Source organism: Nocardioides sp. ChNu-99 (genome assembly GCF_029493445.1).
In the GTDB taxonomy this organism is placed as follows: Bacteria; Actinomycetota; Actinomycetes; order Propionibacteriales; family Nocardioidaceae; genus Nocardioides.
In genome coordinates this window covers 1-52,556 of the sequence record NZ_JAHWBL010000025.1, presented here as the reverse complement: position 1 = coordinate 52,556, position 52,556 = coordinate 1, and the positions used below count along the sequence as shown (strand labels likewise).

Genomic DNA, 52,556 nt, shown 5'->3' with positions numbered 1-52,556 from the left:
CTCGCCGCCGCCCGGCGGCTCGAGGAGCAGCAGGCGCGGGAGGCAGCGGCCGCCCGCACGCCCGCCCACACGCCCACCACGACGCCCACCGCGACGCCCACCAGCGAGCCCGCCGCCGACGCGGCCGCCGCGCCTGCCGCCGTACCCGACCCCGCCCCTAGCACCCCGATCGGCGCGCGCAGCCGGGCCGCCGGTACGCCGGAGGCGCTGCCGCCCGCGCGGGTCGAGTTCACGTCGTCGCGCACGGGGCAGCTGACGGCCTCGCTGCTCATCCTCGCCGGGCTGCTGGTGACGGCCGGGCTCGGCTGGGTCGCCTACGACACCCGGGCCACCCCCGACATCGCGCTCGCGGGTGTCGCGGCCGCCCTCACCCTCGTGGTGTGGGGCGTGCGGGCGGGCTCCGCCCCGTCGCGCGTCGCCATCGACCGCGGCGTGCTGGAGATCCACCGCGGCGCCCAGCGCTCGACCTTCGACCTGACCAACCTGCAGCTCGACGTCGAGGAGCAGGGGCACCCGCGGGACCGCACCTGGCAGTTCGTGGTCCACCGGCGCAGCCTCGGGCCGGTCGCGGTCGACCGCCGCATGGTCGACCCGACGGCGTTCATGGCCGCCGTGCGCCGCTACCGCCGCGACGTCTGACGACGCGTCGCTGCCGCGGGCCGCTCAGGCCCGTGCGTCCTCGTGCTCCGGTACGGCGGAGCGCGCCCGGGCCCCGCTCACCGTCAGCGCCGCCACCGCCGTGGTGATGGGGACGCTGGCGACGAGCCCGATGGCGGAGGCCAGGGTGCGCACGACCTCCTCGCTCAGCATGTCGTCGGAGAGCACGTGCGAGGCCTGGCGGTCGTAGAGCGACAGCAGGAGCAGCACGCCGAGGGCGGTGCCGGCGTACGCGAAGACGATGGTGTAGATCGTCGAGGCGATGTGGTCGCGGCCGATCCGCATGCCGCGGCTGAACAGCTCGCGCCGGGTGAGGTCGGGGGCCGCGGCCCGCAGCTCCCACACCGCCGAGGACTGGGTGATGGTGACGTCGTTGAGCACGCCCAGGCCGGCGATGACGATGCCCGCCGACAGCAGGGCCTTGTAGTCGAGGCCGTCGGCGTAGAGCTGCAGCATCTCGCTGCCCTCCCCGCTCATCCCGGAGAGCCGGGCGGCGTCGACGGCCCACATGCCGAGCAGGGCCGTGACCGCGATGCCGAGGAAGGTGCCGGCCAGCGCCGTGGAGGTGCGGATCGACGGGCCGTGGGCGAGGTAGAGCACCACGAACATGATGACGGTCGACCCGACGACGGCGACCGCCACGCCCGACTCCCCCGCCAGCAGGCCGGGGATGACGAACCACCACATGACGGCCGCGGCGAAGACCAGCCCGAGCAGCGCCAGCAGACCGCGCAGGCGCGCCACGACCGCGACGACGACCACGAACAGCACCGTCATGCCGAGCAGGGGCGCCTCGCGGTGGGTGTGGGAGAAGCCGTAGACGACCGGAGCCGCCTCGTCGGCCGGCGGGATGCGCAGGAGCACGACGTCGTCGCCCGCGCGGAGCCCGGAGCGCACGACGGACGGCTCGGTCTGCACCGTGGCCTCGTCCCCCTCCTCGGGGCCCGAGGTCAGGCGGACGTCGATCTCGTTGCAGCCCTCGGGGAACTCCTCGGCGCCCTCCGGCGTCTCCAGGCCCGGACCGACGGCGATGACCGGGCACGCCTCGCGGACGGCCAGCACCTCGGCGTCGGGGAACGTCACGCCCTCCGCGGCGTACTGCACGTCCTCGACGGCGCTGTCACCGGAGGGCCACAGCGCGACGAGACCGGCCACCGACCCCAGCGCCACGACGGCGAGGAAGCCGAGCAGCACGACGCGCGCGATCCGGCTGGTGGGCGCGTCGACGTGACCGTGACCGTGCCCGTGCGGGACCTCGCGGACACGGACGCGGTCACCGCCCCGGCGTCGGCTCACCCGCCGACGCGCACGCCGCGCTCACCGGCGTCGGTGAGCCTGCTCTCCTCCGCCGCCTGGTCCTCGAGCTCCATGCGGCGGGCCTCGAGCTCCGCCTCGTACTCACCGGGGCGCGACACGAGGTCCTTCACCCCGCCCTCGAGCCGGGCGAGCGCCGTACGGGCGAAGATCTGCTGCTCGGTCACGGTGCGCTCGGAACGGTCGCGGCCCAGGAACGAGATGGCCCAGTGCATGAGCGCGCTGACCCGGTTCTTGAAGCCCGTGATGTAGACGAGGTGCACGGCGAGCCAGGAGAGCCACGCGAGGATGCCGGTGAACCGGAACTTGCCCACCATCGCCACGGCCCGGAAGCGGCTGATGATCGCCATCGAGCCCTTGTCGAAGTACTTGAACGGCTTCTGGGGCTCCTTGCCCTTCAGCCGGCCCTCGATCTCGCGGGCGGCGTAGCGCGCGCCCTGGATCGCGACCTGGGCGACGCCCGGGAGGTTGTTGAGGCTGATCATGTCGCCGACCACGAAGACCTCGGGGTAGCCCGGGAGCGTCAGGTCGGGGTTGACGCCGATGCGGCCGGCGCGGTCGAGCGGGGCGCCGCTCTGCTCGGCCAGCTGCTTGCCGATGGGGTTCGCCTGCACGCCGGCGGCCCAGATCTTCGCCATCGACTCGATGCGCTGGGTGCTGCCGTCCTTGAACTTGACCTCGAGGCCGCGCTCGTCGACGACGGTGACCATCGCGCCGAGCATGACCTCGACGCCCAGCTTCTCCAGGCCCTCCTTGGCCTTCTGGCCCAGCCGGGCACCGAAGGGCGGCAGCACCTGCGGCGCCGCGTCGACGAGCAGGACGCGGGCGCGCTCGGTGTTGATGTGGCGGAAGTCGCGGCGCAGCGTGCGGTGGGCCAGCTCGGCGATCTGACCGGCCATCTCCACGCCGGTCGGGCCGGCACCGACGACCACGAAGGTCAGCAGGTGCTCCACGGGCTCACCACGGCCGGCGGCGAGCTCGGCCATCTCGAAGGCGCCGAAGATGCGGCCTCGCAGCTCGAGGGCGTCGTCGATGCTCTTCATGCCCGGGGCGAACTCGGCGAAGTGGTCGTTGCCGAAGTAGCTCTGGCTCGCGCCGGCGGCCACGATGAGGGAGTCGTACGGCGTCACGGTCTCGCGGCCCAGCACGTGGGAGGTCACGGTGCGCGCCTCGAGGTCGACCGAGGAGACCTCGCCCAGCAGGACCGTCGCGTTGTGCTGCTTCGCGAGGATCTCGCGGGTCGGCGGGGCGATCTCGCCCTGGGAGAGGATGCCGGTCGCCACCTGGTAGAGCAGCGGCTGGAAGAGGTGGTGCGTCGTCTTCGCGACCATCGTCACGTCGACGTCGGTCTTCCGCAGGGCCTTGGTGCCGAACAGACCCCCGAAGCCGGAGCCGATGACGACCACCTCGTGACGGTTCCCGCTGGTCCGTGCTGCGCTCATCGGCCTCGCCCTTCTCGTCGACTTCACCCTCGTGGTATCCCGTACGACGCCGGTTACCCCAGATCCCGGCGCGCATCCCCCATTCTTGTCCGGCCGGCGTCCGGAAGCACATCACCAGAGGTGGTTTCAGACACAACCACCCGGGGAAACAGGCGCCAGATGTCCCCGTACCCCGCGTCGGTCTCGGTCTGACGCGACCCGCACTCGAGGTTGCCCGTCATGCCCCAGAGCCGCGACGCCGTCCGTCTCGACCCCGGACCGTCCAGCGTCCAGCACGCCCGACGGTGGGTCGCTGCCGCCTGCCGTGAGATGGGTCGCGACGACCTCGTCGAGCCGGCCGAGCTGTGCGTCTCCGAGCTGGTGACCAACGCGGTGCTCCACGCCGAGCCCCCGATCTCGCTGCGGGTGCGCGGCACCCGCGAGCACCCGCGCTTCGAGGTGTTCGACGGCTCCCACCGGCCGCCCGTGTTCACCCCGATGGCGGAGGCGGACGTCGAGGACGAGCTGGACCTCCTCCTCACCGTCGGCCGCGGCCTCGGCATGGTCGCGATGAACTCGGCCGCCTGGGGCGCCGACATCACGCCCGAGGGCAAGGTCGTCTGGTTCGAGCCCGTCGCCGAGCCGCGCCTCGACGGGGACCTGTCCGGCGAGGTGTACGACGTGACCGCGGCGCCGTCGGCCCCCGACGCCACCGACCAGTACGTCGTGCACCTCCGCGGGCTGCCCGCGTCGGCGTACCGCGACTTCCGCCGCCACTACAGCGACCTGCGCCGCGAGGTGCGGCTGCTCGCGCTGGCCCACGAGGACGCCTACCCCCTGGCCCGGGACCTCTCGCGCCTGTTCGACACCTTCGAGCGCCAGATCGACCACGGCCCGGCGGTCGCCGACGTCGAGGCGAGCCTGGCCGCCGGGCGCGACCGGGCCGACGTCGACCTCACGGTTGGGCAACCCGCGAGCGGGCTCGCGGAGCAGATGCTCGAGCTGCTGGACCTCGCGGACGCCTTCTGCCGGGCGCAGCGCCTGCTGTCGCTCGAGCGGAGCGCGGCGCAGCGGACCTTCCAGCAGTGGCTGTTGCGGGAGGTGGCGCGCCAGGGCCGGGGCGAGGAGCCCCGGTCGTGGACGGCCTCGGCGGCCGACCGGGTGGGCGACGCGCACGCCTCCTGAGGAGCGCGCGGCTCAGCCGTAGCCGAGGGCGTGCAGGGCGGCGTCGTCGATGCCGAAGTGGTGGGCGATCTCGTGCACGACGGTCATGTGCACCTCGTCCTCGAGCTCCTCCAGCGAGTCGCACATCTCCTGGAGCGGGCGGCGGAACACGAAGATGCGGTCGGGCAGCACGCCGCCGTAGTCGAACCCGCGCTCGGTGAGGGCGACCCCGTCGTACAGGCCCAGCAGGTCGGGCTCGTCCTCGGGCGGCTCGTCCTCGACGAGCACCACCACGTTGTGCACCAGGCGGGCCAGCTCGTCGGGCACGGAGTCGAGCGCGGCGTCGACGATGCGCTCGAACGCCTCACGGTCCAGGTCGACGGGCACCGCACCATCATCACCGGTGGGCGGAAATGGCGATCGCCCCGGATCCGCTCGGGGATCCGGGGCGATCATCTGCGACCCCGACGGGACTCGAACCCGCGGCCTCCGCCGTGACAGGGCGGCGCGCTAACCAACTGCGCTACGGGGCCAGGTGTGGCGGCTCCTGCGTCAGGAGCCGGTGAACCATAACTCATCTGCTCGACCGATTCCCAATCGAGGTCCGGCCCGCACCCCCAACCGGATTCGAACCGGCGCTACCGCCGTGAAAGGGCGGGGTCCTGGGCCGCTAGACGATGGGGGCCAGCCGCGCGGCGCACCGGGCGAGCCGGGTGCCGACGACCGGGCAAGCATAGGACACCGGCCCCGGGCCGGGCCGCTGACCGGTTTCGTGCGCCCCCGCGGGCTGCGGTATGCTTCTGGCCGCTCGGGCAGGTAGCTCAGTTGGTACGAGCGATCGCCTGAAAAGTGATAGGTCGGCGGTTCGACCCCGCCCCTGCCCACGAGCACGAGAGCCCCGCCGGTCCGCCGGCGGGGCTCTCGCCCTTCCCGGACCCGTCCGCGACGTCGTGGCGCTAGCGTGGGCCGCTCGGGCGACGGACAGGAGGGAGTGGTCGATGCTGGTCTCGGAGCGGCGCGACCTGCTGCTCGCCCGCCTGCGGCGAGACGGCCGCATCATCGCGAAGGACGTCGCCGCCGAGCTGGGCGTCGGGGAGGACTCGGTCCGCCGCGACCTCCGCGAGCTCGCCGCCGCCGGCCTGTGCCAACGGGTGTACGGCGGCGCCCTGCCGGTCTCGCCGGCCGTCGGCGACCACGCCGCCCGCACCCAGGTGGCGTCCGACAGCAAGCGCCGCGTGGCCGCGGCTGCCGTCGGGCTCGTCCGCCCGGGCTGCACCCTCCTGCTCGACGGGGGTACGACGGCCCTCGAGGTCGCGCGCGCCCTGCCGGCCGACCTGCGGGCCACCGTCGTCACCCACAGCGTCACCGTGGCCGCCGCGCTGGTCGAGCACCCGTCCGTCGACGTCGTCGTGCTCGGCGGCCGACTCTTCAAGCACTCGGCCGTCACCAGCGGCGCCGCCGCCGCCGAGGCGGCCGCCACCGTCGCGGCCGACCTCTTCCTCCTCGGCGTCACCGGCGTGCACGCCCGGGCCGGCCTCACCACCGGGGACCCCGACGAGGCGGCGATGAAGCGCCTCCTGGCGGAGCGCGCAGCCGAGACCTGGGTGCTGGCCAGCGTCGAGAAGGTGGGCGCGGCGTCGCCGTACACGGTGCTGCCGCTGGACCGTGTCGCGGGCATCGTCATCGACGCACCCCCTGGCGCCGCCGCCGTGGCCGACCTGACCGCGCTCGGTGTGCCCCTGCTCGACGCGGCCGACCCCACCGCCTGACGCCCCGGACCCGACCCCGGCCCGCCCCCGGGTCCACGTCCGGTCCTCGTCCGACCTCAGGCGCGGGGGTCCGTGCGGAACGGACCCGACAGCGCGGCCCACTGCAGCAGCACCACCGTCTTGGCGTCGCTGATCCGACCGTCGGCCACCCGACGCAGCGCGTCGTCGACGTCGAGCTCCAGCACCTCGATGTCCTCGCCCTCCTCCGCCAGCCCCCCGCCCGCGCCGGTGCGGTCCTGCGGGCCGTACGGGGCCGCGTAGAAGTGCACGCGCTCCGTGACCGAGCCGGGACTCATCCAGAGGTCCATGACGTGCTCCACCTCGCCGACGACGACGCCCAGCTCCTCGGCCACCTCGCGCCGGACGGCGGTGACCGGGTCGTCCTCGTCGAGGAGACCCGCCGCGGTCTCGACGAGCCGCCCGTCGGGGTGGCCGTTGACGTAGACCGGGAACCGGAACCGGCGCGTCAGCAGCACGGTGCGCCGTACCCGGTCGTGGAGCAGGATCGTCGCGCCGTTGCCGCGGTCGTAGGTCTCGCGCTGCTGCACGCTCCACCGCCCGCGGGAGTCGCGGTAGTCGAACGTCGTGCGGCGCAGCACGTGCCAGCCCGCGGCGAGCAGCTCGACGTCGCGCACCACGACGTCGTCGTTGCCCCGCAGGTCCCGGCCCACCCGGTCGAGGCCCGTGCGCCCCCGCGCGTCCGGTACGTCGAGTCCCGGCGTGCCGCGGCCCGCGGCGGTGCCGCCGGAGGGGGAGGTGAGGTGTGCGTCGGTCGTGGTCGTCTCCATGACGCGCACCCTACGACCGAAACATGCAGGAGTCGCGATAATTCGGACACAACGGGCAGAAGCCCGCCGCGCGACGACGGTTCCCCGAGCGGCGAGGACGCAGCGCGCGCACCCCTTGCCGAACCGGCGAACTAGTTGCACCATGAGTGCAGGAACACGGGCACCACCTCGCCACGCGCCACTCGGGTGCCGCCGCGACGCCCCTCCACCTCGGGAGCACCACCCATGTCACAGCACCCCCTCCTGCGTCGTCTCGCCGCGCCTGCGCTCGTCGCCGGCCTCGCCCTCGGCACCGCCACCACCGGCCCCGCGACCGCCGCACCGGCCGGCACGCCCGTCACCGCCGCGACCGCCGCGGCGGCGGCCAGCCCCTACCAGCACGGCCCGGACCCGACGCTGGCCGCGCTGCGCGCCACCCGCGGGCCCTACGCCACGTCGTCGTACTCGGTCTCGGACCTGGCGAGCCGCGGCTTCGGCTCCGGCACGGTCACCTACCCGACCACCACGAGCGAGGGACGCTTCGGCGTCGTGGCCATCTCGCCCGGCTACACCGCGTCGGAGTCGACCATCGCCTGGCTCGGCCCGCGCCTCGCGTCGTTCGGGTTCGTCGTCGTCACCTTCAACACGAACTCCCGCTACGACCAGCCGGACGCCCGCGGCGACCAGCTGCTGGCCGCGCTCGACCACGTCATCGCCGACTCGCGCACGGCGTCGCGCGTCGACGCGACCCGCCAGGCGGTGGTGGGCCACTCCATGGGCGGCGGCGGCACGCTCGAGGCGGCCGTGACCCGGCCCTCCCTCGAGGCCGCCGTGGGCCTCACCCCCTGGAACACCGACAAGACGTGGTCCGAGGTCGACGCGGCGTCGCTCATGATCGGCGCCGAGGACGACACGGTCGCCCCGGTCTCCAGCCACGCCATCCCGTTCTACGGCTCGCTGACGGGCGCGGAGCGGCGCGGCTACCTCGAGCTCGCCGGTGCCAGCCACTTCGCGCCGAACACGGCGAACACCACGATCGCGACCTACACGATCGCGTGGCTGAAGCGGTACGTCGACGACGACACCCGCTACGAGCAGTTCCTGACCCCGGGCCCGAGCGTCTCGCCGTTCGGCGACGTCTCGGACTACCGGATCAGCTGAGCCCACCCGGCTGCGTCGGTCCCGGCACCGCGGGACGGGCCGGGACCGACGCGACCGAGGGGGAGCACGTGGAGCACGACGACCGCGGGACGGACGGGCGCGTCGCGCGCGGGCAGCGCAACCGCGCGGCGCTCGTCGCCGCCTTCCTCGACCTCGTGGCCGCCGGCCGGCAACGCGTCACCGGCCAACAGGTCGCCGAGGCCGCCGGCGTCTCGGTGCGCACCGTGTGGACGCACTTCGCGGACCTCGAGGCGCTGTACGACGCGGCGAGCCGCGAGCTGTGGCGCCGCTACGTCGACGAACGGGTCCTGGTGCCGGGCGATGCAGACCTCGCGACGCGGGTCGATCGCTTCGCCGCCCAGCGCGCCGCCGAGAACGAGGCCATCGCGCCCTTCGCCCGCACGGCCGCGCTCGCCGAGCCCTTCAGCCCGGCGCTGCAGGCCTCGCGGGCCCGGTTCGTGGGTGCGGTGCGCGACGACGTGCTGCGCCTCTTCCCGACCGAGCTCGCCGGGGCGCCCGAGCGCACCTCCGCGGTGCTGGCCGCTGCGACGTACCCCGCGTGGTCGACCCTGCGCGACGACCTCGGGCTCGACGTCGACGGCGCGGCGGCGGCGTCGACCCTCGCCCTGCGGGCGCTGCTCGCCCCCGGGACGCGCCGCTCCTGAGGCCCCGCACCCCGCGGGCGCGGGGACGCGCCTCAGACGTGCCCGGCGAGCTGCCCCATCCGCGCCTCGAGGGCGGCCAGGTAGGCATCGCGCTGCCGCGGCTCCAGCGGGCTGTCCGGCTCGAGCCGGCTGCACGCGGGCAGCACGTCCACCGACAGCTTGGCCGCGCCGGCCAGCGCGCGCAGCTCGTCGAGACGGTCGCCGAAGGGCGTGCCGCTGCCGGGCGAGTAGGAGCGCACGACCTCGTCGACGTCGTCGAGGAACAGGTCGACCTTCGTCACCACGACGACGAGCCAGGTCGGCCGCGGCCGGCGCACGGCCATCGACGCGATGCGGTGGGCGGTGACGGTCCAGTCCTCGAGCTCGCGGGCGAGCTGCTCCTCGCGGTCGACGTGCACCGCGCCGGTCGTGCCCGCGGGGCGACGACGACCCGTGGCGTGGCCGTTCGCGACGACGTGGAGCACGCCGTCGACCGGGTCGTCGTGGAAGACCTCGTCGAGCGCACCCAGGCGCGTCGCGGCGTTCTCGCCCGGCACGACGCGGAACCGGAAGCCGCGCAGGCGGCGGTCGCGGCGCACCCGGCGCTCCATGACCGCCGAGCCCGCCTCCGGCGGCTCGTCGCTGCGGGGCCGGCCGGCCAGGTGGTCGACCAGCTCGCTCTTGCCCACCCCCGTCATGCCGGTGACGGCCACGATCGGGTAGCGGTGCTGGAAGGCGCCGGTGAGCCGCTCGCGGCCCCGGACGAGGGTGGCGGGGACGGCGCGGAGACCGCGCGGACCGCGGGGGTGCTCGCTCATCGCGTCGACGGTACCCGAGCCCGGAGCACCGGCGGCCTAGTCGCCGCGCCGCTCCGGCGTACCCGGGGCGACCAGCTCGCGCAGCGCCCGCTCGAGGCCACCCATCCCGACCCGCAGCGCGGCGACCTCCTCGTCGGTGAGCCGCTGCAGCAGCTCGCGGCGGTGGGCCACGCCCGTGCTCGCCACCTGCTCGAGGGCGGCGTGGCCCGCCTCGGTGGCGACGAGGTGGCGGGCGCGGCGGTCGTGCGGCGCCCGCTCCTGCAGCAGCAGGCCGCGGTCGACGAGGCGGCCGACGAGTCCGGAGACGGTCGCCGCACTCACGCCCAGCGCCGCAGCCACGTCGTGGGCCGTCACGGGGCTGCGGTGCACGGCGAGCATCAGCACCTTGAGCTGCTGGATCGACAGCTCGGTCGCGACGACCGCGTCGACCTGGACGTCCGTCAGGAGGTCCTCGAGGCGCAGCGCGATGCCCTCGACCGCATCGATGTCCACCTGACGGTCACTCACCCGTCCGAGGATACGGTTAGCCTGACGCTAACCGTTCCTCCCGGCCCCCTCGCGGGGTCCCGCACCACCGCCACCACCGACACAGGAGCTGACCTCCGTGGGCCGTCTCGCGTCCTTCTCCCTGCGCAACCGCGCGCTCGTCGCGCTCGCCACCGTGATGGTGGCCTTCTTCGGCGTCGTCTCCGCCGGCTCGCTCAAGCAGGAGCTGATCCCGAACCTGCAGTTCCCGGCCGTCGGGGTCGTGCTGCCGTACGCCGGGGCGTCGCCCGAGGCGGTCGAGCAGGAGGCGACGATCCCCGTCGAGGAGGCCCTCACAGGGGTCGACGGGCTCGACGAGCTCGACTCCACGTCGTCCAGCGGCTCCTCGCTGGTGCTGGTGGTCCTCGAGTACGGCACCGACCTCGACCGGGCGCAGCAGCAGGTCGAGAGCGCGGTCACCGGGCTGGAGACGCTGCCCGAGGAGGTCGAGCCCGTCGTCTTCGCCGGCGACTTCGACCAGTTCCCGGTGGTGCAGCTCGCGGTGACCTCCGACGCCGAGCCCGCCGCGCTCGCGGAGCGCCTCGAGCGGCTCGCGCTGCCCGAGCTGGAGGACGTGGAGGGCGTGCGCCAGGTGCAGCTCACCGGCGCCCCGACCGACCGGGTCGAGGTCGCGATCGCCCCCGAGGGCCTCGCCCGGGGCGTGACCGGCGCGTCGGTGGCCGAGGCGCTCGGCACCAACGCCTCGCTCGTGCCCGCGGGCAACCTCGAGGCAGGCGACCAGGCCCTGTCCGTCCAGGTCGGCACCACCCCGGCGACCCTCGAGGAGCTGCAGGCCGTGCCCGTCCCGCTGCCCGCGGGCGGCACCGCGCCGCTCGGCAGCGTCGCCCAGGTGCAGGTCACCGAGGCGGCTGCGACGTCGTACTCGCGCACCGACGGCGAGCCCAGCCTCGCGGTCGCGATCACCAAGACCCCCGACGGCAACACCGTGGACATCTCGCACGCCGTGGCCGACCTGATCCCGGAGCTGGAGGAGGACCTCGGCGACGGCACGGAGTTCACCGTCGCGTTCGACCAGGCGCCCTTCATCGAGAAGTCGGTGGAGGACCTGACCACCGAGGGCGGGCTCGGCCTGTTCTTCGCCGTGCTCGTGATCCTCGTGTTCCTCTTCTCGGTGCGCTCGACGCTCGTCACCGCGATCTCGATCCCGCTGTCGCTGCTGGTGACGCTCATCGGGCTGCGCCTGGGCGACTACACGCTCAACATCCTGACGCTGGGCGCCCTCACGGTCGCCATCGGTCGCGTCGTCGACGACTCGATCGTCGTGATCGAGAACATCAAGCGGCACCTGTCGTACGGCGAGCCCAAGGTCACCGCGATCACCACGGCGGTGCGCGAGGTCGGCGGGGCCATCACGTCCTCGACGCTGGCCACCGCGGCCGTCTTCCTGCCCATCGGCGTCGTCGGCGGCCAGGTGGGCGAGCTGTTCCGGCCCTTCGCGGTGACGGTGGCGCTGGCGCTGGCGGCCTCGCTGCTCGTCGCGCTCACGATCATCCCGGTGCTGGCCTACTGGTTCCTCGAGGCCCCCACGAGCCCGGTCGACGTGGCCGCGGTGCAGGCCGAGGCGGAGGCGCGGGAGCAGCGCACCTGGCTGCGCCGCGCCTACGACCCGGCCGTGCGCTGGGTCGTGCGCCGGCCGTGGACGACCGTCGGCGCCGCCGTCGTCGTGCTGGTCGCCACGCTCGGCCTCACCCCGTTCATCGCCACGAGCTTCCTCGGCAGCAGCGGGCAGAACACCCTCACCGTCACCCAGGACCTCGAGCCCGGGGCCAGCCTTGCCCGGCGCGACGAGGCGGCGCGCACGGTCGAGGAGGTGCTCGTCGGCGCCGACGACGTCGAGAGCGTGCAGACCGCCGTCGGGTCCGCCGACCCCGCCGCGGCCGCCTTCGGGGCGGGGGGTTCGGCGTCGTTCGCGATCACCCTCGACGAGGAGGGCGACTCCGAGGCGGTGGCGGACCGCCTGACCGACGAGCTGGCCGACGCGGAGGGCGACATCACCGTCACCGCCGGCGACGCCGGGTTCGCCTCCGCGCTCGAGGTGGTCGTGACGGCGACCGACCGGTCGCGGCTGGTGGAGGCCGCCGAGGTCGTCACCGCCGAGCTCGAGGGCGTCGACGGCATCGGCCAGGTCACCTCCGACGCCGCCCCGGCCCAGCCCGTGCTGTCGGTGCAGGCGCGCCCCGAGGCGGAGGCCGCGGGTCTGACCTCGGCGGTCCTCGGCCAGGTGCTCGCGGCGGCCCTGGCGCAGCCCCCCGTCGGCCAGGTCTCCGTCGACGGCCAGCAGCTGCCCGTCGTCATCGCCCATGGCGAGGCGCCCACGTCGGTCGAGGCGCTGGAGCAGCTCCCCGTCGGCGAGGGCACCACGCTCGGCCAGGTCGCCGAGCTCCGCGAGGAGCAGGTCGCCACGGCCATCACCCGCGCCGACGGCGAGCGTACCGTGACCATCACCGCCGAGCCGGCGGCGGACGACCTGGGCTCGGTCACCGCCGACGTGCAGGCCGTCCTCGACGACGTCGACCTGCCGGAGGGCACCGAGGTCTCCCTCGGCGGCGTCTCGGAGGACCAGGCGGAGGCGTTCGCCCAGCTGGGCCTCGCCCTGCTCATCGCCATCGCCATCGTGTACGTCGTCATGGTCGGCACGTTCCGCTCGCTCGTGCAGCCGCTCATCCTGCTCGTCTCGGTGCCCTTCGCCGCGACCGGCGCGATGCTGCTGCTCGCCGTCACGGGCATCCCGCTCGGCGTGCCCTCGCTCATCGGCGCGCTCATGCTCATCGGCATCGTGGTGACGAACGCGATCGTGCTCATCGACCTCGTGAACCAGCGCCGCGAGGCGGGGGCCGGCATCGTCGAGGCCGTGCGCGAGGGCGGCGGCACGCGTGTGCGCCCCATCGTGATGACGGCGCTGGCGACCGTGCTGGCCCTGACGCCGATGGCGTTCGGCGTCACGGGCGGCAGCGCGTTCATCTCGCAGCCGTTGGCGATCGTCGTCATCGGCGGCCTGCTCTCCTCGACGCTGCTCACGCTCCTGCTCGTGCCGGCGCTCTACCTGCTGGTCGAGCGCCGCAAGGAGCGCGGGGCCGAGCGGCGCCGGCTGCGGCGCGAGCGCCGGCACGGCCGGCACGAGGACGCCGCCACCGCCTGAGGCGGACCCCGGCCTCCTCGCCCCCGGCCCCTTGCCCCCCGCGCCACGATGGCGTGGTGGCCCCGAGAGCCGGGGCGGGAGCGAGGAGGCCGAGGGTGCGAGCAGCGGTGTACGACGAGTTCGGCGACGCGGGCGTCATCAGCGTGCGGGAGGTCGACGACCCGCCGGTGGGGCCGGACGTCGTGCTGGTGCGGGCGCACGCGACGAGCGTCAACCCGGTCGACTGGAAGGTGCGCGAGGGCTACCTGCGGGGCGCCTTCCCGCACCACCTCCCCATCATCCCGGGCTGGGACGTCGCCGGCGTGGTCGAGGCGGTGGGGCCCGCGGTGGGCACCGGGCTCCGGCCGGGTGACGAGGTGTGGGGCTACGTACGCCGCGACGACGTCGCCCAGGGCACCGCCGCGCAGCTCGTCGCCGCGCCGCAGCGGACCGTGGCGCTCAAGCCCGGCGGGCTCTCGTTCACCGAGGCCGCCGCGGTCCCCCTCGCGGGCCTGACGGCCTGGCAGACGGTGGTCGAGGCGCTCGACGTGCAGCCCGGCGAGCGTCTGCTGGTGCACGCGGCGGCCGGCGGCGTCGGCCAGTTCGCCGTGCAGATCGCGCTGGCCCGGGGCGCCGAGGTCGTCGGCACGGCCCGGCCGGACAACCACGACCTCCTGCGCGACCTCGGTGTCAGCGAGGTGGTCGATCACTCGGCCGGCCCCGTCAGCGCGCAGCTGTCGGCCCCCGTCGACGCGGTGCTCGACCTCGTGGGCGGCGAGGCGCTGGAGGACGCTCCCCGACAGGTGCGCGACCCCTCCCGCGTCGCCTCGGTGGTCGACGACGAGGCCGTGGCGCGGCTCGGCGGCCACTACGTCTTCGTGCGCCCCGAGCGCGCCCACCTCGACGAGCTGCGGGCCCTCGTGGACGCCGGCCGGCTCCGCGTGGACCTCGCCGCGACGTACCCGCTCGAGGAGATCGCCGACGCGCACCGCGCCTCCGAGCAGGGCCGCACCCGCGGCAAGATCGCCGTCACGATCCCCCAGGAGGGCTGAGATGACCCCCGCCGACCTGCTGCTCGACGCCTACGGGCGCGTGCTCGAGAACGCCACGGCCGCCGTCGAGGGCCTCGACGACGACCAGCTCGCGGCTCGCCCCGCGGCGGGCGCCAACTCGATCGCCTGGCTCGTGTGGCACCTGACCCGCGTGCAGGACGACCACGTCGCCGAGGTCGCCGGCGCCCCGCAGGTGTGGACCGAGCAGGGGTACGCCGCCCGCTTCGCCCTGCCGCTCGACGACGCCGACACGGGCTACGGCCACAGCACCGAGCAGGTCGGGCTGGTGCGGGCGAGCGCGGCCGACCTCACGGCGTACCTGCGGGCCACCCACGAGGCGAGCGCCGACTTCCTGCGCTCGGTCACGCCCGACGCCCTGGACCGCGTGGTCGACGAGCGCTGGGACCCGCCGGTCACCCTCGGCGTGCGGCTCGTCAGCGTCGTCGACGACGGCGCGCAGCACGCGGGGCAGGCGGCGTACGTCCGCGGGCTGCTGGGGCTCTGAGTGCCGGAGCTGCCCGAGGTCGAGTCGGCCCGCGCGGTCGTCGAGCGCGGCGCCCTGGGCCGGCGGATCGTCGACGTCGACGACACCGACACGTGGGAGTGCCGGCCGCACGCCCCCGGCGAGATCCGCGAGGCCCTGCTCGGCCGCACGCTCGTGGCCGCGCACCGGCGCGGGAAGTCGATGTGGTGCACGACGTCGGCCCGTGAGGGCGACGGCGACCCGGCGGCCGAGGGGCCCGTGCTCGGGCTGCACCTCGGCATGAGCGGGCGGATCCTCGTGCGCGACCGCCCCGAGGCCGGCGGCGGGGAGGAGCAGGAGGGCGGCGACTACGCGGGCCGCACCGGCGACCGGCGCAAGGAGGAGTGGCACCGCTTCACCCTCCGCTTCGCCGACGGCGGCAGCCTGCGCCTGCTCGACCCCCGCCGCCTCGGCCGGGTGCGCCTCGACCCCGACCTGACCGGGCTGGGCCCGGACGCCGCCGAGGTCGGGCGGGAGGCGTTCCGCGCCCGGGTCGGGCGCGGCACGCTGCCGCTCAAGGCGCGGCTGCTCGACCAGGCGACGGTCGCGGGCATCGGCAACCTGCTCGCCGACGAGACCCTGTGGCAGGCCCACCTCAGTCCGCTGCGCCCCGCGGGCGAGCTCGACGACGACCAGCTCGACCACCTGCGCCGGGTGCTGCGCCGCTGCACCCGCGCCGCCATCGAGCGCGGGGGCGTCCACACGGGCGAGGTGATCGGCCACCGGCGGGCGGGCGCGCACTGCCCGCGCTGCCGCGCGGCGATGACCCGGGCGACGGTCGGCGGGCGCACCACCTGGTGGTGCCCGCAGGAGCAGGTCTGAGCGGCGTGACCGGGCCGGCCGGGTCGGCCGGGCGCTAGCCCCGGTCGGGTACGCCGCGCACCCGCGCCGCGTGCCACCCCGCCGTCGCCACGCCCAGGGCGACCACGAGCGCCACGCACCCGGTCACCACCCCGTCGAAGGCCACCGCGTGCAGGCCCTCGGGCACCCGTCGTACGGCGGTGCCCACCGCCACCAGGGTGGCTGCGGCCACCGCGACCTCGAGCAGCGGCAGCCGGGTCGCCCGGGACGGGACGTCGGGGCGCGCCGGCCGCCGGGCGAGCCACAGCACCGCCGCCACCGCGACGACGAGCATGCCGCCCACGCCCGAGCCGTACTGCAGCCACTTCCCGCCCGGCAGCGGGCCGTGCTGCTCGGCGAGCCAGGCGACGTTCTCCCACCCCCACCGGCCCGGGTGGGTGAACGAGTCCCACGCCACGTGGCTCAGCGCGCCGACGACCCCACCGAGCGGCACCCAGGCCCAGCCGCGTGGCCCGAGGCGCACGTGCAGGTCGAGGCGGGCCCGCACAGCGACGGGCGCCAGGCCCACCAGGGCGTCGCGCACGACCCCGAACCACAGGGCGACCACCACGACGGTGACCACCGGGGCCCACGTCACCAGCCCGAGCGGCGAGTGCGCGAACGCGTAGACCTCGCGGGCCCCGACGTACAGCCCCAGGTCGGGGATCGTCGCGCCCACCACGAGCGGCGTCAGTGGCAGGCCGAGGGCCCGCAGCGGCAGCACGACGGCCGGGTGGGCGACGGTGATGGGCACGGGGCCGAGGGTAGGTGGCTTGAGAGCCCGCACCCGCCCGCTGGCTAGGATCGGCCGGTGCCGTCGCCCACGGCGACCGTCGTCGCGCTCCACCTCGCCCCCGCCCACCGCACCCCGATGCGGGCGGTGGACGCGCTCGAGCTGGTCGGTGGGCGGGGCATCGTGGGCGACCGCTTCTTCGGCGCCCGCTCGCGCCACGTCACGGTGCAGACCGCCGAGGACCTGGCGGTGGCCACGGGACGACTGGGGCGCCCGGTCACCCCCGACCGCACGCGCCGCAACATCACCCTCGACCGCGGTCCGCTGCCGACCACCCCCGGCGCGCGCCTGCGGCTGGCGGGGCTGGACCTCGAGGTGCTCCGCGTCGCCGCGCCCTGCCGGATCATGGAGGACGAGCTCGGCCCCGGCGGCGCCGTGGCCCTGCGTCGCCGCGGCGGCGTGGTCTGCCGGCTGCTGGACTCCGGCACGGTGCGCATCGGCGACGTCTGCGACCTCGACCCGCCGCGCGACGACCAGCTGTTCTGACCCCGCCCCCGCGGCGAGCCCGCCCGTCGCACGGTTCAGGTGAACGCAACATGGACGCAACGTGAACGTGGCATGGTCGTGGGGTGCCCCTGCTCCCCCTCACCGCCTGGCGGCTCACCGTCGCGGGCTCCGCGCTCACCGGCGTGCTGCTCGCCGCGCTGCAGCACGACGTGTGGTGGACGGCGCTGAGCCAGCTCGTCAGCCTGGCCGTCGGCGCGACGTACCTCGCCCTCGCCGCCCTCCCCCACGTCACCGGCCGCGCCGAGCCCCGCAGCGGCTGGCTCCGCGGCGCCCTCACCACCGCCGTGCTGCTCGTCGCCCTCGCCTACCTGCCGATGCAGAACGACAACCTCACCGACCCGTACTCGCTCTTCGAGCACGTGCTCACCCCCGCGCTCGTGACGCTCGACCACCTGCTGGTGGCGCGTTCGCCGGCCCCCCGCCGCTGGCACGCCCCGTCGTGGCTGCTGCCGCCGGCGGCCTACCTGACCTGGTACGTCGCGGGCGACCTGGCCGTGTACGACGCGCTCGACCCCCGGCGTACCACCGCGTTCGTCGGCAGCGTCACCCTGCTGGCGGTGCTGACCCTGGCGGTGGCGCTCGCCGTGGCAGCCATCGTGGGGCGCGCTCAGCCCCCGAGCCCGAGCGCGCCCACCATGAGCGGCAGCACGAGGACGATGAGCACGGCGCCGAGCACGTCGAAGGAGATCCCCGTGCGGATCATCCGCGTGATCGGCACGGTCCCCGAGCCGTAGACCACCGCGTTCTGCGGCGTCGAGACCGGCAGCATGAAGCCGAACGAGGCCGCGAACGTCGCGGCCAGCGCGGGCACGAACGGGTTGATCCCGGCCGCCACCGCGATGGGGATGACGATCGGCACGACCACCGCGGCCGACGCCGTGTTGCTCGTCGTCTCCGAGACGACGATGGCGAGCACCACCGCGAACGCCGTGATCCAGAACGTGCTGGCCAGGCCGAGGCGGTCCGACGCCCCGTTGCCGAGCGTCTCGGCGAGGCCGGAGGACTCGAGCAGGCTGCCGAAGATGATGCCGGTGCCGAAGAGCACGACCGTGCCCCAGTCGATCCTCGCGGCGTCGCTCCAGCGCAGCGTGAACTCGCGGTCCGCCCACCGGGTGGGCAGCAGGAAGAGCAGCGAGGCCCCGAGGATGGCCACGACGCCCTCGTCGAGCCGGCCGCTGACGCTCGTGTAGGCGCTGGAGTCGGTTCCCGCGACCAGCGCCACGATGCCCGGCGTGATCCAGAGCGTGACCGTCACCGCGAACGCGACGAGGGTGTTGCGCTCCGCGACCGAGAAGCGGCCCAGCTGCGCGCGCTCGGCCGCGACGTACTCCTCGACGCCCTCGAGGCGGCGGGTCTCGGGCCGGTTGAGCAGCAGCACGACGACGGCGAGGGCGAGGAACATGAGGCCGCAGATCGGCGCGGCCATGATCATCCAGTCGAGGAACGAGATGCGCTCCCCCGTCGCCTCCTCGATGAGGCCACGGCCGATGAGGTTCGGCGGGGAGCCGACCGGGGTGAGCAGGCCGCCGACGCTCGCGCCGTACGCCAGCATCAGCATCAGCGCCGCCCCCACCCGCAGGCGCAGGGGGTCGAAGTCGGCCGCGACCTCGCCGCGGTCCTGCATCAGCTTCGCGATGACGGTGAGGATGCCGATCGCGGTCGGCAGCAGCATCGCGACAGTCGCGGTGTTGGAGACGAAGGCCGAGAGCAGCGCCGTGATGGCGCCGAAGGCGATGACGACGCGGAAGGTCGAGCGCCCGACGCCGGGCAGGCTGAGCACGAAGATCGCGAAGCGCCGCGCCACCCCGTGCTTGAGCATCGCCTGGGCCAGGATGAACGCGCCGATGAAGGTGAAGACCGTCGACGACCCGAACGGGGCGAGTGCCTCCTCCGCCGGCGCCACGCCCAGCACGACGATGGCGGCGATCCCGAGGAAACCGCCGATGGGGATCGGGACCGGCTCGGTCACCCACAGCACGATGACGCCGAGAAGGATCGCCGCGAGCAGGTGCTGGTCGCCGTCGAGCCCCGTCGGGAGCAGCCAGAAGACGACGCCGAGCAGCGGCGCCAGCACGAGGCCGACCGTGCGCCGGCCCTTCTCGAAACGCTCCTCGCGCGGCGAGAGGTGCTGCTCGCCGAGGCTGCGGTAGGTCGCGGTGTCGAGGAAGGCCTTGTCGACGTCGGTGCGCCGGCCGGGATGGCCGTCCTGGGTGGCCGTCATGCGAGCTCCCGTCGGTGGCGTGTGCTGCGCGTCACACTAGCCCGTCGCACCGACAGCCCCCGGTACGCCGCTCAGCCCGCCCGGAACGGGTCGGCCGGGTAGACGCCCAGCACCTTCACGTCGGTCGTGAAGAACGACAGCTCCTCGAGCGCCCGGGCCAGGCCGGGCTCCGCCGGGTGGCCGTCGACCTCGGCGAGGAACTGGGTCGCGGTGAACTCCCCGCCGACCATGTAGGACTCGAGCTTCGTCATGTTGACGCCGTTCGTGGCGAACCCGCCGAGGGCCTTGTAGAGCGCGGCCGGGAGGTTGCGCACGTTGAACACGAAGGTGGTCACGACCGGCCCGCCGTCCGCGGGCGCCTCGTCGTACGACGGGGAGAGCACCACGAAGCGGGTCGTGTTGTGGTCCTCGTCCTCGACGTCGGTGGCGAGCACCTCGAGGCCGTAGATGTCGGCGGCCAGCGGCGGCGCGAGCGCGGCCTGCGTGGGGTCGCCCGACTCCGCGACCTCGCGCGCGGCGCCCGCGGTGTCGCCGGAGATGATCTTGGTCCACCCGTGCTCCGCGATGATGCGGCGGCACTGCCCCAGCGCGTGCACGTGGCTGTGGACGGTGCGGATCGTGCCCACCGTCGCCCCCGGCACCGCCATCAGGTGGAACTGGATGCGCAGGAAGTGCTCGGCGACGATGTGCAGGCTCGTCGTCGGCAGGAAGTGGTGGATGTCGGCGACGCGCCCCGCGAGCGTGTTGTCGATGGGGATGAGCGCCAGGTCGGCGTCCCCGCGCTCGACGACCGCGAAGACCTCCTCGAACGAGGCGCAGGGCACCGACTCCAGGTCGGGGTAGTGCCGCTGGCACACGATGTGGGAGTTGGCGCCGGGCTCACCCTGGTACGCGATCCGTCGGACAGTCACGGTCGGTCATCCTCGCACCGGCACGCGGGCGCCGGCGACGCCGTGTCAGCGGCGGACGGTCCAGCGGCCCAGCAGCGTGCTGTCCGCCTCCAGGAGCAGCTGCAGGTCGAGCGCCGCGTCGACCGGGGGGCCGGCCGTGATGCGGGGACGCTCGCCGGCGACGATCCGCGGCACGAACGTGGCGCACAGCTCGTCGGCGACCCGGCTCGCGAGCAGGTCGCGCAGCAGGTGCGGACCGCCCTCGGCGAGCAGGTGCACGAAGCCCTGCTCGACGAGCTGCTCCCGCAGCGCGACGAGGTCGACGCTGTGCGAGCCCAGCACGAGCACGTTGTCCTCGCCCAGCGCTTCCCGCGCCTCGGCCAGGCCGTCGGCCGCCGCGCAGGTCGCGAGGATGACCCGGCCGGGCTCGGCCCCGCGCAGGCCCGCGGGCACCTGGCCGCGGCGGCTCACGAGCACGATCGGCCGCTCGGCGGGCGAGTAGCCCTCGGCCTCCGCCGTGCCCGCGCCGACCACGATGACGTCGGCCAGCTCCCGCAGCACCCGGAACACGCGCTGGTCGGCGGCGTCGTGGATGGAGTCGGATCGCTCGGAGTCGCCCGTCGCGGCCCCGTCGAGCGTGCTCACCATGTTGACGCGCAGCCACGGACCTCCCGCCGGTACGCCGTACAGCGCGGGCAGCTGGTCGTCACCCAGGTCGTCCGTGCCGGCGGCGGAGGGGTTGCGGCGGTCGAGGAGTACACGCACGCGGGCCACCCTAGGCGACCGCCCGATGCAGGTGCGCGTACTCAGACGCACCTGAGTCCCGGCGGCCTGCCGCGCGCGGAGCCCGGCTGGCTGGATGGTGACCATGCGCTTCGCCGACCCCACCCGTTGCCCCGACTGCCGTGCGCCGTACGTCGCGGGGAGCCCCGGCTGCTCCCGCTGCGGCCTCCCGCTGCGCGGCGACCTGGCCCGCCAGCTGTTCAGCACGCTGCGCGAGGCCGACGACCTGCTCGGGCGGCTCCGCGCCAGCGTCGCCCCACCCGCACCCGCACCCGCCCCGGTGCCGGTGCCGGTGCCGGTGCGGGTGGCGCCGCCCGTGCCGCCCACCACGGGCATCCTGGAGAGCGGCGTGCCCGGCCTGCTGCTCGGGCTCGGCGCAGCCTGCCTGCTCGTCGGCGCGCTGGTCTTCCTGGCGATCGCCTGGGCCCTGCTCGGCGTCGGGGGCCGGACCGCGCTGGTGGGGATGATGACCGTCGGCGCGGCGGCCGGCACCGTCGCGCTGGCCCGTCGCGGGCTGCGGGCCGGCGCCGAGTCCTTCACCTGCGTGACGCTCGGCCTCGTGCTGCTGGTCGTCGGCGGCGCCGACGCCGCCGGCTGGTGGGGCGACCTCGGCGACAGCGCCCTCCTGCTGCTCATGGGCGGCGCGGTGGTGGCCGCCGGGCTCGGCCTCACCGAGGCGAGGCGCGGCGCCCCGGGCCTCCTGACCGCGGCCCAGCTCGGCACCGTCCTCGGCGGGTGCCTGGCGACGCTCGGCGCCGCGTCCACGCTGCCTCTCGAGACCGGCCTGGCCTGCGGCACGGCGGGCTTCCTCGTCCTCGCGGCGTACGGCGCGGTCCGCCCCGCGCGGCTCCTGTGCGTCCTCGCCGCCGGGGCCGGCGCCGCCACGTGGGCGCTGCTGGCCGTCATCGGTACGGCGCGGGCGGTCCTGCACCTCGACACGCTGTGGTCGGAGGGCGACGTCGTGCCCCTCCTCGTCGCCACCGCGCTGGCCGCCGCCCCCGCCGTCCTGCCGCCCACCCTGCTCGCGCTGCCCCACCTCGCCCGCGCGGTGTGCGCGGGCGCCGCGGGGGCCACGCTCACGGTCGCGGTCGTCGTCGGCCTGCACGCGGTCGGGCCCGATGCGGCCCTCGTGGGGTGGAGCCTCGCACTGCTCGTCGCGGCCGCCGCGGCGGCGGTCGTCCCGCCCGCGTGGCGGGTCGCCCTCCTCGGCCCCGGCGCGGTCAGCGCGCTCGTCCCCCTGGTGGTGCTGACGGACGTCGCCGGCCGGGCCGCCGGGGCGGTGCTCACCGTGCCGCGCCCGAGCGCGGCCCTCGCGCGCCTCGACCCGGTCGCGGGCCTGCTGGACCGGCCGTGGGTCGTGGCCGTCGCCGCCCTCGCCCTCGCCGCGGCGCTCGTCGCGGTCCTCGGACGGCACGTCCCCGCGGCACGTGGGGACCGCGGGGACGTGCCCCTCACCCCGCCCCTCGGCCTGCCCGGCGTGGTGTCCGGCGTGGTGCCCGGCATCGTCCTGGGCGCGACGCTGCTCGCCGCGGTGGTCGTCGCGTCGTACCCCGTCCCGCTCCTCGCCGTGGTCCTCGTGCTGCTCGTGCCCGGCGCCGCGGCGCTCGCCCGGGCGGCGTTCGGCGCAGGCCGGTCCACCCCGTGGTGGGCGCTCGCCGCTGCCCTGACCAGCCTGGCGGCGATCGCCGCGACCCCCGCGCCGTCGCTGCTGCTGGCGACGCTCGTCCTGGCCGTCGTCGCCTGCGTCGCCGCGCTGCTGCTGCCGACGGCGGAGGCCGTGGCCGCGGCTGCGGGCCTCGCCCTCGCGCCCGCCGTCGCCGGCACCGTGCTCGTGCTCGGCGACCTGCGGGGGGCCGACCCGCAGCCCGGGGTCGCGGTGGCGACCCTGCTCCTCGCCCTGCTGCTCGCGCTCGTCGGTCGGGTGGCCGTCGAAGTCGGCGCCGCCACGACCGCGGTGGTGCTCGCCGGCGCCGCGGCGACCCTGCCCGCGGCGGGCACGTGGCTGGCCGTCGACCTCACCGTGCTGGGGGTCGGCGCCGGCCTGGCCGCGCTGCTGCGCGCCGACCGACGTCCGCTCGCCTGGGTCGGGGGCGGTCTGCTCGTGCTCGCCTCCTGGGTGCGCCTGGCCGACACGGGGGTCACCACCCCCGAGGCCTACACGCTCCCCGCCGCCCTCGTGCTCCTCGCCGTCGGCGTCCTCGCCCTGCTGCGCGAGCCGCGCCTCCGCACGACGCCCACCCTCCTCGGCGGCCTGCTGCTCGCCCTGACGCCCAGCCTGCTCGCCGCGCTCGCCGAGCCCGCGTCCCTGCGCGGCCTGCTGCTCGCCGTCGCCTGCCTCGGACTCGTGCTCGGCGGGGCCGGGCTGCGCTGGAGCGCCCCGCTCCTCGCCGGCGCCGTGACCGGGAGCCTGCTGCTCCTGCGCGCGCTCGCACCGTACGCCGCGCTGGTGCCGCCGTACCTCGTCATGCTCCTCGCGGGCGCCGCGCTCGTCACGGTGGGCGTGACCTGGGAGAGCCGGCTGCGGTCGCTGCGCCGCGGTCACCAGTACGTCGCGCGCCTGCGCTGAGCGTGACCCCGGCCACCTCCTGACGCCGGGCCGCCCCGGTCCTAGGGTGGTGGGCGTCGCCCGCGCCACCCCTGCGGGCGCGCCCACCGCGCCGCCCACCCCCGCGGCGCCCGAGCACAGGAGAGCCATGACCAGCCCCGCCACTCCCCCCGACGCCGTCGGGTCCGACCTCTTCGAGCTGGCCGCCGGCCACGAGCAGGTCGTCGTCGCCAACGACCCGGCCTCCGGCCTGCGCGCGATCATCGCGATCCACTCCACCGCGCTCGGCCCGGGTCTCGGCGGCACGCGCTTCCACCCCTACGCCTCGACCGGCGCCGCGCTGCGCGACGTGCTCGACCTGTCGCGGGGGATGTCGTACAAGGCCGCGCTGGCCGGGCTCGACCTCGGCGGCGGCAAGGCCGTCATCATCGGCGACCCGCGGCGGGACAAGTCCGAGGCGCTGCTGCGCGCCTACGGCCGGTTCGTGCAGTCGCTCAGCGGTCGCTACCTGACCGCGTGCGACGTCGGCACCTACTCGGCCGACATGGACCTCGTCGCGCGCGAGTGCCGCTACGTCACCGGCCGCACGGTCGCGAACGGCGGCGCCGGCGACAGCTCCGTGCTGACGGCGTACGGCGTGTTCCAGGGCATGCGCGCCGCGGCCGAGCGACTGTGGGGCGAGGCGACGCTCGCCGGACGCACCGTCGGCATCGCCGGCGTCGGCAAGGTCGGGCGGCACCTGACGGGCCTGCTGGCCGAGGACGGCGCCCAGGTCGTCGTCACCGACGTGCACGGACCCGCGGTCGAGGGCGTGCTCGCGGCGTACCCCGGTGTGCGGGCGGTCGCGACGACCGCGGACCTCGTGCGGGAGGACCTCGACGTCTACGCGCCGTGCGCGCTCGGCGGCGCCCTCGACGACGAGACGATCGGCGTGCTGAAGGCCCGCATCGTGTGCGGTGCGGCGAACAACCAGCTGCCGCACGCGGGCTCGGCGGAGCGGGTCGCGGACGCCGGCATCCTCTACGCGCCCGACTACTGCGTGAACGCGGGCGGCCTCATCCAGGTCGCGGACGAGCTCGACGGGTTCGTCTTCGGGCGCGCGCAGCAGCGCGCGGCGGGGATCTTCGACACGACCCGGGCGGTGCTGGAGCTCGCCGACCGGGACGGCGTCACGCCCGCGACCGCCGCCGACCGGCTGGCCGAGAAGCGGATGCAGGACGTGGGTCGACTGCGAGGGGTCTGGCTGGGCAGCTGAGCGGAGGGCCGAGAGGCCCCTTCGCACCGGCACCCCCGAGGCTCTCGCCTTCGGGGGTGCCGATCCGCTCAGCGGAGGTCAGTCACGCTGGGGGCCGGGGTAGTCGGCCCACTTGTCGTACTCATCGAACGACTCCGTGGAGTCGTCATCGCCGCTGTCGCCATGCAGCTCCCGCGCCAGAGCACCGAGATCGGTGTCGTGCGTGCGGTACTTCAGGTCGCGTGCGACCTTCGCCTGCTTGGCCTTTGCTCGGCCGCGCCCCATAGGGTCGACCCCCTCGCGCTTGGCCGGGGCTCTGGGGCACCCGGACTGACTGTCTGTGTCGTGGGCGCAACGCTACCTGTTCGCTGGTCGTTCCCGCACTTCCCGACGCAGATTCGCCGTACGCCCACCGCGAAATCGGGCCCCGGCCACGACGCCGCGACACGCCCGGGCGTGGGGTCACGCCAGCTGGCGGCGCACCTCGGCGGCGACGGCCCCGCCGTCCGCACGGTCCTTGACCTGCGGCTGGACGACGCCCATCACCTTGCCCATGGCCTTCATGCCCTCGCCGGCGACCCCGAGCTGCTCGACGGCGGCGCGGACGATCTCCGTGATCTGCGCCTCATCGAGCTGGGCCGGGAGGTAGTCGGCGATGACGGCCGCCTCGGCCTGCTCCTTCTCCGCGCTCTCGGCGCGACCGCCCTCGGCGAAGGCCGTCGCGGCCTCCCGGCGCTTCTTGGCCTCCTTGCCGAGCACGGCGAGCACCTCGGCGTCGCTCAGCTCGCGGGCCTCCTTGCCCGAGACCTCGGCGGTGGTGACCGCGGCCAGCACCATGCGCAGGGTCGAGGAGCGCAGGGCGTCCCGCTCCTTCATGGCGGTCGTCAGGTCGGCGCGGAGACGGTCCTTCAGGGCACTCATGGGGCCATTGTGGCAGCCTGTCGGGGTGCCGCCCACCGACTTCCTGCGCCCCTCCGCCCCCCACCTCGGCGGTGGGCGACGGCTCGGCGGGGTCGTGGCGCGCACCGCGCTGGCGGGGGCGGCCGCGGGCGCCGCGGCCACGTCGTACGCCGCGTGGGAGGCCCGCCGGTACACGCTGCGCGAGGTGGAGGTGCCGATCCTGCCGCCCGGCGCGCGGCCCCTGCGGGTGCTGCACCTCTCCGACATCCACCTCGTGCCCACGCAGCGACGCAAGATCGCGTGGCTGCGGGGCCTGGGCGAGCTGCGCCCCGACCTGGTGATCGACACCGGGGACAACCTGGCGCACCCCGACGCCGTCCCGGTGCTGCTCGACGCGCTCGGTCCGCTGCTCGACGTGCCGGGTGCCCACGTGCTCGGCTCCAACGACTACTACGCCCCGTCGCTGCGCAACCCGCTGCGCTACCTGCTGCCCGACGACGGCCGGCGCAACACCCGGACCCCCGAGCTGCCGTGGCGCGAGCTCGTCGCCACGTTCTCCGCCGCCGGCTGGCGCGACCTGACGAACCGCCGCACCACCATCGACGTCGGCGGCCTGCGGCTCGTGCTCGCCGGCGTCGACGACCCCCACCTCGAGCACGACGACCTCGACGCCGTCGCGGGCGACGCGCGGGCCGGCCTCGGGGCCGACGCGGACCTGGCCCTGGGGGTGGCGCACGCGCCGTACCTGCGGGTGCTCGACCAGTTCGCCCGCGACGGGTACGACGCCGTGCTCGCCGGCCACACCCACGGCGGCCAGGTGTGCCTGCCGGGGATCGGCGCGCTGACCACCAACTGCGACCTGGAGCCGGCGCGGGCCAAGGGGCTGCACCGCCACCCCGCCGACTCCGCGCCGGGCGACCCGGGGTCGACGTGGATGCACGTCTCCGCCGGGCTGGGCACGGCGCCCTCGATGCGGATCCGCACGTTCTGCCGCCCGGAGGCGACGCTGCTGACCCTGGTCCCGCGGCCCGGGGGACCGGCTGCGGACTGACGCGAGGCCGATTGGAGCGCCGGTCACCGGCTCGTATATGCTCCTGACGCTCGTGTGCCGAGAGGCCACGATCGTCGGGCTGTGGCGCAGCTTGGTAGCGCGCCTCGTTCGGGACGAGGAGGCCGCAGGTTCAAATCCTGTCAGCCCGACCACCGGGACGGCCGGACCCCCAGGGGTCCGGCCGTCACCTGTTTCCAGGCCGTCCGTTCCCCTGCTGCGGCGCGGCTCGCGCGTGGCACACTCGCCCCCATGGTCGAGAAGGACGAGGGCGACGGGCCGGCGCGCGACGTCGAGAAGGACCTCGAGCTCTCCCTCCAGCTGCCCTCCTTCGGTCGTCGTCGGAGGAAGAGGAGCGAGCCCGCCGAGGCCGCCGCCCCGGTCGTCGAGGCCCCTGCTGACACCGCACCGCCAGCCGAGCCGGCGGCCGTCGAGCCGGTCGAGCCGGCTGCGCCGCAGCCGCCGCCCGAGCCGGAGCCCCTTCCCGAGCCGGAGCCCGTCACCCGGGCACTCCCCGCCGTGGAGCCCGCCGTGGAGCCCGCCGAGCCCGCGGCGGCCGCGGAGCCGGAGGCCGAGCCGACGCCGGTCGCGACCCCGCCGGCCGCCCCGCCCGTCGTCCGGCGGTCGCGACCCCTGTCGTCGTCCCGCGGTCGCGTCGGAGGCACCCTGACGGAGCGGCTCGCCGCCCGCCGGCGCCAGCAGGAGGTCGCCTCCACCGCCGCACCCGTCGAGGCCGCACCCGAGCCGGTGGTCACTCCTGCCGAGGAGCCGGCCGCCACCGTCGAGCCGACGGTCGTGCCCGCCCCGCCGGCCGAGCCCGTCCCCGCCGCGGAGACGGAGCCCGGGCCGGCGCCTGCGTCGCCGCTGCGCGCCGCCGTCGAGGCCGCCACCCGCGAGGTCGCGCCCGTGCCCGCGGCAGCCGAGCCCACCCCGCCCGCGCTCGTCGACCGCCCCGTCGAGGAGCCGGCCACGGAGCCCGTCGCCGGGACCGCGCCCGTGCCTGCGGAGATCCTCTACCCGGACGAGACCGACCAGCAGCCCGGTGAGGCGGCGGCGCCCGCCGACGGCGCGGGGGCGGACGGGGGTGAGCAGCGTCGTACCGGGTCGGCGCTGCTCACCCGGCTGCGCACCTTCGAGCTGCCGCCCCTGCCCGAGACGGCGGCGGTCGCGGCCACCGGACTGGTGACGGGGCTGCTGGTCGCGGTGCTGGCCACCGGCTCGCTCCGGCTGTGCTCGGTGGTGCAGGGCACCGGGTCGTGCGGCAGCCCGGTGCTGCTCCTGCTCGTCGCCGTGCTGGTGATCGCCGTCGTGCTCGGCGCCCGGCTGCTCAGCGCGTGGAAGGTGTCCGAGCCGGGGAGCACGAGCTTCCTCGCGCTCGGCCTGGTCGCGTTCGTCGTGCTGGTCTTCCTGCTCGACGTGCTGTTCTCATGGGTCGCGCTGCTGGTCGTGCCCGTCGTCGCGGTGGCCATGTTCCTGCTGGCGCACCTGCTCACCGACAAGCTCGCCGAGGGCGTCCCCGACGCCGAGCCACCGGGTCGCTGACCCGGCACCGGTACGACGGACGGGGCGGCCCCACCCGCAGGTGGGACCGCCCCGTCGGTGCTGTGGGCGACGCTCAGGCGCCGAGCGTGGTGCCCGCCGAGCGGAGGGCCTGGCACGCCTCGACGACGCGCGCGGCCATGCCGGCCTCGGCGGCCTTGCCCCAGGCGCGGGGGTCGTAGGCCTTCTTGTTGCCGACCTCGCCGTCGACCTTCAGCACGCCGTCGTAGTTGGCGAGCATGTGGCCGGCGACCGGGCGGGTGAAGGCGTACTGCGTGTCGGTGTCGACGTTCATCTTGATGACGCCGTAGTCGACGGCCGCGGCGATCTCCTCGTCCGTCGAGCCCGACCCGCCGTGGAACACGAGGTCGAACGGCTTGGCGTCGGCGTCGAGCCCGAGCTGGGCCACGACGGCCTCCTGGGCGGCCTTGAGGATCTCCGGGCGCAGCTTCACGTTGCCGGGCTTGTAGACGCCGTGCACGTTGCCGAAGGTCAGCGCCGTCAGGTAGCGGCCCTTCTCGCCGGTACCGAGCGCCGCGACGGTCGCGAGCGCGTCCTCGGGGGTCGTGTAGAGGTGCTCGCCCATGCCGCCCTCGACGCCGTCCTCCTCACCGCCGACGATGCCGATCTCGACCTCGAGCACGATCCGGGCGGCCGCGGCCTGGGCCAGGAGCTCCTCGGCGATCTGGAGGTTCTCCTCCAGCGGCACGGCCGAGCCGTCCCACATGTGCGACTGGAACAGCGGCGCCTCGCCGCGGGCGACCCGCTCCTTGGAGATGTCGATGAGCGGGCGGACGAAGCCGTCCAGCTTGTCCTTCGGGCAGTGGTCGGTGTGCAGCGCGACGTTGACGGGGTAGCTCTTCGCCACCTCCGCGGCGTACGCGGCGAACGCGACCGAACCGGTCACCATGTTCTTGACGCTCGGGCCGGAGAGGTACTCCGCGCCGCCCGTCGAGATCTGGATGATGCCGTCGGACCCGGCGTCGGCGAAGCCCTTGAGGGCCGCGTTGAGGGTCTGGGAGGACGAGACGTTGATGGCCGGGTAGGCGAAGGACTTCGCCTTGGCCGCGTCGAGCATCTCGGCGTACTTCTCGGGAGTGGCGATGGGCATCGGTGGGGTCTCCTCGATGAGCGGGCGGATCGCCGTCACCCTAGCGGGGTGCCGCCGCCCCCCGGCTCAGAGCCACCCGCGGCGGCGGAACACGAGGTAGAGCACGACGCTGACCATCAGCATCATGACGACGGCCATGGGGTAGCCCCACGCCCAGTGCAGCTCGGGCATGTGGTCGAAGTTCATGCCGTAGACGGTGCCCACGAGGGTCGGCGCGAAGAGGATGGCCGCCCAGGAGGAGATGCGCTTGACCTCCTCGCTCTGGTCGATGCTGACCTCGCTCAGCGCCTTCATCTCCTCGTTCTGCTGCTGGGCGACGAGGGTGGCGTTGACGGTCAGGATGTCGCGCAGCAGCTGGCGGAACTCGTCCACCTGCTCGATGACGACGGTGAGGTGGTCGTCGACGTCGCGCAGGTAGCGCTGCAGCTCCTCGTCGGTGCCGTACTTGGCGAACCCCGCGGCGAGCCCCTTGACCACGGCGGCCAGCGGCCGGGTGGCCCGCTGGAACTCGACGACCTCGCGCGTCAGCGCGTAGATGCGCCGCGACACCCGCGGGTCGCCGCTGAAGACCTCGGTCTCGATCTCGTCGATGTCGTTCTCCAGGCCCGCCACGACCGGCGCGTAGCCGTCGACGACCCGGTCGAGGATGGCGTAGAGGATCGCCTCGGGGCCCAGCGCCAGCAGCTCCGGGTCCTCCTCGAGCCGGTGCCGCACCGCGCCGAGGTCGGGCGCCTCGCTGTGGCGCACGCTGACGACGAAGTCGGGGCCGACGAAGAGGTGCACCTCGCCGAACTCGACCTCCTCGCGGTCGTCGACGTAGCGGGCGGGACGCAGCACGACGAAGAGGGTGTCGTCGTAGCGCTCCAGCTTCGGCCGCTGGTGGGCGACGATCGCGTCCTCCACCGCGAGCTCGTGGAGGTCGAACTCGCCAGCGAGCGAGGCCAGCTCGTGGTTCTCGGGGCGGTACAGCCCGATCCAGGCGATGGCCTCGTCGTGCTCGCGCAGCACCCGGTACGTCGCGGCGAGGTCGCCCGGGGAGGCGACGCGGCGCCCGTCGACGTACAGGGCGCTGTCGATGATGCGACGACCCGTCGCCCCCGTGTCGTCGTCCCCGGTCGGCTCGTCGACGCCGGCGGCGCCCTCGACGGCGTCGACGTGGGTGGGCTCGACGCGGTGGCGCCGCAGGGGCGGCGGCAGCAGGCGGGACGGGCGGGCGCGGTCCGACATCGGTCCTCCTCACGGGGGCGGTCGACCGCGGGGGCGCGGTCGGGCGGGGGCCGCGCCGGGACGCGGACGGGCCAGCGTAGGCCCCCGCGGTGACGGCAGGTGGCCGGGAGGTGACGGCGGGGTGCGCCGTACCCCCGCTGCCCCCGGGCACGACGACGCCGGCCCCTCCACGAGGGACCGGCGTCGGCGCGGGGCTCAGGCCTCGATGGCCTCCGGCTGCGCGGCCGGGGTGGCACCGGCGACGGCGATCTTGCGCGCCTTCGCCTTCTCCGCGACGGGCACGACGAGCCGCAGCACGCCGTCGGCGTACGCCGCCTCGATGCGGTCGAGGTCGAGGTTGTCGCCGAGCACCAGCTGGCGTGTGAACGTGCCGCGCGTGCGCTCGGAGGCGAGCATCTCCCAGTCGCCGTTGCGGGCGACGCGCTCGGCCTTGACGGTCAGCACGTTGCGCTCGACGTCGAGGTCGATGCTCTCGGCGCTCACGCCGGGCAGGTCGAACTCGATGACGAAGCGCTCACCCTCGCGCCACGCGTCCATGGGCATGACGGCGGGGCGGTTGGTGGTGCCGGAGCCCACGAGCTGGGCGGCCAGGCGGTCGAGCTCGCGGAACGGGTCGGTGGTCCGGAGCAGCATCACGTCATCCTCCTCGTGTGTCCTGGTCCCGCGCCGGGACCTGATGGTTGGTGCATCAGGGAACCTGACATCTCTGTTATATATTCCAGGCCCACGGGAGAATCAAGCCCCCGAGCACCGGATCACGAGGAGGCGTCGTGGCACGACGTACGACGGGCGTGTTCGCCATCTCGGTGGCGGCCGAGATGACGTCGTTGCAGGTGCAGAACCTGCGGGTCTACGAGCGCCGCGGGCTGCTCGAGCCCGACCGCACCCCGGGGGGCACGCGGCTCTACAGCGAGGCCGACATCGACCGGCTGCACCGCATCCGCACCCTGTTGGCGGAGGGTCTCAACATCGCGGGCATCGCCCGGGTCCTCGCGCTGGAGGGCGAGGTCGACCGGCTGCGCGGCGAGGTGGCCCGGTTGCGGCGCCGCGACGGCGCTCAGCCGCGCCAGACCTGAGCGTCGCCCAGGTCGGCGTGGGTGCGCACCCACGCGTGCATCGCGATCGCCGCCGCCGAGCTGGCGTTGATGGAGCGCGTGGAGCCGAACTGCGCGATCGAGAAGGTGCCGTCGCACACCGCCCGCGCCTGCTCCGACAGGCCGGGCCCCTCCTGGCCGAGGAGGAAGCACGCGTCGTGGGGCACGGCCGTCGTCTCCAGGTGGGCCGACCCCGGGAGGTTGTCGATGCCCAGCAGGCGCACGGGACGCTCGAGCCCGTGCAGGTACGCCGCGAGGTCGGGCACCGACGGGTGGTGGCGCACGTGCTGGTAGCGGTCGGTGACCATGGCGCCGCGGCGGTTCCAGCGGCGGTTGCCGACCACGTGCACCTCCGCGGCGAGGAACGCGTTGGCGGTGCGCACGATCGTGCCGATGTTGAAGTCGTGCTGCCAGTTCTCGATCGCCACGTGGAAGCCGTGCCGGCGGGTGTCGAGGTCGGCGACGATCGCCTCGAGGCGCCAGTAGCGGTAGCGGTCCACCACGTTGCGCCGGTCACCGTCGCGCAGCAGCTCGGGGTCCCACTGCGGTCCCTCGGGCCACGGGCCCTCCCACGGGCCGACGCCCACCTCGGCGGGTCCGTGCGGCATGGGGTCGTACGGCGCGCGCCCCGGCTCGGCGGGCGTGCTCACGCCCCCTCGGGCTCGTCGTCCCAGGGGTTGCGCAGGTGGCGGGCGCGCCGGATCTGGCGCACGCGGAAGATCACGAACCACGCGACGCCGATCACGACGGCGGCGATGACGACCTTCTGCACGACGCCCATGTAGGGCTCGACGCGGTCCCACTGCGAGCCGGCGAAGTAGCCCGCCAGCACCCAGATGCTGTTCCAGATGAGGCTGCCCGCCAGGGTGAGCAGCAGGAACAGGCCGAACGACATCCGTTCGATGCCCGCCGGGACCGAGATGAGGCTGCGGAAGATCGGGATCATGCGGCCGAAGAACACCGCCTTCTTGCCGTGCCGCTCGAACCAGGCCTCGGTGCGCTCGAGGTCCTCGGTCTTCACCAGCGGCATGTGCTCCCACACCCAGTACATCCGCTGGCGGCCGAACGCCACGCCCAGCCAGTAGAGGACGGCGGCGCCGATGACGGAGCCCGCCGTCGTCCAGAACAGCGCCTCGGCGAGGGTGAAGTCGCCCTGGTGGGCGGTGAAGCCCGCGAGCGGGAGGATGACCTCGCTCGGCAGCGGCGGGAAGAGGTTCTCGGCCGCGATCGCGACGCCGGCCCCGACGGGGCCGATCTTCTCCATGAGGTCGACGGCCCAGCCGGCGAACCCGGTGAGGTCGTCGGGGTCGCTGTTCAGCAGGGTCGGGCCGGTCATCAGGCTCAGGCCAGGCAGGGCGCCGGTCGTGATCACCCGGCGAGGATAACGACGCAGGCTGAGAGCGCTTCAGATGGTGAGCTCGGCCTTGCCGACGGCGAAGCGGTAGGGCACGCCCTCGGCCTCGACGCGCTCGGCGGCGCCGGTGTCGCGGTCGACGACCACCGCGACCCCGACGACCTCGGCGCCGGCCTCGCGCAGGGCCGCGACGGCCTCGAGGACCGACCCGCCGGTGGTGGAGGTGTCGTCGACGGCCAGCACCCGCCGGCCCGCCACGGGCGGGCCCTCGATGAGCTTCTGCAGGCCGTGCACCTTCTGCGACTTCCGCACGACGAACGCGTCCAGCACCCGGCCCCCGGCGGCGGCGGTGTGGAGCATGGCGGTGGCGACGGGGTCGGCGCCGAGCGTGAGGCCGCCCACCGCGTCGTAGTCCCAGTCGGCCGTCAGGTCGAGCATGACCCGGCCGATCGCCGGGGCGGCCGCGGCGTCGAGCGTCACCCGGCGCATGTCGACGTAGTAGTCGGCGGTCGCGCCGGAGCTCAGCACGACCTCGCCGCGTACGACGGCCTTGGCGTCGACCTGGGCGATCAGCTGCTGCTTGGCCGGGGAGTCGGGGGCGCTCATGGGCCCTGAGCGTAGTGGTCGTGACGCCAGGGCCGCTCGGGGACCGCGGGTGACCTCAGCCGGCGAGCGGGGCGGTGGCGAGCACCTCGTGGCGCGGCCGGCGCCGAGGCCCCTCCCCCAGGTGCGAGGCGACGACGGCCACCTCGTCGACGGCCCACTCCGGGCCCTCGTAGGCGTCGAGCAGCCGCACCCAGTCGCTCAGCTGCCGCGGTCGCCCCGCGCGTGCGACCGTCAGGTGGGGCCGGAACCGGGTGCCGTCGACCGCGGCGCCCGCGGTGGCGACGGCCGCCCGGGCACCCCGGGCCAGGGCCTCGAGCTCGGCGCCGGCCGGCTCGTCGAGCGCCAGTCCGGCCCACAGCACCTGCGCGGCGTCGGGGTGCGGGAAGGCGCCGCCCCCGGCGACGCGGGTGGTGAACGGGGTACGGCGCGCCGCGGCCGCCGCGGTCCGCTCCAGCACCTCGTCGACCCGCCACTCCTCCACGTCGGCGGCGAAGGCGAGGGTGACGTGCAGGTTCTCCGGACGGCTCCACCGCAGGTCGGCGGCCGCACGCCGCACGTCGAGGAAGTCGTCGAGGTGCTCGAGCACGTCGGCGGGCGGGACGAGGGCGGTGAAGAGACGCATCGGGACGACGGTACGGCGGGGGGCTCCCCCGCCGCACCGCGTTTCCGGGCGGGCCGAGGCGGTCGCCAACCGTCAGGGGATGCCCCAGGCGCTGGTCACCGTGATGACGACGGGAGCCGACGCGGCGTCGTTTGTGGCCGATGCGTCCGTGCCGGTCAGGGCGAAGGCGACCTGGGCGGCATGGTCTCCGGACCCGAGGGCGAGCGCCGCCTCCTGGTCGAGCAGGGCGCCGAGGGAGACGGTCAGCGTGCTGCCCGCGGGCACGGACGGCAGCCCGATCTCGGCGCCGCCGGACGTCTCGGTGACGGTGACCTCGGGGTGGGATGCCTGCATCTGGAGCACGGGCGCGTCCGACGTCAGCGTGCCCACGGTCCCCACCGGCGAGTCGGCCGTGCCGAGGTTCGAGACCTCGAGCACCGCCGGGATGCTCGCCCACGCGGCGTCGCCACCACCCGGCACGCTCGTCCACTGGGAGCCGACGAAGGCCACGAACAGGTCGTGCTCGACGGCGACGCTCATCGCGTGAGCGGGGGCTGCCACGGCGACCGACACGATGGGTGCGCTCCACGCCGCCGCACGGGTGAAGGTGCGACGGGACAGCTCGCGGGGCGTGGCATCCGTGGGACGGTGGTGCTGCTGCGTGCTCATGCGTGCCCCGGTGCCGCGTCGACCGTCGACGAGGTCCCGGGCCTCCTGTCCAGGACCCCATCGACCACGGTCCCGGCCACCTGAGGCAACGGTCGCGTCGTCAGCTGCCCGAGCAGAGGATCAACGTGCTGCTGACCTTGCCCGTCGTCTTGGCGCCCGTCGCCTCGTAGCCGCTGGGCAGCGTCGCGACCGCGTTCAGCTGGAAGGCCACGCTGATCGAGAGCGTCGTACGGAACGCCATCGTGGCCCCGGCGGGCAGGTCGCTCGTGAGGGTGATGAGGCGCGACGTGCCGCTCAGGACGGCCACGCTCGCCATCCCTCCCGAGACCGAGAACACCCCGATGTTGGCGACACCCGAACCGGTGACGATGACCGTCGTGCCGATCGGCAGCGGGGCGTCCGGCCCCGCCTGGAGGGTGAAGCCGGGCCCGAGTAGGCCCAGGGTCCCGCAAGTCCCCCGCAGCGCGAACGCCCCGACGTCGGAGATCGACGCAGCATACGCCGGCGCCGCGGCAACGACCGCGACGGTCGGGACGGACCACGCCGCGGCGCGCGTGAACGAGCGGCGGGACACGCCGCTCCCCGACATGCTGCCGGACGTGTGGTCGAGCGTGTGGTCGGACATGGGCGGACCCTCCCCAGAGTCGGATTACATGCACTACGCACGTAATCCACCCCAGGTCCCGGTACCCGTCAAACGGGGGTCCCGGGAGGTCCGGACCACCCCCGTCCCAGGGCAAAGACACGGCAAAGAAAACCGCGAACCCCTCAGGTCAGAGACCGAGGTCCCGACCGATCAGCTCCTTCATGATCTCGTTCGAGCCGGCCCAGATCTTCGAGACGCGGGCGTCGCGCCAGGCGCGAGCGACCCGGTACTCGTTCATGAAGCCGTAGCCGCCGTGCAGCTGCACGCAGTGGTCGAGCACGTCGTTCTGGATCTCGCTGGTCCACCACTTCGCCTTGGCGGCGTCCACGGGGGTGAGCTCGCCCTTGTCGTGCGCGACGACGCACTGGTCGAGGAACGCCTGGCTGACCTCGATCTTGGTGAACAGCTCGGCCAGCAGGAACTTCGAGTGCTGGAACTGCCCGATCGACTGGCCGAACGCCTTGCGGTCCTTCGTGTACTGCAGCGTCTCGACGAGGATCTGCTGGGCGTGAGCGATGTTGGAGATGGCGCAGCCGAGGCGCTCCTGCGGCAGCTTCTGCATCATGTGGATGAAGCCGCCGTCCACCTCGCCGACCACGTGGTCGTCGCCGAGGCGCACGTTCTCGAAGAACAGCTCGGCGGTGTCGGACTCGTCCTGGCCGACCTTGTCGAGCTTGCGGCCACGGCTGAAGCCCTCGGCGGTGGCCGGGATCGCGAACAGCGTGATGCCGCGCGCCTTCTTCTCCGGGCTGGTGCGCACCGCGGTGATGACGAGGTCGGCGGAGTAGCCGTTCGTGATGAACGTCTTCGAGCCGTTGATGACCCACTCGTCCCCGTCGCGCACCGCGGTGGTCTTGAGCGCGGCGAGGTCGGAGCCGCCGGAGGGCTCCGTCATGCCGATGGCGAGCAGGATCTCGCCCGCCGCCACGCCCGGCAGCCAGCGCTGCTTCTGCTCCTCGGTGCCGAGCTGCACGAGGTACGGCGCCGTGATGTCCGCGTGGATGCCCCAGCACGAGCCGAGCGCCGCGTTGACCTTGCTGAGCTCCTCGCCCATGACGGCGTTGAAGCGGTAGTCGCCCGCGCCCGCGCCGCCGTACTCCTCGGGGATCTCGAGCCCCAGGAACCCCTGCTTGCCCGCCTCGAGCCAGAACTCGCGCGGGATGCCCTTCTTCTCGGCGTACGCCTCGACGTCGGGGATGACCGAACGCTCCAGGAACTCGCGCACCGATGCGCGGAACGCCTCGTGGTCCTCGTCGTAGATCTCTCGGTTCACGAGGCGGGACCTTACTCGCAGGTAACCGGCGGCTTCCAGCGGGTGTGACGTACGTCGGGGCTCACCCGCCGGGCGCCTCCACCGAGGGACGGTGCCCCGCGCGCCGGACGGCGTCGAGCGTGCCCGCGAGCAGGCCCCTCACCTCGTCGACCCCGAGCGCCACCCGCGTGGCCACCCTGCCGTCGACACCGATCAGCACCGCGGCCGGCGTGCCCGGCACCCCGAACGCCTCCTGCACGCCGCGGGCGCCGAGCGCGAGGTGGGGGCGCAGGTCCGGGAAGCGCCCGAGGAAGGGGCCGCGGTCCGAGGAGGTCACGACGAGCACGTGGGCGCCGCGACCGAGGTCGGCCTGCCAGGCGGGGAGCTCGTCGAGCACCTCGTGGCAGGTGGCGCAGTGCAGCGAGGCGACCACCACGAGCAGGCTGCGGTCGTGGGCGAGGTCGGCCAGGAGACGCACCTGCCCGTCGGGGAGCACCACCTCGACCACGGGGACCGGCTGCCCGGTGAGGTCCGCCGTCGCTCCCGGGTACGCCGGCAGGGACGCGCCGCGGCCGACGCCCGCCCGGCCCCGGGCGACGCCGAGGGCCGTCGTCAGCGCGAGCACCGCGCCGAGCAGCGCCGCCAGCGCGGCGGCGGCCACCACCTCGGATCCGGACGCCGACCCCAGTGCGGCGAGCAGACCCGGCGTACCCCAGCCGGTGAGCAGGGCGACGACGGCGACGACGACCAGGCCGGCCGTGCGGGCCACCGACAGCGTGGTCACGGGCTCGTCGGACCACGCGCCGAAGCAGCCGCAGCGCGCCCCCTCGCCAGGGCGGCGGGCCGCGCCGGCCAGCGCCACGGCGAAGGCGGCGAGCACCACGACGACGCCGACGAGCGCCCCCCGACCCGCCCGGCCCGGCAGGAGGAGGCCCACGGCGAGCCCGGCCTCGAGCCCCACGAGGAGGTACGGCGCGCCCCGCCACCGCGCCACCCGGGAGGGCGCGAGGGCGGCGAGACCGGACCGCGCCAGGTCGGGCCGGCGCAGCTTCGCAGAGGCAGCGACCGCCAGCACCCCGAGGAGGGTGCCGGCGATCGCGAGGTGGAGGACGCTGCTCAGGTCGCCGAGCAGAGGACGAGCGTGCTGCTGACGCTGCCGGCGTTCTTGGCGCCCGTCGCGGTGTAGCCGGACGGGAGTGCGCCGACCCCCGTCAGGGTGAAGGCCACGTTGAGCGAGAGCGCCGAGCGGAGCTCGAGCCGCGATCCGGCAGGCAGGTCGGACGCGAGGGTGGCGGTGCGGGTCGTGGGACTGGGCTCGGCGACGGCCACCGTGGCGGGCCCGCTCGGCGTGATGGCGCCGATGTTGGCGACGCCGGTGCCCGTGATGGTGATCGAGCTGCCCGCCGGGATGGGGGCGTCGACCGGTGCCGTGATGACGAACCCGGGGCCCACGGCGCCGAGCACGCCGCAGGAACCGTCGATCGTGTAGGCGCCGATGTCGGTGACGGACGCGGCGAAGGCCGGCGCGGCCGCGACGACGGCGACGGTGGGCACGGACCAGACGGCGGCCCGGGTGACCGCTCGGCGGCTGACGTGGCCCGAACGGGCCTGGATCTCGGACATGGCGATCTCCCTGACGTAGATGGCCCGGTGAACCCCTCACCGGACCGCTACGAACCCTAGGTCGATCCTGGCCGGCCGGGAACAGGTCAAGGGTAGAGAGAACATCGTTCTCTCAAGATCGGATCAAGCATCTTGAGGTCCCCGTCCGCCGCCGAGGCGCGACCCGCGGCGCCGCGCCCGAGGCGCGGGGACGCGCGGCGCACCGCCCACCCCCCTGGTTGGATCGTTCAGACGACACGACGGTGCGCAGCGAGAGGAGCAGGCATGGAGGTCTGGCCGGGTACGCCGTACCCGTTGGGGGCGACGTTCGACGGGAGCGGGACGAACTTCGCGTTGTTCAGCGAGGTCGCGGAGCGGGTGGAGCTGTGCCTGCTGGACCCCGACCCCGAGGGCGGGGAGGACACCTGGGTCGAGACCCGCGTCGAGCTCACCGAGGTCGACGCCCACGTGTGGCACGCCTACCTGCCGACGGTGCAGCCCGGGCAGCACTACGGCTACCGGGTGCACGGCCCGTGGGAGCCCGACCAGGGCCTGCGCTGCAACCCGAACAAGCTGCTGCTGGACCCCTACGCCAAGGCGACCAGCCGCGAGATCGACTGGGACCCCTCGCTCTTCGCCTACACGTTCGGCGACGAGGACTCCCGCAACGACGACGACTCCGGGCCGCACATGACCCACGGCGTCGTCATCAACCCCTTCTTCGACTGGGAGGGTGACCGGCGACCGCGCACGCCGTACGACGAGTCGATCGTCTACGAGGCGCACGTCAAGGGCCTCACCCAGCTGCACCCGGAGATCCCCGAGGAGATCCGCGGCACCTACGCCGCGCTCGCGCACCCCGCCATCACCGACCACCTCTCCAAGCTGGGCGTGACGGCCCTCGAGCTGATGCCCGTGCACCAGTTCGTGCAGGACAACACGCTGCTCGAGAAGGGCCTGCGCAACTACTGGGGCTACAACACCCTCGGCTTCTTCGCGCCGCAGGCCTCGTACGCCGCGAGCGAGCACGACGGCCAGCAGGTGCAGGAGTTCAAGTCGATGGTCAAGGCGATGCACGCCGCGGGCATCGAGGTCATCCTCGACGTGGTCTACAACCACACCGCGGAGGGCAACCACCTCGGGCCGACGCTCAGCTTCAAGGGCATCGACAACCCGGCGTACTACCGCCTCGTCGAGGACGACCAGCGGTACTACATGGACTACACCGGCACCGGCAACAGCCTCAACGTGCGCCACCCCCACTCGCTGCAGCTGATCATGGACTCGCTGCGCTACTGGGTCACCGAGATGCACGTCGACGGCTTCCGGTTCGACCTCGCCTCGACGCTGGCCCGCGAGTTCTACGACGTCGACCGCCTCGCCACCTTCTTCGAGCTCGTGCAGCAGGACCCGGTGGTCAGCCAGGTCAAGCTCATCGCCGAGCCGTGGGACGTCGGCCCCGGCGGCTACCAGGTCGGCGGCTTCCCCCCGCAGTGGACGGAGTGGAACGGCAAGTACCGCGACACGGTCCGCGACTTCTGGCGCGGCGACACCGACCTCGGCGACTTCGCGTCGCGCCTCGCCGGCTCCAGCGACCTCTACGAGCACTCGGGGCGCCGCCCGTTCGCCAGCATCAACTTCGTCACCGCACACGACGGCTTCACGCTGCGCGACCTCGTCTCCTACGACGAGAAGCACAACGACGCCAACGGCGAGGACAACAACGACGGCGAGAGCCACAACCGGTCGTGGAACCACGGCGTCGAGGGGCCCACCGACGACCCCGAGATCCTCGGCGCCCGCGCCCGCTCGCAGCGCAACTTCATCTCGACGCTGCTGCTGAGCCAGGGCGTCCCGATGCTGCTGCACGGCGACGAGCTGGGCCGCACGCAGCAGGGCAACAACAACACCTACGCGCAGGACTCCGAGCTGTCGTGGGTGCACTGGGAGGACGCGGACCGGCCGCTCGTGGAGTTCACCGCGGCGGTGGCCCGCCTGCGTCGTACCCACCCGACGTTCCGGCGCAAGCGGTTCTTCACGGGCGGCTCGGTGCGCACCCCGCTGCCCGGCGAGGACGGCGACCGGCTCAACGACATCGTGTGGCTGCACCTCGACGGTCGCCCGATGGAGGACGGCGACTGGGACGGCGGCGAGGGCCCCGGCGCGAAGGCGCTCGGGATGTACCTCAACGGCCACGGGATCGCCGGCAAGGACGCCCGCGGCCAGACGATCACCGACGACCACTTCCTGCTCTACTTCAACGGGGACGGCGACTGCGACGTCGTGCTGCCCCCCGCGGAGTACGCCGAGGCGTGGGACGTCGTGATCGACACCGCCGGCCACCTGGCCGACGACGAGGGCCACCCGGCGGGCAGCCACCTGTCGATGACCTCGCGCAGCGTGCTCGTGCTCCGCGAGCACCAGGCCCCCGTGGAGGAGCCCGACCACTCGGTGGCGGCCAGCATCGCGGCGATGACCACGGACTGACCGGCACCACCCCCGGGACACCACCCGGTACGACGAACGGCGCCGGCCGCGCGGATCGCTCCGCGGGGCCGGCGCCGTCGTGCGTCGCGCGGCGGGTCAGCCCAGCGTGCTCGGGTCGAACACCTCGTCGGCCGGGGGCTCCTCGGCGTCGACGGGCTCGTCGAAGTCGCTCAGCGTGAAGGCACCGGTCTCGCGCTCGAGCTGCACCAGGTAGTGCGGCTCCGAGGTGAGGACGGAGATGGTGGCGGTCTCGCCGTCGTCGTCGGTGAAGGTGACCTCGACGGCCTCCTCGCCGTCGACCTCGGTCACGTCGCCCTTCTCGGGGCTCTCGACGTCGCCGTCGGACTCGTAGTCGCGGAACGTCTCGATGTCGCAGACCTCGGCGAAGTCCTGCTCGGCGTCGACGACCCACTTGTCGGCGAACACGGCGGCCGCCGCGGGGTCGCCCGCGGCCGCGGTCCAGAACTCGGCGTCGCCCTTGACCCAGTAGGAGCCGTCGACCCCGACGATCTGGAGGCCGCCGACGCTGCCGAGCGTCATCTCGCCCGTGCAGTCCCCGGCCTCGTCGACCATCAGGTCGACCTCGACCGTGTCGCCGTCCTCCTCGATCTCGCCCGCCACGCGGAACGACTCGGCACCCTCGACGGCCTCCTGGGCCGCCGCGATGATGTCCTCGGCCGACGAGTCGGCGAACTCCTCGGCGCTGTCGTCGGACCCGCCCCCCGACGAGTCGTCACCGCCGGAGCCCTCGTCGCCGCCGCAGCCGGCGACGACCGACGTCGTCAGCACCATTCCCGCGGCGATGGCCACTCCCCGACGTACCCCGCGTCGCACGGTCACTCGCATGGTCGTTCCTCCCCAGTCGTCACCCGACGCCTCGCCGGACCGGTCGGCTCCGGTCGGGGTCGTCGGGTCGGTCGCCCACCCATCAGACCACGGACGGGCGCCGCGCCGCGGGTCGCCCGCCGACGCGGCCCGCGCGCTCGGCGCGCCCCTCTACGCTGACGACGCTGCACCCCACGGCCGGCCGAGGACGGGACCCACCATGAACGACGAGCGCCGCAGCGCCCGCACGCCCACCAGCACCTACCGACTGCAGATCACGTCGCAGTTCGACCTGTACGCCGCCGCCCGCACGCTGCCCTACCTCCACGCCCTCGGCGTGGACTGGGTCTACCTGTCGCCGGTGCTGGCCGCCGAGCCCGGCAGCGACCACGGGTACGACGTGGTCGGCCACAACGGCATCGACCTGTCCCGCGGCGGCCCCGCCGGGCTGCAGGCCGTCTCGGCCCGCGCCCGCTCGCTCGGCATGGGCGTGCTGGTGGACATCGTCCCCAACCACGTCGGCGTGGCGACGCCCGCGGAGAACGCCTGGTGGTGGTCGCTGCTCGCGGCCGGCCACGCGTCGCCCTGGGCGGACGCGTTCGACGTCGACTGGGAGGCCGGGGGCGGGCGCATCCGCATCCCCGTGGTGGGCGACGACGACCTCGGCGCCGACGGGGCGGTGGGCAACCTGCGCGTCGTCGACGGCGAGCTGCGCTACCACGACCACCGCTTCCCGGTGCGGCCCGGCACGCTGGCGCTCGTCGACGGCACCCCCGACGCGCAGGCCACGCACGCCGCGCAGCACTACGAGCTCGTGGGCTGGCGCACCGCCGACGACCGGCTCAACTACCGCCGCTTCTTCGCGGTCAACACCCTGGCCGCCGTGCGGGTGGAGGACCGGCGCTGGTTCGACGCCACGCACGCCGAGGTGAAGCGGTGGTTCGCCGAGGGCCTCGTCGACGGGCTCCGCGTCGACCACCCCGACGGCCTGCGCGACCCCGCGGGCTACCTCGACGACCTGGCCGGCATCACGGGCGGCGCCTACGTGCTCGTCGAGAAGATCCTCGAGCCCGGCGAGGAGCTCGAGCCGTCGTGGGCGACCGCCGGCACGACCGGGTACGACGCGCTCGCCCTCGTCGACCGCCTGTTCGTCGACCCGGCCGGGGAGGCCCCCCTCGACGCGCTCGAGGCCTCCCTGCGCGGCGCACCCGTCGAGTGGCACGCGATGGTCCACGACCGCAAGCGCGAGGTCGCCGACGGCATCCTCGGCTCCGAGGTGCGCCGCATCTCCCGCGAGCTCGGCGACGACGGCGACGAGGTGGTCGACGCGGTCGCCGAGCTGGTCTCCGGCATGCCGGTCTACCGCTCGTACCTGCCCGCCGGCCGCGACCACCTGGAGGAGGCGTTCACCTCCGCCCGGCGCCACCGCCCCGACCTCGACGCGGTGCTCGACCGCCTGCACCCGCTGCTGACCGACCCCGAGCACCCGGCTGCGCTGCGCTTCCAGCAGACCTCCGGCATGGTGATGGCGAAGGGCGTCGAGGACTGCTCGTTCTACCGCTGGTCGCGCCTGACGAGCCTCAACGAGGTCGGTGCGGACCCGTCGGTCTTCGCCGTCGACGCCGCGACGTTCCACGCGGCGATGACCGAGCGCCAGGAGCACTGGCCGCACGCGATGACCACGATGTCGACGCACGACACCAAGCGGGGCGAGGACGTGCGCGCCCGCATCAGCGTGCTCGCCGAGCTGCCCGACCTGTGGGCCGGGGCGCTCTCGGAGCTGCTCGAGGCCGCTCCGCTGCCCGACCCCGGCTTCGGTGCCCTGCTGTGGCAGGCGATCGTCGGCGCCTGGCCCGCCACCAGCAGCGGGGACCTGCGCTCGCGCCTGCACGCGTACGCCGAGAAGGCGATGCGCGAGGCGGGCGACGGCACGACGTGGACCGCCCCCGACGAGGACTACGAGGCCGCCGTGCACCGCGCGGTCGACGCGGCGTTCGACGACCGCGACGCCCGGCGCACGCTCGTGACGCTGCTCGACGCCGTCACCGGTCCCGGCTGGTCGAACGCGCTGGCCGCCAAGCTGGTGGCGCTGACGATCCCCGGGGTGCCGGACGTCTACCAGGGCAGCGAGCTGTGGGAGCAGTCGCTCGTCGACCCCGACAACCGCCGTCCCGTCGACTTCGACGTGCGCTCCGAGGTCCTGCCGGCCCTGCTGGGTGGCGTGCGCCCGCCGCTCGCCGGCGGCCTCGCCGACTCCGGTGCGGTCAAGCTGCGCCTGGTCGCGACGGTGCTGCGCCTGCGCCGGGACCGCCCCGAGCTGTTCTCGTCGTACGCGCCGCTGGCCGCCGAGGGCGAGGCCGCGGACCACCTCGTGGCGTTCGACCGCGGCGGCGCCGTCAGCGTCGTCACGCGGCTGCCCGTCGGGCTCGGGCGTCGCGGCGGGTGGGGCACGACGACGCTCGAGCTGCCCGAGGGCGAGTGGCGCGACCTGCTCGCCGACGCCCCGGTCGCGCGGGACGCGTCGGGGCGGGTACTGGTGGCGGACCTGCTCGCGACGTACCCCGTCGCCCTGCTCACGAGGGAGTCCGCATGACCACGCGCCCACCGCGCCCACCGTTCGCCGTCTGGGCCCCCCGGCCCCGCACCGTCCGGCTCACCGTCGCCACCGGCGACCACGACGAGGTGGTCGAGCTGGAGCGCGGCGCCGACGACTGGTGGACGGTGCCGGCCGGTGCGCTGCGCCTCGACCCCGCGGCGTACCCCGAGGGCGTCGGCTACGGCTACCTGCTCGACGACGACCCCACGCCCAGGCCGGACCCGCGCTCGCGCCGCCAGCCCGAGGGCGTGCACGGCCTGTCCCGCACCTTCGACCCGTCCGGGTTCACGTGGACCGACGCGGGCTGGACCGGGCGGCAGCTCGCCGGCTCCGTGATCTACGAGCTGCACCTCGGCACGTTCACCCCCGAGGGCACGCTCGACGCCGCCATCGGCCGCCTCGACCACCTCGTCTCCATCGGGGTCGACCTCGTCGAGCTGCTGCCGGTCAACGCGTTCAACGGCACCCACAACTGGGGCTACGACGGGGTCGGCTGGTTCGCCGTGAGCGAGACGTACGGCGGGCCCGCGGCGTACCAGCGCTTCGTCGACGCCTGCCACGCGGCCGGTCTCGGCGTGATCCAGGACGTCGTCTACAACCACCTGGGGCCGTCGGGGAACTACCTGCCGCTCTTCGGCCCCTACCTGAAGACGGGCCGCAACACGTGGGGCGACCTCGTCAACCTCGACGGTGACGACGCCGCGGGCGAGGTGCGGCGCTACGTGCTCGACAACGTCCGCTCCTGGTTCGACGACTACCACGTCGACGGCCTGCGCCTCGACGCCGTGCACGCGCTGCACGACTCCTCGCCGACCCACGTGCTCGAGGAGATGGCGGTCGAGACCGCCGACTGGTCGGCGCACGTGCGCCGGCCCCTGACGCTCATCGCCGAGTCCGACCTCAACGACCCGGTGATGTTCACGCCCCGCGAGGCGGGCGGCTACGGGCTGACCGCGCAGTGGAGCGACGACTTCCACCACGCGGTGCACGTGGCGCTCAGCGGCGAGACGGCCGGCTACTACGCCGACTTCGAGCCGCTGGCGGCGCTGCGGAAGGTGCTGACCGAGGGCTTCTTCCACGCCGGCACCTACAGCTCGTTCCGGGAGCGCGACCACGGCGTGCCGATCGACACCGCCACCGCGCCCACGTGGCGCCTCGTGGTCTGCAGCCAGAACCACGACCAGATCGGCAACCGCGCCGTCGGCGACCGGCTGACCGAGCACCTCGACGACGACCAGCTCGCGACCGCCGCGCTGCTGACCCTGGGCACCGGCTTCACCCCGATGCTGTTCCAGGGCGAGGAGTGGGCGGCCTCGACGCCGTTCCAGTTCTTCACCTCGCACCCCGAGCCCGAGCTCGGGACGGCGACCGCCGAGGGCCGCATCGCGGAGTTCGAGAAGATGGGCTGGGACCCGGCCGTCGTGCCCGACCCGCAGGACCCGGAGACGTTCACCCGCAGCAAGCTCGACTGGTCCGAGCCCGAGGGCGGCCGCCACGCGGTGCTCCTCGGTGTCTACCGCGAGCTGGCGGCGCTGCGGCGCACCCTGCCCGACCTCACCGACCCGTCCTTCGCCGCCACCACCTGCGAGGTCGACGAGAACACGCGCGTGGTGCACATCGGCCGCGGGTCCGTGCGGATGGTGCTCGCGCTGGGCACCGAGCCGGCCACGGTCGAGGTCCCCGAGGGGTACGGCGTCGCGTGGGCGACGCCCGGCGGGTACGACGCGGGGCCACCCCTCGTCGTACCGGCCCACGGCGCCGTGGTGCTCGCCCCGGGCGCCTGAGCCCCGGTCAGCGGGCCTGGGCCCCGGACACCGGCACACGCCCGGACGCACGAGTGGCGCCGCCCCGGTCGGGACGGCGCCACTCGTGGTGGTGCGGGAGGGATCAGGCGTGGGTGCCGGTGCGACCGTGGTCGGCGGAGTCGTCGTCGTAGAAGTCGCGCGAGCCCGACTTGGCCAGACCGCGGCTCACCATGTAGCCGATGGTCAGCAGCGTGACGTAGAACCACGCCTCCTGGGCGCCGAAGTCGGACACGTCGACGAGCGCCGAGGCGACGAGGACACCGACGACGGCCGCCACGTAGGCGATGAGCTCGGTCGTCTTGAACGACGCCTTCGTCTCCGTGCTGATCCGGCGACGGGCGACGCCCGTGCCGTGGGCGGAGTTGTGCTGGGTGTGCTGCGTGGTGGTCATGTGGTGCTCCTTCGCGGCAGCGCGCCGCCCCGGGTCCGGGTCCCGGCGGCACGCCGCCCGGTTGGGGGAGGGTGTGGTGCACCGGTGGCGCGAGCGCCACCGACATACCGCCGGTACCCCCGCACCCGCGTCTCAGTCGTTTCTCAGTTTCACGACGGCCGGCGGGCCGAGAAGAACTCCTCCAGGAGGGCGGTCGACTCCCCCGCCATGACCCCCCCGACGACCTCGGGACGGTGGTTGAGCCGGCGGTCGCGCACGACGTCCCACAACGAGCCGACGGCCCCGGCCTTCTCGTCCCAGGCGCCGAACACCACCCGGTCGACGCGGGCGAGCACGGCCGCGCCGGCGCACATCGTGCAGGGCTCGAGCGTCACCACGAGGGTGCAGCCGGTCAGGCGCCACTCCCCGCGGGCACGGGCGGCCTCGCGCAGCGCGACGACCTCGGCGTGACCGGTGGGGTCGGTGTCGGCCTCCCGCACGTTGCGGCCGCGTCCCACCACGTGCCGCTGCTCGTCGACCACCACGGCCCCGATGGGGACGTCGTCGGTCGCGAGGGCGGCGCGGGCCTCGCCCAGGGCGGCGCGCATGGGCGCGCCCCAGCGGCCCCCCTGGGGGTGGATCACGCGGGGACCGGCGCCGTCGGGCCGGCGGACGGGCGGCGGCTCACGCGGAGGTGAGGCCGACCGCGTCGTCGAAGAGCACGCCGAAGCCCAGCTTGCGGGCGATCTCGGAGACCATCTCGTCGGGGTAGAGGTCGAAGTCGTCGAGCAACAGCCCGAGGTCCATCGCGTTCATGCCGAGGTCAGCGAGCAGCGACAGGTCGCCCGCGGGCTCCTGCTCGTCCTCGTCCTCCGGCATCGGCAGGTCGAGCGCCTCGACGGCGGTGCGGGCCAGCTCCCACTCGTCGGCGGCGGTGACGTCGGAGAGCAGGATGCGCGTGCGCGGACCGGCGACGCGCACCAGCACGAAGAAGTCCTCGTCCACGCCCACGACGCCGATGGCGCCGCCGTCGCCCGGGAAGCGCCGCAGCGCGGCGGCGAGGGTGTCGACCGAGTCGAGGACGTCGTCCACGATCTCGTGCAGCTGCCACACGCCTTCCTCGCGGTAGGCCACGAGGGCGAAGTCGATGCTGTCCGTGTCCACGTGTCCCCCTCCTCGCGTGCCCGACGACCGACGCCCAGCGTGTCAGACCCGGGCGCGACGCGCCAGCGGGATCCGCGGCCGGTCTCGCACGCCTTAGGCTCGGTGCCCATGGACACCCTCGTCGTCGACCACCCGCTCGTCGCGCACAAGCTCACCGCGCTGCGTGACGCGACCACCGACTCCCCGACGTTCCGGCGCCTCGCCGACGAGCTCGTGACCCTGCTGGCCTACGAGGCGACGCGCGACGTGCGCGTCGTGCCCTCCGAGATCCGCACCCCCGTGGCCCCCGCCACCGGCGTCCGCCTGTCCACGCCCAAGCCGCTCGTGGTGCCGATCCTGCGCGCCGGGCTCGGGATGCTCGACGGCATGGTCCGCCTGCTGCCGACCGCCGAGGTCGGCTTCCTCGGCATGGTGCGCAACGAGGAGACGCTGCAGGCCTCGACGTACGCCGAGCGGCTGCCCGACGACCTCTCGGGCCGCCAGTGCTACGTGCTCGACCCGATGCTCGCGACCGGCGGCACGCTGGCCGCCGCCATCCGGTTCCTCGTCGACCGCGGCGCCGACCACATCACGGCCATCTGCCTGCTGACCGCCCCCGAGGGCACGAAGCGCCTCGAGGACGAGCTCGCCGACCTCTCCATCCCGGTGCGGGTCGTGACGGCCGCGATGGACGAGCGCCTCGACGAGAACGGCTACATCGTCCCCGGCCTCGGCGACGCCGGCGACCGGCTGTACGGCGTGGCCGACTGATCGTGGGCGCCCGCCTCGCCCGCCGGGCGCAGGGCATCCCGCCGACCGTCTTCTCCGCGATGTCGGCCCTGGCGCTGCAGACCGGGGCGGTCAACCTGGGGCAGGGCTTCCCCGACACCGACGGTCCTGCCTCGGTGCTCGAGCGCGCCCGGGCGGCGGTGGCCGAGGGACGCAACCAGTACGCCCCCGGCGTCGGCGTCCCGGCGCTGCGCGAGGCCGTCGCGCGCCACCAGGCCCGCCACCACGGCATCGACCTCGACCCCGACACCCAGGTCGTCGTCACCACCGGGGCCACCGAGGGCATCGCCGCCGCCCTGCTGGGCCTCGTCGACCCGGGCGACGAGGTCGTGCTGCTCGAGCCGTCGTACGACGCGTACGACGCGGTGCTCGCCATGGCGGGAGCGGTACGGCGACCCGTCACCCTCCGCTCCCCCGACTTCCGCCTCGACGCCGACGCCTTCCGGGCGGCGGTGCACGACGGCACCCGCCTGATCCTGCTCAACAGCCCGCACAACCCGACCGGCTCCGTGCTGACGCCCGCCGAGCTCGCGGTCGTGGCGGAGGTGGCGGTGCGCCACGACGTGCTCGTCGTGACCGACGAGGTCTACGAGCACCTCGTGTACGACGACCACCGCCACGTGCCCATCTCCACCCTGCCGGGCATGGCGGAGCGCACCCTGACGGTCTCCAGCCTCGGCAAGTCGTGGTCGCTGACCGGCTGGAAGGTGGGCTGGGCGACCGGTCCGGCCGACCTCGTCGCGGCCGTGCTCGCCGTCAAGCAGTGGACGACCTTCACCTCCGGCTCGCCGCTGCAGCCCGCCGCGGCCCACGCGCTCGACGCGGAGGGCGACTTCCCGCTGCGTTTGGCCGCCGACCTGCAGCGGCGCCGCGACCTGCTGTGCGACGGCCTGTCCGCCGCCGGCCTCGCGCCGCGCGTGCCCGAGGGCACCTACTTCTCCGTGACCGACGTGGCGGAGCTCGGCTGGGCCGACAGCGCCGCCTTCTGTGCCGCCCTGCCGGAGCGGGCCGGCGTCGTCGCCATACCGCTGCAGGGGTTCCACTCCGACCCGACGGTGGGGCAGCACCTCGTGCGCTGGGCGTTCTGCAAGGACGAGCCCGTCCTCGTCGAGGGCCTGCGCCGCCTCGCGGCGGCCGACCTGCGCGCCTGAGCCGGCTGGGCAGCCCCGGGTACGACGGACGCCGGCCACCCCGAGGGGTGACCGGCGTCCGGTGGGCGTGCGGGTGAGCTCAGCCTCGACGGCGGGCGAGGGACTTGTTGCGGTACCACTCGCTGGCGCCGCCGACGAAGAACAGCACCGTCGCGACGATCGCGAGCAGGATGAAGATGATCGGGAAGACGAGCCACGAGACGAGCAGCAGGGCCAGCGCGCTCACGATGCAGGAGACGACGACCGCGATGCGGGCGGCGCTCGAGCCCTTGAACGCGAAGATCGTCAGCACGAAGACCACCAGGCACCAGACGAGCACCACGGCGCTCAGGGCGACCAGGAGGCCGACCGTGGCGTCGACGACCGCGTCCAGGCCGCCGCTGCTGTTGAACTGCTCGAGCTGCTCGCGGAAGTCCGGGTCGTCCTCCGCCATCTGGCGGAGCTCGTCGGCGATCGTGTCGCGGCTCGCGACCGAGCCGATGAGGCCGAACAGCGCGGTGGCACCGACCACCAGCGTCGAGAACCAGGTGATGACGGAGGCCGCGGTCACGGTGCCGGGGCGCTTGAGCGAACCGGTGGGACCGCCGTACGCACCCCCGTTGAAGGGCGCGCCCTGGTAGGCGCCCGGCGGGTTGGCGCCGGTCTGGCTGCCGTAGGGCGGCGGGGTGGGCTGGCCGGGCTGCGACGAGCTGGGGTCAGGGTTCCAGTTGCTCACGCGGCCATTGGACCACGCGCTCCGTCCCCCCGTCAGCGCGACGCGGCGCGCCGACGGGGGACGCGGAGGCTCAGCCCCAGGGCTTCTGGTCGGTCGTGGCGCTCCCGTAGCCGGGCGAGGACTGGATGGCGCCGCCGCCGCGGAACCAGTCGCCGGCGCTGCGCTGGGCGAGGGTGACGATGCCGGCGATGCACAGGCCCGTCCACACCAGGCCCAGGGGGGCGAAGAGCAGCGAGGCGAGGATGCCGAGACTGGCGAGCACGATGAGCGTGACGCGGGCCCACTTGCGCCGCTTCAGCACGAACGGGGTCACGGCCAGCGACGCGACGGACAAGATGATGGCCGGCAGCGCGAAGATGCGGACGATCGTGGTGACGTCGTCGTCGGAGACCCCCCCGCCGGCCGCCTCGCTGAACCCGTCGATGAAGTCGTCGTTGCCGGCCAGCGCGAACATCAGGAGGGCGCCCAGCAGCGCCAGGGCGGACCCGACGAACGACAGCCACACCGCCGCGGTGACGGAGCCCGGCCGGCGGCCCGTGCCGGGGCCCTGCAGGCCGTAGGGGCTCTGGCCGTAGGGGCTCTGGCCGTACGGGGTCTGGCCGTACGGGGTCTGGCCGTAGGGGCTGCCGTACTGACCCTGCTGGCCGTACGGGTCCTGCCCGTACTGGCCCTGCTGGCTGGGCTGGCCGTACTGGCCGGGCTGACCCTGGCCGTACGGGTTCGACGAGGTGGGGTCCTGCCCGGAGGGCTGGCCCGACGACTGACCGGGCTCGGGGTTCCAGTTGCTCACCGGGTCATTGGATCACGACGAGCTGGCGCCGCGGTCGGGGTCGCGCGATCCGGCGGGCCGGTTCAGCGCCAGGGCTGCTGCGGGTGCTGCGGGCCCGGCCCCCACGGCGCGCTGCCCGGCGGGGGCCCGCCGTACCCCGGTCCGGCGGCGAGCGCCGCGCCGGGCCGCCCGCCCCGCTCGAACCACGTCCGCGTCTCGCGGTGCAGCAGCAGCACGGCGGTCGTGACGCACACGGCGAGGTAGACGACGGCGAACATCGAGGTCAGGGGGTCGCCGCCCGCCCCCGCCAGCACGGCGAGACCGAGGTAGGCGACAGCCGCCATGATCGACAGGACGACGAGGGCGGTGCGGGCTCCCGACGAGCCGCGGAGCACGCCGACGGCTAGCACGATCGCGACGACCGCCAGCAGGGCGCAGGTGAGCAGCACCGCACCGGCGGCGCCGGCCGCCATGCCGATCGTGTCGCCCAGGCCCTCGACGGACGTGCCGTCGTCGGAGCTGGCGATGAAGACCGCGCCGATGAGCGCGACCACGCCCGCCAGCGCCCAGAGGAGGCCGGCCAGGGTGCAGCTGACGATGGTGACGACGGCGGCCGCGACCACGGAGCCCGGCCGGCGGCTGTCCGTGGTGGCGATGCCGTCCTTCCCCGCGGGCGGTGGCGCGCCCCAGGACCAGGTGGGGTCCGAGGGGCTGGGCTCCTGGGGGGTCGTCACCGCCCCATTCGACCACGTGCGTCGTACCAGCGTCCGACATCGCGGCGCAGCAGCGAACCCGCCGTCACGGCGGCGGCGAGGACGAAGAGGACGAGCTGCGGGGCGGCGAGCGCCGCGACGACGCCGAGCACCGCGGCGACGCCGGCCGAGATGACGAGGGCGACGCGGGCCCAGCCGGCGCCGCGCAGCGCGTAGGCGGCGAACACCGCCGACGCGACGGCCCACGCGATCATGACGATCGCCATCGTGACGGCGGTGCTGAGCAGCAGGTCGGACGTCACCCCCTGCTCGACCAGGTCGGGCTGCGTCGCGCGGATCTCGTCCATCAGCTGGTCGGGCGACGACGCCACGACGACCACGAGCACCACCATGGCGACCGTGACCAGGGTCGTCGCGACCCACGTGAGCACGGCGGCCACGAGCACGGCGGCCGGGCGCGGCGGGACGGGTCCGCCGTACCCCCCGGAGTGGCGACCGGCGGGCGCCGGACCCCACGGGCCGCGCTGCGGCTCGCCGAACCCCTGGTACGGCGCGGGCTGGCCGCCCCACGGCGCCTGCGTCGGCTGACCAGCGGGCGGCGGGCCCCAGGGCTGCGCCTGCGGGCCGGGCTGGGCGTGCTGACCGTGGGGGGCGTGCTGATCCGGCTGACCGGACTGGCCGGCCTTGCCGTGGGGGCCGGGCTGGCCGGGCTGGCCGGGCTGCTGGTCGTGGCGCGGCGGGACGGCGAACGGGTCCGGCCGGTCGCGGTCGCGGCGG

General features: G+C 74.5%; 50 protein-coding genes, 4 tRNA genes and 2 pseudogenes. 22 read left to right on the top strand and 34 right to left on the bottom strand.

Going from position 1 to position 52,556, the window contains the following annotated elements; translation table 11 throughout:
* Positions 1–639, top strand: a pseudogene (locus KK617_RS10390) (hypothetical protein); the annotation flags it as partial.
* Positions 640–663: 24 nt separating this feature from the next.
* Here KK617_RS10390 and KK617_RS10385 read toward each other — a convergent pair.
* Complete coding sequence (locus KK617_RS10385; protein ID WP_277499918.1) at positions 664–1,953, bottom strand: YibE/F family protein; 1,290 nt, start codon at positions 1,951–1,953, stop codon at positions 664–666.
* Positions 1,950–3,413: an NAD(P)/FAD-dependent oxidoreductase gene (locus KK617_RS10380; protein ID WP_277499917.1), complete on the bottom strand. Its 1,464-nt coding sequence runs from the start codon at positions 3,411–3,413 to the stop codon at positions 1,950–1,952. Before KK617_RS10380 ends, KK617_RS10385 begins: the two co-directional genes overlap by 4 nt.
* A gap of 219 nt (positions 3,414–3,632) precedes the next feature.
* Here KK617_RS10380 and KK617_RS10375 point away from each other — a divergent pair, with 219 nt between their 5' ends.
* On the top strand, positions 3,633–4,577 hold the full coding sequence (locus tag KK617_RS10375) for an ATP-binding protein (protein WP_277499916.1): 945 nt from the start codon (positions 3,633–3,635) through the stop codon (positions 4,575–4,577).
* A 12-nt stretch (positions 4,578–4,589) separates the two neighbouring features.
* On the opposite strand, the gene KK617_RS10370 is transcribed toward KK617_RS10375, so the two are convergent.
* The 3 genes from KK617_RS10370 to KK617_RS10360 all read right to left on the bottom strand — a co-directional run bounded on the left by KK617_RS10370 (position 4,590) and on the right by KK617_RS10360 (position 5,241).
* Complete coding sequence (locus tag KK617_RS10370) at positions 4,590–4,943, bottom strand: metallopeptidase family protein (protein WP_277499915.1); 354 nt, start codon at positions 4,941–4,943, stop codon at positions 4,590–4,592.
* Positions 4,944–5,015: 72 nt separating this feature from the next.
* A tRNA-Asp gene (locus KK617_RS10365) sits at positions 5,016–5,089 on the bottom strand.
* Between the two features lie 79 nt (positions 5,090–5,168).
* Positions 5,169–5,241: transfer RNA gene (locus tag KK617_RS10360), tRNA-Glu, on the bottom strand.
* 125 nt (positions 5,242–5,366) lie between these two features.
* Here KK617_RS10360 and KK617_RS10355 point away from each other — a divergent pair.
* Together KK617_RS10355 and KK617_RS10350 are read left to right on the top strand one after the other, a co-directional pair.
* Positions 5,367–5,440, top strand: a tRNA-Phe gene (locus KK617_RS10355).
* Between the two features lie 114 nt (positions 5,441–5,554).
* Positions 5,555–6,325 (top strand): DeoR/GlpR family DNA-binding transcription regulator, encoded by a 771-nt coding sequence (locus KK617_RS10350; RefSeq protein WP_277499914.1) that lies wholly within the window; start codon positions 5,555–5,557, stop codon positions 6,323–6,325.
* A gap of 56 nt (positions 6,326–6,381) precedes the next feature.
* Here the strand turns inward: KK617_RS10350 and KK617_RS10345 are convergent, their stop codons facing one another.
* Positions 6,382–7,113, bottom strand: a complete 732-nt coding sequence (locus KK617_RS10345) for an NUDIX domain-containing protein (protein ID WP_277499913.1) — start codon at positions 7,111–7,113, stop codon at positions 6,382–6,384.
* A 225-nt stretch (positions 7,114–7,338) separates the two neighbouring features.
* Between KK617_RS10345 and KK617_RS10340 the strand changes: the two genes are divergently transcribed.
* Together KK617_RS10340 and KK617_RS10335 are read left to right on the top strand one after the other, a co-directional pair.
* Positions 7,339–8,253 carry an alpha/beta hydrolase gene (locus KK617_RS10340; RefSeq protein WP_277499912.1) on the top strand — a complete coding sequence of 305 codons (915 nt, stop codon included), beginning with the start codon at positions 7,339–7,341 and terminating at the stop codon, positions 8,251–8,253.
* Between the two features lie 68 nt (positions 8,254–8,321).
* Positions 8,322–8,918: an HTH domain-containing protein gene (locus KK617_RS10335; protein ID WP_277499911.1), complete on the top strand. Its 597-nt coding sequence runs from the start codon at positions 8,322–8,324 to the stop codon at positions 8,916–8,918.
* A gap of 32 nt (positions 8,919–8,950) precedes the next feature.
* On the opposite strand, the gene KK617_RS10330 is transcribed toward KK617_RS10335, so the two are convergent.
* Together KK617_RS10330 and KK617_RS10325 are read right to left on the bottom strand one after the other, a co-directional pair.
* Positions 8,951–9,715, bottom strand: coding sequence for a hypothetical protein (locus KK617_RS10330; RefSeq protein ID WP_277499910.1), 765 nt, complete (start codon positions 9,713–9,715; stop codon positions 8,951–8,953).
* Positions 9,716–9,751: 36 nt separating this feature from the next.
* Positions 9,752–10,222 carry a MarR family transcriptional regulator gene (locus KK617_RS10325; protein WP_277499909.1) on the bottom strand — a complete coding sequence of 157 codons (471 nt, stop codon included), beginning with the start codon at positions 10,220–10,222 and terminating at the stop codon, positions 9,752–9,754.
* A 97-nt stretch (positions 10,223–10,319) separates the two neighbouring features.
* Between KK617_RS10325 and KK617_RS10320 the strand changes: the two genes are divergently transcribed.
* From KK617_RS10320 to KK617_RS10305, 4 genes are all read left to right on the top strand, one after another.
* Positions 10,320–13,400: an efflux RND transporter permease subunit gene (locus KK617_RS10320; RefSeq protein ID WP_277499907.1), complete on the top strand. Its 3,081-nt coding sequence runs from the start codon at positions 10,320–10,322 to the stop codon at positions 13,398–13,400.
* Between the two features lie 95 nt (positions 13,401–13,495).
* A complete protein-coding gene (locus KK617_RS10315) occupies positions 13,496–14,431 on the top strand; it encodes an NADP-dependent oxidoreductase (protein ID WP_277499906.1) in 936 nt (311 codons plus the stop codon).
* Between the two features lies 1 nt (position 14,432).
* Complete coding sequence (locus KK617_RS10310; RefSeq protein ID WP_277499905.1) at positions 14,433–14,936, top strand: DUF664 domain-containing protein; 504 nt, start codon at positions 14,433–14,435, stop codon at positions 14,934–14,936.
* Positions 14,937–15,776 (top strand): DNA-formamidopyrimidine glycosylase family protein, encoded by an 840-nt coding sequence (locus KK617_RS10305; protein WP_277499904.1) that lies wholly within the window; start codon positions 14,937–14,939, stop codon positions 15,774–15,776.
* Between the two features lie 34 nt (positions 15,777–15,810).
* Here KK617_RS10305 and KK617_RS10300 read toward each other — a convergent pair whose 3' ends face one another.
* On the bottom strand, positions 15,811–16,548 hold the full coding sequence (locus KK617_RS10300; protein WP_277499903.1) for a DUF4184 family protein: 738 nt from the start codon (positions 16,546–16,548) through the stop codon (positions 15,811–15,813).
* A gap of 57 nt (positions 16,549–16,605) precedes the next feature.
* Here KK617_RS10300 and KK617_RS10295 point away from each other — a divergent pair, with 57 nt between their 5' ends.
* A complete protein-coding gene (locus tag KK617_RS10295; RefSeq protein ID WP_277499902.1) occupies positions 16,606–17,073 on the top strand; it encodes an MOSC domain-containing protein in 468 nt (155 codons plus the stop codon).
* 628 nt (positions 17,074–17,701) lie between these two features.
* Here the strand turns inward: KK617_RS10295 and KK617_RS10290 are convergent.
* The 3 genes from KK617_RS10290 to KK617_RS10280 form a co-directional block, all read right to left on the bottom strand.
* Positions 17,702–19,315 (bottom strand): DASS family sodium-coupled anion symporter, encoded by a 1,614-nt coding sequence (locus KK617_RS10290; RefSeq protein WP_277499901.1) that lies wholly within the window; start codon positions 19,313–19,315, stop codon positions 17,702–17,704.
* A 71-nt stretch (positions 19,316–19,386) separates the two neighbouring features.
* A complete protein-coding gene (locus tag KK617_RS10285; protein ID WP_277499900.1) occupies positions 19,387–20,226 on the bottom strand; it encodes a prephenate dehydratase in 840 nt (279 codons plus the stop codon).
* A 45-nt stretch (positions 20,227–20,271) separates the two neighbouring features.
* Positions 20,272–20,970 (bottom strand): dihydrofolate reductase family protein, encoded by a 699-nt coding sequence (locus KK617_RS10280; protein WP_277499899.1) that lies wholly within the window; start codon positions 20,968–20,970, stop codon positions 20,272–20,274.
* Positions 20,971–21,073: 103 nt separating this feature from the next.
* On the opposite strand from KK617_RS10280, the gene KK617_RS10275 reads away from it, so the two are divergent.
* On the top strand, positions 21,074–23,554 hold the full coding sequence (locus tag KK617_RS10275) for a hypothetical protein (RefSeq protein WP_277499898.1): 2,481 nt from the start codon (positions 21,074–21,076) through the stop codon (positions 23,552–23,554).
* Between the two features lie 127 nt (positions 23,555–23,681).
* The gene (locus tag KK617_RS10270; RefSeq protein ID WP_277499897.1) at positions 23,682–24,788 is read left to right on the top strand and encodes a Glu/Leu/Phe/Val dehydrogenase dimerization domain-containing protein; all 1,107 of its coding nucleotides are present in this window, start codon (positions 23,682–23,684) and stop codon (positions 24,786–24,788) included.
* A gap of 78 nt (positions 24,789–24,866) precedes the next feature.
* Here KK617_RS10270 and KK617_RS10265 read toward each other — a convergent pair whose 3' ends face one another.
* Positions 24,867–25,052, bottom strand: coding sequence for a DUF3073 domain-containing protein (locus tag KK617_RS10265; protein ID WP_277499896.1), 186 nt, complete (start codon positions 25,050–25,052; stop codon positions 24,867–24,869).
* A gap of 177 nt (positions 25,053–25,229) precedes the next feature.
* The gene (locus KK617_RS10260) at positions 25,230–25,688 is read right to left on the bottom strand and encodes a GatB/YqeY domain-containing protein (RefSeq protein ID WP_277499895.1); all 459 of its coding nucleotides are present in this window, start codon (positions 25,686–25,688) and stop codon (positions 25,230–25,232) included.
* A gap of 25 nt (positions 25,689–25,713) precedes the next feature.
* Here KK617_RS10260 and KK617_RS10255 point away from each other — a divergent pair, with 25 nt between their 5' ends.
* The 3 genes from KK617_RS10255 (at position 25,714) to KK617_RS10245 (ending at position 28,257) form a co-directional block, all read left to right on the top strand.
* On the top strand, positions 25,714–26,718 hold the full coding sequence (locus KK617_RS10255; protein ID WP_346812971.1) for a metallophosphoesterase: 1,005 nt from the start codon (positions 25,714–25,716) through the stop codon (positions 26,716–26,718).
* Between the two features lie 75 nt (positions 26,719–26,793).
* Positions 26,794–26,870, top strand: a tRNA-Pro gene (locus KK617_RS10250).
* Between the two features lie 97 nt (positions 26,871–26,967).
* Positions 26,968–28,257: a hypothetical protein gene (locus KK617_RS10245; RefSeq protein ID WP_277499894.1), complete on the top strand. Its 1,290-nt coding sequence runs from the start codon at positions 26,968–26,970 to the stop codon at positions 28,255–28,257.
* Between the two features lie 73 nt (positions 28,258–28,330).
* Here KK617_RS10245 and fbaA read toward each other — a convergent pair whose 3' ends face one another.
* The 3 genes from fbaA to KK617_RS10230 all read right to left on the bottom strand — a co-directional run bounded on the left by fbaA (position 28,331) and on the right by KK617_RS10230 (position 31,225).
* Complete coding sequence (gene fbaA / locus KK617_RS10240) at positions 28,331–29,365, bottom strand: class II fructose-bisphosphate aldolase (protein ID WP_277499892.1); 1,035 nt, start codon at positions 29,363–29,365, stop codon at positions 28,331–28,333.
* A 66-nt stretch (positions 29,366–29,431) separates the two neighbouring features.
* Positions 29,432–30,592, bottom strand: coding sequence for a magnesium/cobalt transporter CorA (gene corA, locus KK617_RS10235; protein ID WP_277499891.1), 1,161 nt, complete (start codon positions 30,590–30,592; stop codon positions 29,432–29,434).
* 195 nt (positions 30,593–30,787) lie between these two features.
* Positions 30,788–31,225 carry an Hsp20 family protein gene (locus tag KK617_RS10230; RefSeq protein WP_277499890.1) on the bottom strand — a complete coding sequence of 146 codons (438 nt, stop codon included), beginning with the start codon at positions 31,223–31,225 and terminating at the stop codon, positions 30,788–30,790.
* 137 nt (positions 31,226–31,362) lie between these two features.
* Between KK617_RS10230 and KK617_RS10225 the strand changes: the two genes are divergently transcribed.
* On the top strand, positions 31,363–31,668 hold the full coding sequence (locus tag KK617_RS10225; RefSeq protein ID WP_277499889.1) for a MerR family transcriptional regulator: 306 nt from the start codon (positions 31,363–31,365) through the stop codon (positions 31,666–31,668).
* Here the strand turns inward: KK617_RS10225 and KK617_RS10220 are convergent.
* From KK617_RS10220 to KK617_RS10180, 9 genes are all read right to left on the bottom strand, one after another.
* Complete coding sequence (locus tag KK617_RS10220) at positions 31,650–32,294, bottom strand: TrmH family RNA methyltransferase (protein WP_277499921.1); 645 nt, start codon at positions 32,292–32,294, stop codon at positions 31,650–31,652. The two genes, KK617_RS10225 and KK617_RS10220, sit on opposite strands and share 19 nt — an antisense overlap.
* Positions 32,295–32,332: 38 nt before the next feature.
* Positions 32,333–33,058 (bottom strand): DedA family protein, encoded by a 726-nt coding sequence (locus KK617_RS10215; RefSeq protein WP_277499888.1) that lies wholly within the window; start codon positions 33,056–33,058, stop codon positions 32,333–32,335.
* Between the two features lie 33 nt (positions 33,059–33,091).
* On the bottom strand, positions 33,092–33,646 hold the full coding sequence (gene pyrE, locus KK617_RS10210; protein ID WP_277499887.1) for an orotate phosphoribosyltransferase: 555 nt from the start codon (positions 33,644–33,646) through the stop codon (positions 33,092–33,094).
* 55 nt (positions 33,647–33,701) lie between these two features.
* The gene (thpR, locus tag KK617_RS10205) at positions 33,702–34,268 is read right to left on the bottom strand and encodes an RNA 2',3'-cyclic phosphodiesterase (protein ID WP_277499886.1); all 567 of its coding nucleotides are present in this window, start codon (positions 34,266–34,268) and stop codon (positions 33,702–33,704) included.
* A gap of 72 nt (positions 34,269–34,340) precedes the next feature.
* Positions 34,341–34,916 (bottom strand): hypothetical protein, encoded by a 576-nt coding sequence (locus tag KK617_RS10200; protein WP_277499885.1) that lies wholly within the window; start codon positions 34,914–34,916, stop codon positions 34,341–34,343.
* Positions 34,917–35,016: 100 nt separating this feature from the next.
* Positions 35,017–35,541 (bottom strand): hypothetical protein, encoded by a 525-nt coding sequence (locus KK617_RS10195; RefSeq protein WP_277499884.1) that lies wholly within the window; start codon positions 35,539–35,541, stop codon positions 35,017–35,019.
* 148 nt (positions 35,542–35,689) lie between these two features.
* Positions 35,690–36,835 (bottom strand): acyl-CoA dehydrogenase family protein, encoded by a 1,146-nt coding sequence (locus tag KK617_RS10190; protein WP_277499883.1) that lies wholly within the window; start codon positions 36,833–36,835, stop codon positions 35,690–35,692.
* A gap of 61 nt (positions 36,836–36,896) precedes the next feature.
* Positions 36,897–37,934 carry a MauE/DoxX family redox-associated membrane protein gene (locus tag KK617_RS10185; protein ID WP_346812976.1) on the bottom strand — a complete coding sequence of 346 codons (1,038 nt, stop codon included), beginning with the start codon at positions 37,932–37,934 and terminating at the stop codon, positions 36,897–36,899.
* Complete coding sequence (locus tag KK617_RS10180) at positions 37,931–38,437, bottom strand: hypothetical protein (RefSeq protein WP_277499881.1); 507 nt, start codon at positions 38,435–38,437, stop codon at positions 37,931–37,933. Before KK617_RS10180 ends, KK617_RS10185 begins: the two co-directional genes overlap by 4 nt.
* Positions 38,438–38,701: 264 nt before the next feature.
* On the opposite strand from KK617_RS10180, the gene glgX reads away from it, so the two are divergent.
* On the top strand, positions 38,702–40,903 hold the full coding sequence (gene glgX / locus KK617_RS10175; protein WP_277499880.1) for a glycogen debranching protein GlgX: 2,202 nt from the start codon (positions 38,702–38,704) through the stop codon (positions 40,901–40,903).
* Between the two features lie 96 nt (positions 40,904–40,999).
* Here the strand turns inward: glgX and KK617_RS10170 are convergent, their stop codons facing one another.
* Positions 41,000–41,749: a hypothetical protein gene (locus KK617_RS10170; protein ID WP_277499879.1), complete on the bottom strand. Its 750-nt coding sequence runs from the start codon at positions 41,747–41,749 to the stop codon at positions 41,000–41,002.
* Positions 41,750–41,948: 199 nt separating this feature from the next.
* Between KK617_RS10170 and treY the strand changes: the two genes are divergently transcribed.
* Entirely contained in the window at positions 41,949–44,321 is a 2,373-nt protein-coding gene (gene treY / locus KK617_RS10165) for a malto-oligosyltrehalose synthase (protein WP_277499878.1), read from the top strand.
* Entirely contained in the window at positions 44,318–46,108 is a 1,791-nt protein-coding gene (treZ, locus tag KK617_RS10160) for a malto-oligosyltrehalose trehalohydrolase (RefSeq protein WP_277499877.1), read from the top strand. Before treY ends, treZ begins: the two co-directional genes overlap by 4 nt.
* A 103-nt stretch (positions 46,109–46,211) precedes the next feature.
* On the opposite strand, the gene KK617_RS10155 is transcribed toward treZ, so the two are convergent.
* The 3 genes from KK617_RS10155 to KK617_RS10145 form a co-directional block, all read right to left on the bottom strand.
* Positions 46,212–46,520: a hypothetical protein gene (locus KK617_RS10155; protein WP_277499876.1), complete on the bottom strand. Its 309-nt coding sequence runs from the start codon at positions 46,518–46,520 to the stop codon at positions 46,212–46,214.
* Positions 46,521–46,669: 149 nt separating this feature from the next.
* Complete coding sequence (locus KK617_RS10150) at positions 46,670–47,107, bottom strand: nucleoside deaminase (protein WP_277499920.1); 438 nt, start codon at positions 47,105–47,107, stop codon at positions 46,670–46,672.
* Between the two features lie 76 nt (positions 47,108–47,183).
* Entirely contained in the window at positions 47,184–47,663 is a 480-nt protein-coding gene (locus KK617_RS10145; RefSeq protein WP_277499875.1) for a tRNA adenosine deaminase-associated protein, read from the bottom strand.
* A gap of 108 nt (positions 47,664–47,771) precedes the next feature.
* Between KK617_RS10145 and upp the strand changes: the two genes are divergently transcribed.
* Complete coding sequence (gene upp / locus KK617_RS10140; protein ID WP_277499874.1) at positions 47,772–48,413, top strand: uracil phosphoribosyltransferase; 642 nt, start codon at positions 47,772–47,774, stop codon at positions 48,411–48,413.
* Between the two features lie 2 nt (positions 48,414–48,415).
* Positions 48,416–49,582, top strand: a complete 1,167-nt coding sequence (locus tag KK617_RS10135; RefSeq protein ID WP_346812968.1) for an aminotransferase class I/II-fold pyridoxal phosphate-dependent enzyme — start codon at positions 48,416–48,418, stop codon at positions 49,580–49,582.
* A gap of 79 nt (positions 49,583–49,661) precedes the next feature.
* Here KK617_RS10135 and KK617_RS10130 read toward each other — a convergent pair whose 3' ends face one another.
* The 4 genes and pseudogenes from KK617_RS10130 to KK617_RS10115 all read right to left on the bottom strand — a co-directional run.
* Complete coding sequence (locus tag KK617_RS10130) at positions 49,662–50,297, bottom strand: hypothetical protein (RefSeq protein ID WP_277499873.1); 636 nt, start codon at positions 50,295–50,297, stop codon at positions 49,662–49,664.
* A gap of 70 nt (positions 50,298–50,367) precedes the next feature.
* The gene (locus KK617_RS10125) at positions 50,368–51,087 is read right to left on the bottom strand and encodes a hypothetical protein (RefSeq protein WP_277499872.1); all 720 of its coding nucleotides are present in this window, start codon (positions 51,085–51,087) and stop codon (positions 50,368–50,370) included.
* Positions 51,088–51,149: 62 nt separating this feature from the next.
* A complete protein-coding gene (locus KK617_RS10120) occupies positions 51,150–51,800 on the bottom strand; it encodes a hypothetical protein (protein WP_277499871.1) in 651 nt (216 codons plus the stop codon).
* Positions 51,797–52,556 (bottom strand): annotated as a pseudogene (locus KK617_RS10115) (hypothetical protein); the annotation flags it as partial. The gene KK617_RS10120 and the pseudogene KK617_RS10115, both read right to left, overlap by 4 nt.

Coding starts and splice junctions, on each gene's coding strand:
- pyrE (WP_277499887.1), bottom strand. CDS start 33,646: ATGAGCGCCCCCGACTCCCCGGCCAAGCAGCAGCTGATCGCCCAGGTC.
- KK617_RS10260 (WP_277499895.1), bottom strand. CDS start 25,688: ATGAGTGCCCTGAAGGACCGTCTCCGCGCCGACCTGACGACCGCCATG.
- KK617_RS10180 (WP_277499881.1), bottom strand. CDS start 38,437: ATGTCCGAGATCCAGGCCCGTTCGGGCCACGTCAGCCGCCGAGCGGTC.
- KK617_RS10155 (WP_277499876.1), bottom strand. CDS start 46,520: ATGACCACCACGCAGCACACCCAGCACAACTCCGCCCACGGCACGGGC.
- KK617_RS10375 (WP_277499916.1), top strand. CDS start 3,633: ATGCCCCAGAGCCGCGACGCCGTCCGTCTCGACCCCGGACCGTCCAGC.
- glgX (WP_277499880.1), top strand. CDS start 38,702: ATGGAGGTCTGGCCGGGTACGCCGTACCCGTTGGGGGCGACGTTCGAC.
- KK617_RS10265 (WP_277499896.1), bottom strand. CDS start 25,052: ATGGGGCGCGGCCGAGCAAAGGCCAAGCAGGCGAAGGTCGCACGCGAC.
- KK617_RS10245 (WP_277499894.1), top strand. CDS start 26,968: ATGGTCGAGAAGGACGAGGGCGACGGGCCGGCGCGCGACGTCGAGAAG.
- corA (WP_277499891.1), bottom strand. CDS start 30,592: ATGTCGGACCGCGCCCGCCCGTCCCGCCTGCTGCCGCCGCCCCTGCGG.
- KK617_RS10290 (WP_277499901.1), bottom strand. CDS start 19,315: ATGACGGCCACCCAGGACGGCCATCCCGGCCGGCGCACCGACGTCGAC.
- KK617_RS10310 (WP_277499905.1), top strand. CDS start 14,433: ATGACCCCCGCCGACCTGCTGCTCGACGCCTACGGGCGCGTGCTCGAG.
- treZ (WP_277499877.1), top strand. CDS start 44,318: ATGACCACGCGCCCACCGCGCCCACCGTTCGCCGTCTGGGCCCCCCGG.
- KK617_RS10195 (WP_277499884.1), bottom strand. CDS start 35,541: ATGTCCGACCACACGCTCGACCACACGTCCGGCAGCATGTCGGGGAGC.
- KK617_RS10330 (WP_277499910.1), bottom strand. CDS start 9,715: ATGAGCGAGCACCCCCGCGGTCCGCGCGGTCTCCGCGCCGTCCCCGCC.
- upp (WP_277499874.1), top strand. CDS start 47,772: ATGGACACCCTCGTCGTCGACCACCCGCTCGTCGCGCACAAGCTCACC.
- KK617_RS10150 (WP_277499920.1), bottom strand. CDS start 47,107: ATGCGCGCCGCCCTGGGCGAGGCCCGCGCCGCCCTCGCGACCGACGAC.
- KK617_RS10345 (WP_277499913.1), bottom strand. CDS start 7,113: ATGGAGACGACCACGACCGACGCACACCTCACCTCCCCCTCCGGCGGC.
- KK617_RS10340 (WP_277499912.1), top strand. CDS start 7,339: ATGTCACAGCACCCCCTCCTGCGTCGTCTCGCCGCGCCTGCGCTCGTC.
- KK617_RS10220 (WP_277499921.1), bottom strand. CDS start 32,294: ATGCCGCACGGACCCGCCGAGGTGGGCGTCGGCCCGTGGGAGGGCCCG.
- KK617_RS10380 (WP_277499917.1), bottom strand. CDS start 3,413: ATGAGCGCAGCACGGACCAGCGGGAACCGTCACGAGGTGGTCGTCATC.
- treY (WP_277499878.1), top strand. CDS start 41,949: ATGAACGACGAGCGCCGCAGCGCCCGCACGCCCACCAGCACCTACCGA.
- fbaA (WP_277499892.1), bottom strand. CDS start 29,365: ATGCCCATCGCCACTCCCGAGAAGTACGCCGAGATGCTCGACGCGGCC.
- KK617_RS10270 (WP_277499897.1), top strand. CDS start 23,682: ATGACCAGCCCCGCCACTCCCCCCGACGCCGTCGGGTCCGACCTCTTC.
- KK617_RS10230 (WP_277499890.1), bottom strand. CDS start 31,225: ATGCTGCTCCGGACCACCGACCCGTTCCGCGAGCTCGACCGCCTGGCC.
- KK617_RS10170 (WP_277499879.1), bottom strand. CDS start 41,749: ATGCGAGTGACCGTGCGACGCGGGGTACGTCGGGGAGTGGCCATCGCC.
- thpR (WP_277499886.1), bottom strand. CDS start 34,268: ATGCGTCTCTTCACCGCCCTCGTCCCGCCCGCCGACGTGCTCGAGCAC.
- KK617_RS10350 (WP_277499914.1), top strand. CDS start 5,555: ATGCTGGTCTCGGAGCGGCGCGACCTGCTGCTCGCCCGCCTGCGGCGA.
- KK617_RS10275 (WP_277499898.1), top strand. CDS start 21,074: ATGCGCTTCGCCGACCCCACCCGTTGCCCCGACTGCCGTGCGCCGTAC.
- KK617_RS10200 (WP_277499885.1), bottom strand. CDS start 34,916: ATGAGCACGCAGCAGCACCACCGTCCCACGGATGCCACGCCCCGCGAG.